Origin of the sequence: Streptomyces sp. NPDC008238, assembly GCF_042956445.1 — a bacterium.
Lineage (GTDB): Bacteria > Actinomycetota > Actinomycetes > Streptomycetales > Streptomycetaceae > Actinacidiphila.
In genome coordinates this window covers 1-57,671 of the sequence record NZ_JBIBGK010000041.1, presented here as the reverse complement: position 1 = coordinate 57,671, position 57,671 = coordinate 1, and the positions used below count along the sequence as shown (strand labels likewise).

The following is a 57,671-nucleotide window of genomic DNA, read 5'->3' as shown; positions in this document are numbered from 1 at the left end:
TCAGTGCACCAGGTGGTGCCAGTCCGGGGTGGCGGGCAGGTGGGGAGCGAGCGATAGAGCCCGTTGCCACATTCCCTGAACCTGCTGGGCGGGGCGCTGCTGTTCGTTGTGTACGGCATTGAGGACCAGCAGTCCTCCCGTCAGGGTCGGGACCGCCCATTGCATTAGAGCGAGATGTCGCTGTGCCTTGTCGACTTCGATGGGGTGCTTGGCCGCCTTTTTCGCACTTCAGGACGGTCGGAGGAGGCAAGTTCCAGCTTTTTCCCAAGACGCGGCTGTAAACCGTGGCCGCCAGCGCCCGCTCCGGTCAGCACGGTCTTGGCGAGGGTCGAGCGCATGGGGCGGGGTGATCCGACAGACGCGCCATCGCCAGGGCGGCGGCGGGACCGCCGCACTGTGGATGCCTGGGGGCGTTCGGTGCGCGAGGCGGGCTTGCGCAGGGTGTGCCTGACGCGCTCATCCGGCTGCCCCGCGCTGTCGCAGTCCCGATGCGAGGGGGGCGCCGCGCGCTCCGGGTGATGATCCGGGTATGCCCGCCGGTGCGCACGGCGAGGTGGTGCTCGGCCCGGTCCTTCTTCGGCGGGCGGGCCGTTTGCTCTCGGTCGGGGCTGTCCGGGGGCGGCCTCCCCGCGGTCGCTGGCTCAACCACCGCTTCGAACGCACGCCGCCGCTGTCTGCTGCTGCAAACGGCTCCTCTGCCTGACCACATAGGACACGCTCTTGGCGGGCTCACCCCGCCGAGCACCCGTCAGGAGTTCGAGTGGCGGTACGGGGCTGTGCCCGCATGCGGAGATCGCGTGGCCGCAAGGTCATGGCGAGGGCGGGGCGGGTTGTGTGGCCGGGCAGGTGTTCCAGACGCCAGCGGGCGGTGATGGTCGCGAGGGCGAGGGTGGCCTCGGTGGTGGCGAAGGTGTCGCCGATGCATTTGCGGGCGCCTGTTGCGAAGGGGATGAGGGCGTGGCGGGGCGGCTGCGGGCGCGCGGGATCCCAGCGGTCGGGATCGAAGGCTTCGGGGTCGGCGTAGAGGTCGGGCTTGTGGTGGATGAGGTAGGCGCTGTAGGCGACGGTGGTGCCGGCCGGCAGTCGATGCCCGGCCAGTTCGGTGTCGGCGGAGACCACACGAGTGATGAACCAGCCCGGTGGGCGCAGCCGTAGGGTTTCGGTGATGACACGTTCGGCCAGTGGCAGGTGGGGCAAGTGTGCGTGGGTGGCCGCGGTACCGCCCAGGACCGTGTCGACTTCGGAGTGGACGCGCTGCTCGATCTCGGGATGCTCGGCCAGCAGATCCAGTGCCCAGCCCACGGTGGCCGCCGTGGTCTCCGTCCCGGCCAGGAAGAACGCGATCGTCTGGTCGCTGATCTCTGCGGCGCTCATGCCGCGGCCGCCGTCTTCGGGGTCACGGGCCGCGATCAGGGCCGAGAGCAGGTCGCCCCGGTCGGTGCCCTCCGCGAGGCGCTGGGCGATGACCTGATCGAGGGTGTCTCGCAGGCGGGCTCGGGCCCGCAGGTAGGAACGGTTGCGTGGGGTGGGGAGCCGGTCCAACGGGGGGATCATCAGCATACGGCGGCCCATGCCGTTGATGAGGGTGGTGACGTCGTCGAGGATCCGGCCGAGCTCGGCTGAGGGAAGCGTGCGGGAGAAGAAGGCGGCAGCCGCGGCTTTGGAGGCGATCGCCATCATCTCGGTGGGTATGTGCAGGACTTGTCCGGCGTGCCAGCCGGCTGTGCGCTCGTCGATGCAGCCCGTCATGGTTTCCGCGTACGCGTGGAGACGGGCAGGGTGGAAGGCCGGCTGGATCATGCGTCGCTGCCGACGATGCTCGCTGTACGGACACGTGGGGAGCCCGTTGCCCGCCACTTCCCGCGCACGATCGTAGACGGGGCCGCCCTTGTCGAAGACACGGTCACTGATGAGGACGTGACGGGTGAGTTCCGCGTCGCAGAGCACGACGACGGCAAGCGGCCCCAGCCGGATGCGGACCAGATCCCCGTGGGCGGGCAGGGAGGTCAGGAACGCCAACGGATTGCGCAGCAATTGCGGCAGGTGACCGACCAGAGGAAGCCCGTTGGGGGCGGCGGGTAGTGAACGCAAGTCCTTCATCTTTTGCTCCGAAGCCGCATGTACGGGTGGTCAGTCGGCGCGTTTGTGGCGGGCCGAGGCGCCGGTGGGCAGCGCGTGCCACCACCAGCCGATACAAGGGATGTCCGGGGGCGCGCCGGTCGCGCTGGGAACGTCCGCGACGGGGCTCGTTGCCACGCGTACGGCGCCGGGGTGGCGGCCGTCGGGATCGGTGTAGCGCCCTGCCCTTATGCCCCATTCGTAGTTGCCGCGGATGAGGTAGGTCAGGTTGGACAGATAGCGGCGCAGCGGCTCGGAAGCGGTCGGCTGGACGATGTCACGAACCTCGATGAAGCGGGCCAGGATGCGGTCGCGCAAGGCGACAGCCTGCCTCTGGGCGTCCTGCTGGGTGGACCCGGGCTCGGCCAGGTAGAGGCCGACCAGATTCAGGACGGGTCCCGTCTCGGCAGGCCGCCGGGCGGCGAACCACACCTCCTTGCCGTAGGAGAACAGGTCGTCGTCGAGCGCGGCGACCATGCTGGCCATCTCGGTGAGCGCGTGCACGGCCGGCGCGTTGATCTCCTGGTCGGGGATGTCGTCCACCTCGCTGACCTGGAACCAGGCGAGGGTCGGGAATCCGGCGACGTACAGGAGGCGGGTGTAGAGGTAGTCATTGAGGCTGGGCATCACAGGCTGCCGGCGGGCCGCGCGTTCCCACGCCACGCCCAGGTACCAGGAGAGGTGCGCGTCCACCAGACGGCGACGCTGGGTCGGAGAGGCCAGGCGGTGCAGCCGCTCGGCCAGCTCCACCACCGGCCCGGCAAAGGGACTCTCCGGCGGCAGCAAGCCCGCGGTCGGGCTCTCCAGTGTGCGGATGACGCGCACGGCCAGGTCGAGGAAGGAGAAGGCATCCTCCGGGGATTCCTCGTCGCAGGCGAAGTCGTCGAACACGAACATCGTGTACGTCCAGTCCACGGCCATCTGGAGCCGCTCGGTGTCGGCACCGGGGCAGTTGCCCGCGAAGAACAGCGCGGACCTGGTGCCCGCGACCCGTTCACGGCGTCCGGGACCGTGGCACAGGCCGTGCCGCTCCATGAAGGCCAGGCCCTGCTCCTCGAGCAGCTCGACCTCCGGATGGCGGCGCCACGGCATGGGGAAGTACATCGCCGGCAGTCGCACCACGATGTCCGGGCCGGCTCCGGCCACATCGCGGGATTCCGGGTCGGAGGCGGCGGTGTAATCGGCCACGGTGCACTCCTCCACTGCCCGGGACATGTTGACGAGTTGACGCCGGGTCATGCCGTACGCTCCGCGACGCCGTGTACCAACCTCCGGGCCGCGTCGGCCGCGGGTGCCGGGAAGGCCGCGTCATCCAGGGCTTGTAGCGCTTGCTGGTGACGCAACCGGATCATGTCTTCGACGGCGTCCAAGGCCCCGGTCTCCCGCAGGACACGTCGAACGTGCTCTGCCCCGTGCTCGTCGAGTTCTGGTCGGCCCACCAGGGTGTCCAGGACGAGCCGCTGCCGGGTGTCCGCCCGCTGGTACCCCAAGGCCATCAGGACCGTCGGCTTGGCCTGACGAAGATCGTCCAGCACCGGCTTCCCGGTCAGCTCGGATGCGCCGAACACGCCCAGCACATCGTCACGCAGCTGGAAGGACTCCCCGGCCGGGAGCGCGAAGGCGCTCAACGCCGCGCGCAGCCCCTCCCCGGCTCCGGCCAGGGCGGCACCCACGTGCAAGGGCCGTTCGAAGGTGTACTTCGCGGTCTTGTAGCGCGCTACCCGCAGCGCCGACTCGACCCCGCCGTGCGCGTTCACGCGGGTGGTCAGATCGAGGTACTGGCCGTAGACGATCTCCATGCGCATCACGTCGATCACCGGCAGCACCGCGGCCAGCTCAGCCGGAGACAAGCCGGCCGTGTGCAGGAGCTCATCGGACCAGACCAGCGCCAGGTTCCCCGCCAGGATGGCTGCCCCTGTCCCCACATCCTCGCGAGCCGGGTGATCGGGGTAGCGCGACTCCACGGCCCGGTGCACGGTCGGCGCCCCGCGACGCAGGTCGCTGCGGTCCATGATGTCGTCGTGGATCAGTGCGAAGGCGTGGAACAGCTCCAGCGATGCCGCCGTCCGCAGCACGACGTCGGAGACCGTCGTCTTCCCGCCGGCGTGCCAGCCCACCGCGCACAGCAGGGGACGAAGCCGCTTCCCGCCGCGGGTGACGAAGTCGCGCACGTCCCCGGCGAGGGCGAACGTCCCCTCGGCTTCCGTCTCGGCACTGCGAAGGCGGGAGCTGAAGAAGTCGTCCAGCACCGCATCGACCCCCGACCGCACAGCTTGAAGATCCAACACCGACGCTCTGGACGGGCCAGCGGTTTCCACCCACACCCCCACCTCGCAGACCCCGGAACCAGCCGCCCCCACCATGCCGCCCGGCCTGAGACCAGCCCAACGGAGCTGCAGCGGCGCACGGGAGCAACGGGAGCGCGGCCGGTGGCAAGCAGCGCAGACGTAGGGACGGGGTCCAGCAACCGCACCACTGCCGGGTGCCCCGGCTGCTCCGCCACATCGTCGAAGGCGTCGGATCCCTGAATGCCTTGCATCCCGTCGGACAGTACGCAACGGCGACGACCGCAACCCGATGGATCACCCGTACGTCGTACTCGCTGAGCCGAGCCCACACCACCGAGAGGCGGCCATGTCGCACCCAGCGGACCCCTGGTCGAATACTGCTTCATCATCACCTTCAGCCACCGCGACCAGGATCTGATGACCTTCTCCGGCACCTACACCCCCGCGCCCGGAATGACCAGGCACGACGTCTACACCACCATCCGCGCCGACCACGTGCGGCAGTTGCCCTCGCACATCCAGAGCAGCCACTACCAGGTGACCTACTTCTCGCTGGAACGCAACCAACTGATCTGACCGGCGCTCCGCCCACGCCAGGGGGACCCCCACGCTCGGCAGCCCGGGCGGGCGAGCCGATTCCGTCCTAGGATCGGCTGAACCGCGCTGCCGCGAGGACGCGTGCTCGTGAGTACGGACGTATCAGGCGGCGATCACCCGGATGGGGCATCGGCGACCCCCGCGGCGCTGCGGGCGCCCGCCGATGTGCCCGGGCCGGACAACCGGTGGCCGCGCTCGCCCGTGACGCTCCCGACCGCCCGGGGCCCGCCTGGAACACGGCGCGCCGCAACGGCGGACCGATCGCGAGCGGGGCAGGAGGAGACGCATGAGCAGTGATCACGGTGCCGAGTACGCGGCCGCGGCCGCACGGCTCGGTTGCGCGCCGCTGGTGGACGCGATGGGCCGCATCCACAAGCACCGCGCCCACATCGTCGCCCTGTCCAGCCCCGACCCCACCAGGCCGCTCTTCGGTCCGGCCGCCACCCTCGCCTACCTCCCGTACCGGGACGACCTGCCGCAGACGGCGGCCGGCTTCGGGGAGCTCTTCGACCAGGCGGTCGGTGACGACCCGGCGGGGAAGGTCCTGGTGCTCTCCAGCGGCGGTTATCCGGACGTCTCGCACGGCGGCGGCACGAAACTGTCCCGGGTCGTCCGTCATGGGCTGGCCGGAGTGCTGGCGGACGGCAGGCTGCGGGACTTCGCCCAGCTGCGCGACCACGGGTTCGCGACCTGGTGCCATGGCGAGGCGACACGCTGGGGCGGCGACACCATCATGCCGTTCGCGGCCGGCGTCGCGGTACAAATCGCAGGTGTGTGCGTGACTCCCGGTGACTACGTCTTCGCCGACACCGCGGGAGCCGTGGTCATCCCGCGGGCCAGCATCGAGCGGGTCCTGCAGGAGGCGGCCAGGATCGACGCCGAGGACACCGAAGCCGTCGCGCGGATCCTCGACAAGCACCCACCACGCTAGCGGCGAGGGTACGCCCGGTCGTCGGGTTGCCCGCGCGCCGTGTGTGGGTGAGCCTCCTCGAAGAGGACATCGCTCCCCACCGGGCGTCCTCCGGACAGGACCCACGCTGGGAGGAACAGGTGACGGCCCACCCGACGGACGCCCCCGCGGCGCAGGTGCCGCAGTTCGACGGACTGCGCGCCATGTTCGTCAACACGACGCTGAAGCGCTCGCCGGAGGTCAGCAACACCGACGGGCTCATCGACCTGAGCGCGGGCATCATGCGCGGGCACGGCGTGCAGGTGGAGACGGTCCGCGCGATCGACCACGACATCGCGACGGGTGTCTGGCCCGACATGAGGGAACACGGCTGGTCCAGTGACGCCTGGCCGGATCTGTTCGAGCGCGTCCTGGCCGCTGACGTCCTCGTGCTGTGCGGGCCCATCTGGCTGGGGGACAACAGTTCGGTGATGAAGCGCGTCATCGAACGGCTCTACGGCTGCTCCAGCCTGCTCAACGACGCCGGACAGTACGCCTATTACGGACGCGTCGGCGGCTGCCTGATCACCGGGAACGAGGACGGGATCAAGCACTGCGCCATGAACGTCCTCTACAGCCTCCAGCATCTCGGCTACACGATTCCGCCGCAGGCCGACGCCGGGTGGATCGGGGAGGCCGGACCGGGCCCCTCGTATCTCGACCCGGGCTCGGGCGGCCCGGAGAACGACTTCACCAACCGCAACACGACGTTCATGACCTACAACCTCCTGCATCTGGCGGCCGTGCTGCGACGCGAAGGGGGATTCCCGGCATACGGCAACCAGCGCGCCGAGTGGGACGCCGGCTGCCGCCCCGACTTCCCGAACCCGGAACACCGGTGACCTCGTGGCCGTCACCGGTGCGTGGGAGTCGCCCCGCGCCGGCCGACTACGTACTCGGCTTGCCGTAGTCGAGCTCGAAGGCCGAGCGGTGTTCGTTGACGAACTCCTCGACCGTCGTGAGCGGCCGCCCGTTGATGCGCGGCGCCGTGTCGCTGATGCCGGCGAGTAGGCCCTCCTGCTGGTCGAGGTTCACGGCCTCGAAGTGCTTGAGCTTCGCCATGTCATGTCCGATGCCGAGCATCTCGAGGAAGGTGGCCGCGGTGACCTGCTCGTACGGAAGGTCCCTGCCCAGCACCCGGCTGACCTCGGCGGCGAGCTCCTCGTGGCTGTACTCCACAGGGCCGGTGAGCGCGTAGACCTGCCCACCGTGCTCTTCGGGCGAGGCGAGGATTCTGGCGGCGGTCAGCGCGATGTCGCGGCCGGCGATCGGGGCGAAACGGCTCTCCTTGCCGAAGGGCATCACGTAGCGGCCGTAGCGGATCAGCCCGGAGATGTAGAGCAGCCATCCCTGTTCTTCGGAGGGAATCCTCGCCTTCAGGCGGGGAGGGGATCCGATCCTGAGCGCTGCGGCGCGGGGCGCCGGAGCATTCGCTTCGGAGCGCTCTGCCGGTGGCCCGCGTTCAGTTGGGCCGCTTCTGGTTCTCGATGTAGTCCTTGACCATCTGGAGGGGCGCTCCGCCGCATGAGCCGGCGAAGTAGGATCCGGACCAGAAGCGGCCGTGCGTGATCGCCTGGTTGAGCTGGCCGGTGTATTCCTGTCGCAGGCGGCGCGAAGAGACGCCTTTGAGGGAGTTGACCAGGTTGGAGAGTGCGACCTTCGGTGGGTAGTGCACCAATAGGTGTACGTGATCGTTTTCGCCGTTGAACTCGATCAGGTCGGCCTCGAAGTCCTCGCACACCTTCCGCATGATGTCTTCGCAGCGCGTCAGCATGGTGTCGTTGAAGACGTTCCGCCGGTATCTGGTGACGAACACCAAGTGTGCATGCAGGTGGTGAACGACGTGACGACCGCGTCGCACATCAGGGTTTGGTTCCCAGCGTGGTGACATGAACCAATGATAGAGTCGGGATCGACTCGCACCGAAGGGGGTGGGCTGATGATCCGTACGTACAAGTTCCTCATGCGGCCCACCGTCGGTCAGGACCAGGCCCTGTCCGAGATGTTGCGGGATCACTGCTCGCTCTACAACGGCGCGTTACAGGAGCGCCGTGACGCCTACCGGCATGTGTCGCAGACGAGCGTCGGTTACGGAATGCAGTCCGCGCAGCTCAAGGACATCCGGGCGTTCGACGCGGAGTGTCAGGGCCGCTGGTCGTTCTCCTCGCAGCAGGCCACCCTGCGCCGGCTGGACAAGGCGTTCGCCGCGTTCTTCCGCCGTATCAAGGCTGGTCAGGCGCCCGGATACCCCCGCTTTCGAGGGGTGAACTGGTTCGATACGGTCGACTTCCCCAAGGACGGGGACGGCTGCCGCTGGGACAGTACGCCGCACGACCCGGTCACCCGCGTTCGCTTCCAGGGTGTCGGGCATGTAAAGGTGCATCAGCATCGGCCGGTGGTCGGCAAGGTCAAGACGGTCAGCGTCAAGCGCGAGGGCCGTAAGTGGTTCGTTGTGCTGACCGCCGAACGGGACCAGCCCGAGCCGCTGCCCGCGACGGGCCGTGTGGTCGGCATCGACCTGGGCATAGCCAACTTCCTCGCCGACTCCGGCGGCGGATTCGTTCCCAACCCGCGCCACGGCCGTACGGGCGCGGCGAAGCTCGAAGCCGCGCAGCAGGCCCTGTCGAAGTTCCCGCGGGTACGCCGGGACAAGCGCACGGCCAATCACCGCCGCGCGGTGGAGAAGGTCGCCAAGCTGCATGGCAGGGTGCGCCGCCAGCGGCTGGACCACGCACACAAGACCGCCCTCACGCTGGTCCGTGAGCACGACTTCATCGCGCACGAAGATCTCAAGATCCGCAACATGGTCCGCACCGCCAGGCCCAAGCCGCACCCGGACAAGCCGGGCGCGTTCCTGCCAGGGGGCGCGGCGGCGAAGACCGCACTCAACCGCTCGATCTCGGATGCCGGTTGGGGGGTGTTCCTGAGGATCCTGCACGCCAAGGCTGAAAGCGCCGGACGGGAAGTGATCGCCGTGGACCCCCGCAACACCTCGCGCCAGTGCCCGCAATGCGGACACACCAGCGCGGAGAACCGGCCCACGCAGGAGAAGTTCCACTGCGTCTCGTGCGGCCACACCGCACACGCTGACACGGTGGGCGCCCTGAACGTACTACGGGCCGGGCTGGTCCGTCGCAAAGCCCAACCGGCTTAGCGAGAAGCCACCCCGTTTACGGGGTGGAGGAGTCACTGCATGAAGAACGTGACCTGAACCTGAAGTTGGGTGTTGGGGACCCCCGACCATGCGAAGAGCTGCTCGGAGAGCCAGTGGTTCTGCGTGGCCTTGCTGTGTGCGTGGGGCCGGGACTGGAAGTGCGACATGCTCACGATGAGCTCGAGGTCCTCCTCCCTGGCGGCCTGGGCGAACATCACCGCGGCCTCCACCAGTCCGTCGCCGATCGGGTAGTTGAAGTACGCGCGCTGGACGCCCTCCAGGGCCTTGCGAACGTCCGGGAGGTTGAGCAGGTCGCCGAAGACGACGTCGGCGCCCTTGTCGCGTAGCCGCTGGGCCCGCTCGTCGTCCGTGTGGACCATGGCGCGCACGTCGAAGCCTTCCCTGAGGAGGTAGTCGACCATCGGCCGGCCGGTCGCGCCGTTGGCTGTCGTGATCAAGATCGAGGTCATTGATGCTTTCCCCTCTGCTCCGCCGGCGCGCACGTGCGCGGTTGGTGTCCGTCCGTGCACCTTCCGTGCGTATCCTCGCCGGCAATCGGACCATACCCACATAAAGATTACATCTAGCATCTAATGGGCCAAGGGTCGCCACCTCGGCAGGCGGACGACGCGGAAATGCGCCCGTCAGGCCCTTGACCCGGTGCCGCTTCGACGGGGGGTGGGGAAAGGGAGCGGGTCCGCATGATGAGGTGTGTGTCTCTGATGACTCCGACTGCAGGGAGCGCTCCATCCGATGACCACACTGCCCGCACGCCGCCGGGAGCGCGGCGGTCCCGGGACCGCCTCGGTGACGGATGTCTTGCCGTTCAGGCCTTCCCTCGTCAGAGCGGTGTTCAGGGACGTGACCCCGATGGATGTCTCTCGGTCGGCGGCGTGGGCCGCCGCTTCGGTGACGCGGACAGTTCTGGCGGAGATCATCGACGGCGCGCGGAGAGCGGCGGGGGGGGAGGCCCGGAGGAAGCTGATCCCCGGGGACCTCCTCGCGGCGATCGACCGGGATGTCGAGTTCGAGGTGGGGACCACGTGGTACGACCACAGCCCGACGTTCCGAGGCCTGACCGGTGTCCTGTACGACGCCGATGGTGTGATCGTGCCTCCTCGTGGGCGCAGCAGGTCGCGCAAACCGACTGCTGTGGTCGGCGCCCACAGGTTCGAGGCCGGGGTCAAGAGGCTGCTGCGGAGCCAGAGGGTGACGGCCGTGCCGGCGATGGTCCGCGACCTGGACGGGATCGCGAGCGCGTTCCTGACGGATCTCGCCCGGGACGCGGCCCTGGTCGTCCGGGAGGGCGGAATGAAGCGATTCGGCACCGCCGCCCTGCTGATGCCGCGTGAACCGGCCCCACCCCCGTTCCTCGAGGATTCCCACCGGGCCCTGTCAACCCGCGAGGGCGACGGGCGGACCATCGGCAGGGACGACATCCTGGCCGCCACCACGATGCAGTTGTCCGGCGGCAACCTCAGGCAGCGAGCCCTGACCGAAGCACGCGAAGCGACACAGAACACTACGGTCGGCTGAACGGGTGCGACGGCCCTCAGGGCGTGCTGCACGTTGGCCGAGGCATGCCTACAGATGAAGGACGGGTTGCGCCTCAGAGCCGTCATTGGACGGGTGGTTAACAGACGCCGGGAATGTGAACAGCGCGGCTGAACCGCAAGCGCTGATCAGCGGCCGAGCGTCGGCGCCGGCGCCCGCGACATCCGTATAAATGCCCACCAACTCGCGGTTCGATCATGTCACTTGACCGCCCCCGTCGCAGGGCGGGAAGTTCACCCGTGGCCGCGAGCATCTGCGGCCATGAGCAACCTCAGTCGCCGCATCTTCATCCTTGGCGGGCTCACCACCGCGAGCGTCGCAGCGCTCCAACTCGGGGCGATGGCCCAGCCGTCGGCCGCCGCCTCCACTCCCTTCCCCTTCACCCTCGGTGTCGCCTCCGGCGAACCGGACGACACCAGCGTGGTCCTCTGGACGCGTCTGGCTCCCACACCGACCAACGCGGACGGGCAAGGCGGCATGCCCAACGCCGACGTCGCCGTCGACTGGCAGGTGTCGACCAACCAGAACTTCACCAGCCTCGTCAGCTCCGGCACGTTCACCGCCCGCTACGCACAGGCCCACGCGGTCCACGTACTGGCCGGCGGACTCGCCCCGGACTCCGAGTACTACTACCGCTTCCGGGCCCAGGGATTCATCTCCCCGGTGGGCCGGACCCGCACCGCACCGGCGGTGAACACGGTCGGGCGCGACTTCACGATGGCCTTCGCCTCGTGCGCCCACTACGAGCAGGGCTACTACACCGCCTACCGGCGCATGGCCGACGACCGCCCCGATCTGATCCTGCACCTGGGCGACTACATCTACGAGGGCGGCGCCACCTCCGGCGCCGTGCGCCAGCACCTCGGCAGCGAGATCGTGTCGCTGGCCGACTACCGCCGCCGCTACGCGCTCTACCGCAGCGACCCCGACCTCCAGGCCGCGCACGCGATCGCGCCGTGGCTGGTCGTGCCGGACGACCACGAGGTGGAGAACAACTACGCCAACATGGTCCGCGCCGACAGCAGCCCCGCGCTCACGGCGGCCCAGTGGACCGCGCGCCGCACCGCCGCGTACCAGGCCTACTTCGAGAACATGCCGCTGCGGGCCGCCGCGACCCCCTCCGGCAACAGCATCCAGCTCTACCGCCGGGTCCGCTGGGGCACCCTCGCCACGTTCCACATGCTCGACACCCGCCAGTTCCGCGACGACCAGGCCTGCGGCGACGGCACGAAGGTCTGCGCCGACGCCGATCTGCCGTCCCGTTCGATCACCGGCCCGGCCCAGGAGGCGTGGCTGCTCGACGGGCTCGGACAGCACCTGAGTACCTGGGACCTCATAGGCCAGCAGGTCTTCTTCGCCCGCAACGTGAACTCGGCGGGCGCGATGAACATGGATGCCTGGGACGGGTACCGGGGCAGCCGGGCCCGGATCCAGCAGGGCATCATCGACCGCGGCGTACGCAACCCGGTCGTCCTCACCGGTGACGTGCACGCGTCGTGGGGCAACGACCTCAAGGCCGACTACGCCAACCCGTCGTCGGCGACGATCGGCTCCGAGCTGGTCTGCACCTCCATCACCAGCACCGGCAACGGAACCGCCACCACGGCGATCCCCAACGGGTCCCTCAACCCGCACCTGCGCTTCTACTCCAACCGGCGCGGCTACGTCCGCACGCACATCACCCGGTCGCAGCTGACAGCCGACTTCCGGTCGGTGGCGACGGTGACCGAACACGGCGCGGCGGCGACGACCGCGCGGACCTTTGTCATTCACGACGGACAGCCGGGGTTGGCCGATGCGTAAGCTCTCCGTACTGGGCGCGACCGTTGCCGGCTTCGCCGCGGTCCTCGCCATGGTCTCCCCGGCCTCCGCGGCCGGGCCCTCGTCCTGGGCGACCGCGAACAGCGACTCCGCCGGTGACCAGGACACCTCCTCGATCGCCGCCAACCGCCTCGGCGACACCGCCGTGGTCTGGGAGGACGACCGCGACTCGGCCACCCCGGGCGACAACGCGCACAGCGACGTGTGGGTGCGGATGTACCGCAACGGCGTCTCCGCCTACGAGAAGAAGCTCTCGGCCGGCGGGACCTCGGGCGTGGCCTGGCGGCATCTGCAGCCCGACGTGGGAATCGACGACCGGGGCAACACCGTCGTCGTGTGGGAGGAGGACCCGGACGGCAACGGGTTCTACAACATCACCTACCGAGTCCTCTCCCCGGCCGGCGCACTCCTCGGCTCCGGCCAGGCCAACGCGAGCGCCGACGGCCAGCAGATCCATCCGCGCGTCGCGGTCGATCCGGACGGCGCGCCCAACAGCACCACGGCGGTCGCGTTCTCCGTGGTGTGGGAGGACATCCAGGGCACCGCGGCGGCGACGGTGAAGGCGGCAGGGTTCACCGGGACCACGACCAAGGCCTACGAGGTGACGGTCAACGCGACCGGCGGCGCGCACCACAACCCCGACATCGCGACGTCCGCCTCGGGCGACGCCGTCGTCGTCTGGGACGAGGACACCGACAACAACGGCACCTACCAGATCGGTTTGGTGAAACTGGCCAAGGCGAACGGGGCCGTCACCCTCAGCCGCCGCAGTGCCAACAGCATCGCCGACGGGCAGCAGCAGCGCCCGGCCGTGGCCGCGAACTTCAACGGCGACTTCGCCGTGGCGTGGGAGTCCGACCACACCGGGACCCGCGGCGTCTGGGCCCGGTCGTTCACCGCCACCGGCACGGCCGGCTCGGCCGAGGTCGAGGTGTCCGGCGGAGCCGGAGCGGGCAACCCCACCGTCGGCATCGACGACCAGCGCGACGCAGTCGTCGGCTGGAGCATCGCCGGCACCGATCCGGCGGTCTGGGCCCGGGGCCTCAACCCCGACGGCACCTCCGCCGGCCGGTTGCCGGCCCAGTCCGTCAGCCAGGTCACGACCGGCCGGCAGGAGCAGCTCGCGCTGGCCTCCTCCCCGTTCGGCACACTCTCCATGGCGTACACCGACGACAACGACGGCAACACCTTCGACCAGGTCCTGCTGAGTCTGGGGGCGACCAACTCGGACTGGTGACGTCTTTGCGATCCGCGGACGTCCACCGGGGCCACCCCGGGTGGGGAGAGCCGGCAGTCGGTGCCGGGAAACCGCGCAAGCGCGCGGTTCCCCGGCACCGTTGTCGGATCACCTCCGTGAGAGGGCCCGGTACGTGCTCATCGCTCGAAGGTGCCGTACATCGTGGCCCGCGCGATGGCGTAGGTGAACAAGAGGAAGTCCATGAGGGCGGGAGACGTCGCCTCGGACACGTCCAGCTTGTCCACGCCGACGGCATGGACGACCAGGAAGTATCGGTCGGGGCCGTTGCCCGGTGGCGTGGCCGGACCCAGGTACCTGCGGTAACCGGCGTCGTTGCGAAGTGTCACCGCGCCGCCGGGAAGGTCGCTCCCGTCTCCGGCCCCGGCCGGAAGGTCGGTCACGGAAGCCGGGAGGTTGGCCGCAGCCCAGTGCCAGAAACCCGAGGCGGTGGGCACGTCGGGATCGAACATCGCCACTGTGAAGCTTCGCGTGTCGTCGGGGAATCCGGTCCAGCTCAGCTGCGGTGAGATGTCCGACCCGCCTGCCCCCAGAATGCCACTGGCCTGCGCGAGGGCGAGTTGGCCGCCGTGGGGGACGGACTCCGAACTCACCGCGAAGTCCGGGATCGGCGGCATGAAGTCGTAGGGACCGTAGGGCTTGATCATGAAGAGCCTCCGCATCCACGCCCGAAGCCCGGTCCTGCCCTGGATCAACGCTATGACCGCCGTTGTCAGTTGGCAATCGGTCCTGATGGGTTGACTTTGCTGTGTCCCTGCGGCTGGTGGCGTCGGTGCCACGACGATGTCGCCGTGCCGGCCGTCGGCGGTGCCGCGTCACGCTCCGTCCGGGATGCGTCGTGGCGGTGGACGCAGGAACCTGGAGGTAGGTAAGGGGGCGGCTGCGGCGGCCTGCGACGAAACCCGAGCCCGTCACGCTGCGCGGCACGTAACCCGTACTTGTCGGCGAAAGCGAGGCGGCACCATGCAGATGCAGGCAGCTCGGATGCACGGATACAAAGAGCCCCTTCGAATCGAAGACGTTCCCATGCCGGACCCGGCGCCGGACGAGATCCTGCTGAAGGTCGCCGCGACCGGCATGTGCCGCAGTGACTACCAGCTCCTCAACGGTTACTTCGAGGTGCCGTTCCCCGTTGACCTCCCCTACATCCCCGGCCACGAGGTCACCGGCCGGGTGGCCGGTACGGGCAGCGCGGTACCGACGTCGGTGGGGTACTCCGAAGGCGACATGGTCGTGGTCAACCCCAGTTGGGGCGACGGCACATGCCGCCAGTGCCGGGAGGGCAACGAACAGCTGTGCAGCGGCAACGGCAGGTGGGTGGGCTTCGGGCCTCCCGGAGGCTTCGCGGAGTACATGGCCGTGGAAGGCCGCCACGCCATCCCCGTCTCGGAGAACGCGGCTAGGCGCCCGAGGTCCTCGCCCCGATGACCGACGCGGGCATGACCCCGTACCGCGGAATGCGCAAGCTCCGGGACACCGGCAAGCTCGGTCCGGGCCGCACCGTCGCCGTCACGGGCATCGGAGGCCTGGGCAGCTACGCGGTCCAGTACGCCAAGCTGCTCGGCGGCGGAGCGACCGTGGTGGCCCTGGCCCGCAAGGACAACAAGCTGGACGTGGCGAAGGAGAACGGAGCCGACCACGGGATCAACGTGCGCGACAAGTCCAACCAGGCCATCCAGGACGAACTGGAGCAGCTCACCGGCCGCAGGACGATCGACGCCATCCTGGACTGCGTCGGCAGCAACGCGTCCATCTCCATGGGGTTCGACCTGCTGGGCCCCGAGGGTGTGCTGGCGGCGGTCGGCCTCATGAGTCACCACGTCGAGCACAAGCAGTTCCCGTTCGTGGGGACGGAGCTGACCTACCTCGGTTCCTTCTGGGGCAACCACCTGGACCTGGTCGAGGTGCTCTCCCTGGCCGAAGCGGGCCTCGTCAAGCACAACGTCACCAAGGTCGGACTCGAGGACATCAACGACAACCTGGAGGCCCTCGGTCGCGGCGACGTCGTCGGGCGCATGGTCATCGTCTTCGACTGACGTCACACACACACCGCACGCGAAGGGCGGCGTGCTCCGCCTCCACTGGCCGGAGACCGGGCCGGGGGCGTCGTGGTGCAGTACGCGCTTCAGGACCCGGCCAGGCGCCGACCACCCGCGCCGGTGTCGAAGCCTTGCCGGAAGTCGGACATGGGCCCGGTCACGTCGTACGTTCCTTCGCGGAACCGGAAGACGGAAGGCCAGGGGTCGGCTTCCGCACGGAAGTAGCCGGCGTAGTCCGGTTCGTCGACGTGCGGAGCGAGCAGTTCGAGGAGCGATACGACGTCGTCCAGCAGGTCCGGCCACAGGACGCGGACGAACAGTCCCCAGGCATCGTGATCGCCGCGGGACTGGCGTTCCAGACGCGCGAACTCCCCTCCGGGCAGGGGCCTGTCGGTGTCCGGATTCGGAGTCAGCAGAGGACGCGGGTACTCATCGGCGCCGACAGCCGCGGGGCGGTCAGTGAGCAGGCCCATGTGCCAGCACAGGGTGTCCAGGACCGGCCGAGGGGTGTCGTCCTTCAGGAAGCAGGTGAAGACCACTTCGTAGCGAATGTTCACGCGGACATTCTGCAGGTCGGCCGAGGCCCCGGTCGGCTCTGCCAGAGCGTCGAACCACTGCCTTGATCGCCTCGTGGGTCTGCCAGTGCCAACAGCGTTGCTGACAGGCAGCAGTATCGGTCGGCCGTGGCCGCGAACACTCCAGCGGACGTGACCCACTGCGATCACGCTACGGACGATGCTGATGCGCCGACGCGGGGGCAGCGTCGTCGTTCGGCGATGACCTGGCGGAGGGATGGCAAAGAACCACGCCCGGCGACCCGAGGGCCTCCGAAAAGGTTGCCCGAACGACGATGAATTCCGGCACGGTTCCGGGTCTTCAGGTATATCCACCTTTCGCGCGCGCATTGGGAGACACCTTGAAGCTCTTGCTCACCTCAGGCGGCGTCACGAACCCGAGCATCCGCTCGGCGCTCGTGCAGCTTCTCGGCAAGCCGATCGACGAGTGCCACGCCCTCTGTGTCCCGACGGCGCAGTGGGGACATCCGATGTGCGGTCCGGCATCGGTACGGGGCCTCGCAGCCGGCGAACCCCGGTGGCAGCACCTGACCGGCCTGGGCTGGGCCTCGCTCGGTGTCCTCGAGTTGACCGCACTGCCCACTATCGGCGCGGATCGATACGTCCCCTGGGTCCGGGAAGCCGACGTGCTCCTGGTCGACGGCGGCGACGCGACGTACCTGTGCCACTGGATGAGGGAGTCGGGGCTGGCTGATCTGCTGCCTTCGCTGCCCGACACGGTCTGGGTGGGAGTGAGTGCCGGAAGCATGGTCATGACGCCCCGGATCGGCACCTACTTCGTAGAGTGGCAGTCCGCGCCGGACGACCGCACCCTGGGAGTCGTCGACTTCTCGATCTTCCCGCACCTGGACGCCTTCCCGGGGAACACCCTGGCTGACGCTGAGCGCTGGGCTGCCGACATCGGCGGCGCAGCCTACGCCATCGACGAACAGACGGCCATCAAGGTCGTCGACGGCACCGTCGAGTTGGTCTCCGAAGGGCACTGGACGAAGTTCGGGTCATAGCCACCCGGCATTGTGGTGCACTCGCGACCGTGGCAGCCTTTCTGGGCTTCGCACAGCCTGCCGGGAGTTCCTGACCACCGGCGTCGAACCGCCCCTACTGGCCGCTTCAGCCGCACCACAGCTTGGCAGCGCTCTCTTGGGACCGAACCGGCCCCGAGCCCCTGCCGCCCAGCAGGTCGGCCACGGTCCGGTCGCCGTGGGAGAAGTCGCACACACAGGGTGTGGCGGTGTACGCATGGGGGGCCAGAACCAGGCCCACACCAGGCAGGCCACCACCGCTTGGAGGCAAACGGGGTAATTCCGCGTGCACTGTGCCGGCTCACGTTTGAGTCTGTGGTCATGAGTATCCGTCCCTGGGTCATCGTGGAGCCGCCGGACAGTCGTGGTCTTCGCCGCATCAGCATTGGTGGCGAGACGGTCGGCAGTGCCTGGTCACCAGGCGAGCTGCGCAAAATACTCGGCCGCCGCGGTTTCCCTGCGGACATGGATCTGGATGATCCGGCATCCGTATGCTGGCGCGGGGGTGACAGTGGGAACTGGCCCGATCGAGCCTGGAAAAGACGCTCCATCATGTCACTCATGCTGGTCGGGCTGCTCGTCTCCATGGTTTTGAATGCAGTCATCGGATGGCCGGACGCCTCGGGGGCTCTTACTTTCGCGCAACGGATAACCGGAGTGCTGTTCGTGCTCTCGGGCGTGGTGCTGGGAATTGCAGCAATCGCGGCACACGACTACTGGGGGAAACGACACTTAAGGGCTTCCGGGGCGATTGTCCTGCTCGGCGCCATTATTGTGCTCGCGACCGACGTTCTCCTTCTTCTTCTCTGGTTCGAGGAGAGGGAGTACACACCCTACCTGCTGGTCTACGTGCCGGCCTTGTGCTGGTCCGTATGGGCGCTGTGTCTTCTTGTGCGCCAAAAATCGTGGAACGGGATGCCGCAACCCAAAAGATTCGCGGCGGGAGTGGTCGCCACTGCACTCCTCACGGCTGTCAGCCTCGCTTACTCCACTATGTACCAGCCCGCGGCCGCCCCTGTGTATTTTACTCTCAAGACGGAATTCGGAAAGCCGTGGGAAGACGGCAAAAATCCCTTCGTGCAGGTCCCGCTGACATTTTACATGAAAAACACCGGCGGGATCCCGGTGTACATCATCAATGACGGCTACACGGTCCGCGGCAGGGCCGCCTCGTATTCTCAGGGGGACGAGAATCGGATATCGGAGTGGAGCGACAGTTTCGGGAGGCCGGGGACGCCCGATGGGGAGGCCGAACTATACGTCGACCAGCTGAAGTACACCACAATAAGCAGCGGGAGATTCTACGACTCCGGCGACTCGCTCGACGTCGGGCAGGTGTACGCCTTGAAGAAGGTTTTTCAACTTCCCAAGGATGTCGAGTACGACACCGTGACTGCTGAATTGCAGATCTCGTACATCAGAAAGGATCGAGGGAGGCTGGACGTCGACGAGTTCAAGTCCCCTCATGCCACGTGGAACGCACGTGACGGACGCTACTACTGCGACCCGGTGTTGTGCGGAGAACAGCTCGTATACCGCGGCAGGGTACGGCACAACAACAATCTCATCAATGTCACGCGCAAACCGCGGTACGTGACCGCTGTCTGGTCACCGGGGCCCCGGTTCATCTCTTCGATTTCATCCCTGCCCTACGATTATCACAGGGCAGGCGACTACGAGGAGGAAAGAAGGGAACTGGAGAGGTACGGAGCTGCGAAGGACCGAGCCGTTTCAGAGATCTCCGTGGCCGAATTGTTGCGATCCGCAGGCCGCTGACCGGTTACTCGCTGAGCCAGGTGCCCACCGTGGTCCCGTCCTCGGCGAGGTACGTGGCCGTCTGCTCGCAAGAGAGGGCAGAGGGTCCCAGGCTGGCGAACAGCCTATCGTGTGGTACCAGCTCTGCGAGTTCTGGGATGAGCTTTTTGACTGGGAACGGGCCGCGGGTGCGCGTGTCGCTCTGCAACTGGACGAGGATGTCGAGCGTCTTGTTGTTCTCTTCCTCCGCCTTCCAGAAGTCCTTGACCCCTTCGTCGGCCCACCGCGTGGGAAGCAGTTTCCGCAGCCCCTGCATGAGGTCGTGCTCAGGGGTGGACTCGAATATGGCGCTGGTGCAGAACGCGGCAGCTTTCCCGAGCGACTGGTCGGGACGCTCCTGAGCTGAAACGGAGTGCTCCTGCTGGTCCTTCATGCGCGCGGCTTTCTCTTCCAGTTCTTCGATGGCTTCAGCTCTCTCCTCCTGCGACGTCCCGGGGTCATTGATTGTCTTCAGTAGCGCGCCGACCTGCTGCGTGGAATTCGCCAGCTTTTCTCGTTCCTTCGGTGGTGTGTTCGGGTCGACCAGAATGGTGAGAGAGGAGCTCACCGGCAGACCATACGAAGCGAAGCCCTCGGGATAGCTCCGGCTTGCAACCCCGTGCTGGCTCCTCTCCGTAGCGTAGGAGATGTCGTTCACTATTGCGATCAACCGGTCCCGTACGTCCGGTGGTGTGTGGGAATCACGGATCATGTCCAGGGCGGACGTGGTTCGTTTGACCACGAGGATGAGAATGGACCGTTCTTCTGCCGGGACCCGGGGATCATTGACCGCCTTGAGTGCCGAAGTCACCTGCTTCACCATGGCCGTCAACTCTTTCCGCAGTTCGGGGGAGGTTTTCGGGTCACCGATGGCTGCGAGCGTCGCTGCCAGGTTCTCCGTGCTCTCGATGACTCCCTGCCTGTCCTGCGGCGACGTCGTCGGATCCTGGACCGCATCGATCATGGTGCTCAGTGTCCCCACGGTCGACACGAGTTCCTCGGAGACTCGTTCCTTCTGCTCGTTCAGTTTCTTCGTCGCCTCGTCGATTTCCGCATCCTGCTCCGGCGGGATTTTCTGACCGTCCGTGTCGTCGGGGTCCGGCGACGTGTCAGTCGGCGAAGTAGGGGCGGACGTCGTGGGTTCGGGCGACGTTGTGGTTGAAGGCGAGGGCGGCGGCGTTGTGGGTTCCGTCGGGGCTCTCGGTGTGGTGGAAGCAGGCGGCGGAGGAGCCGTGGGCTGAGCCGGTACTCCGGCACGGCCCCCATCCAAGCTCTGAGAATCCGCGGCGGCAATCGTCAGGCTTGCCGGCATCGCGAGTGCTGCAGCCAGAATGGATGCGTTGGCCGCGTGAAGGATGTGTCGCCGGGAAATTCTGGCCATGATGATTCCAGACACGCTTGGCGTCGCACTGTTCCTCGTGGATTCTTCCTGTTGACGGTGAGTCGGTGAAATCGGAACCGGAAGAATGAAGAGCCGATATAAACCCACTGTTCACCCGCCCGGCGCATCCCGCAACGGGAGCCCCGAGCCGCCGTACGAACGGCCTGCGGTCGCTCAGCCGGCCCGGGTGACTGCTGATGGCCCGATCGACGTCAGGTGGCGGACCCGCAATGGATCTGCCACCGCGCGGACGCCTTGAGACGGTCCTGCCCGCAGATGGCGCGACGCCCCAGGTCGGATGTGGATCCGTCTGATGCCCTGGTCGTACCTGGCCCGTATGCCATCGCGGGCAGGCTCGGTGACGGCTTCCCGGTCGGCAGCAGCCGGGGACTGCGGTGGTCGCGGCGATTCCGTAACCTTCGCGCCCCCGCATGCGGGCGGGGGGAAAGCCGTCGCCGCCCGGCGGAGCATCGCAGGGAGCGGTGCGCGCCGTGCCTACTGCACTCCCGTGACGTGTGCCGGATGCATTGTTGGTGATCCTGATCCTGATCCTGATGCTGTGCTGGGCCGCGCTGGTGGGCGTGAGCCGCCTGTGGGTCTGAGTGCACTGGGCCAGTGATGCGGGCGGGTGGCTGCCGGCCACCGCGTGGATCCTCCTCGGCAGCCTGATCGCCGAAGCCTCAGGGCTCCTGGCCGTACGAACCGGGCCGAGAAGCTGCCCCGGCCGAAGCGCCGGCGGGCTATGTACAAGACTTCGGCCCCCGCCCGACAGGAAGTCAGGCAGGGGCCGAATGTTGGTAGCGGGGGCGGGATTTGAACCACGCGACCTCTGGGTTATGAGCCCAGCGAGCTACCGAGCTGCTCCACCCCGCGTCGGTACATCCAGTCTACGATCCTTGGGCGGCTCGCGCAGGCATTTTACGGCGTCACTCGGCGGGCATGGCGAGCGCGAGCTTGCCTGTGACGCGGCCGTCGAGGAGGTGCCGGACGGCTGCGGCAGTCTCGGCGAGCGGGTAGACGCGGTCCACGGCAGGGCAGAGCGTGCCTGCATCGACGAGAGCGGTCAGATCGCGCAGCCCGCTTGCGGCCTCTGAGGCGATGAAGGTGCCGAGATGCCGGCCGGTGAACGGAGAGAGCACCTGGGCGCGGAGCTGCCGATCGGTGCCGCCGAGCCAGCGGCCGTTCGTCTCGCCGCCGGTGATGACCAGTCTGCCGCGGGGTGTGAGGGCTCGGCGCAGATCCCGCAGACCACGGTTGCCCGCGATGTCGATGATGACGTCATAGCGCTGTAGGCCGGCGAGGAAATCCTCGCGCGTGTAGTCGATCACGTGGTCCGCGCCCAGCGCCCGTACGGCCGCGAGCTTGGGGGTGCTCGCGACGGCCGTCACCCGGGCCCCGAGTCCATGGGCGAGTTGGACGGCGAAGGTGCCCACGCCGCCGGCGGCTCCCGTGATCAGGACGTGTTGGCCTTCCCGGACCTTGCCGTTGTCGCGAACTGCCTGGAGTGCGGTGAGCGCACTGACGGGCACCGTCGCCGCCTCCTCGAAGGTGAGTCGGGTCGGCTTGGGAGCGATCCTGTCGGGACGGGCGGCGGCGCATTCGGCGAACGCGGCGGCTGCCGTCCCGTAGACCTCGTCGCCGGGCGCGAACATGGTCACATCAGAGCCGACGGCCTCGACGACACCGGCGATGTTGCGGCCGGGATTGGGGAGCTTTGGCCTTCGTAGCCCGCTCACGGCGCGGATTGGGTACGGCAGGCCGGCCATCATGTGCCAGGTGCCCCGGTCCACGCTGGAGGCGCGCACCCGCACCAGCACCTCGTCCGGCCCGATGGCGGGCTGGACGAGGTGCGCCGTCCGCAGCACGGCTTCCGGATCGGCGCCGTAGCGCTCCTGCACGACAGCGGACATCGTCTTCGTCTCGCCGGTGGTGATCGGCTCGCTCATGTTTCGCATCATCACTGCCCCCGGTTGTGTCCCCACGATACTTACGCCGTAAGTAGAGCACTTACGGCGTAAGGTCGTCAACGCTGGAGACACGAGAGAAGGAGATCCGTTCACCGTGACCCGACGAACCACCTCGCGACCGAACCGCGCGACGCTCACCCGGCAGCGGGTTCTCCATGCCGCCGTCGAACTCGCCGACGCCAGCGGCTTGGAGACGCTCAGCATGCGCAAACTCGGCGAGGCTGTCGGGGTCGAGGCGATGTCCCTGTACAACCACGTGGCCAACAAGGAGGACCTGCTCGACGGCATGGTCGACCTGGTCTTCGGCGAAGTCGAGTTGCCCGTGCCGGGTGCCGACTGGCGACAGGCGATGCGACAGCGGGCGATCTCCATGCGCCTGCTGTTGTCCCGCCACCGCTGGGCCATCGGGCTGATGGAGTCGCGGTCCACTCCAGGCCCGGCCACTCTGCGTCACCACGACGCCGTTCTCGGCTGCCTGCGTCAGGGCGGGTTCTCGCTCGAGCTGACCGCCCACGCCGTCTCGGTTCTCGACAGCTACATCTACGGGTTCGCCCTGCAGGAGAAGACCTTGCCCTTCGGTTCCCCGGAGGAGACCGCCGAACTGGCGGATTCCATCATGAGCGCATTCGGCGACGGCGAGTACCCGTACCTGACCGAAATCGCGACCGCTCACGTCATGCGTCCCGGGTACGACTTCAGCGACGAGTTCGAATTCGGACTGGACCTCATCCTCGACAGTCTTCAGCGAGCGGCGGGCTGACGAGGAAGCGGCGTGCCCGCCGCACGGGTCACAGGCCAAGCGGGGAAGCCGGGGCGTGCCGGCTGAACGCACGGGGCCGGGGTCGCCCACGTCTACCCCGCGGATCCCCGCAATACAGCGGCCGGGGTGCCGCGGGCAGGGCCCTGCCACGCAGCCTCGCCAGGGGTGACGGTGCCGGTGAGGCGCTCGGTCGTGGACTACCGCCCGAGCGCCGACGCCACCCCGGAAGGGCTGCTCAGCATGTGGTGTTGGGGTTCAGGAGCCTGCGCACGAAGGCCTCGGGGTCGGGAACCAGGTCCGCGACGGTGCCGAGGTCCAGGCCCGGCACCAGCGCGACCGCCGGCGCGAGTGGGCCGAGCACCACGGGGGCCAGGAACTGCCAGTGCTCCATCTGCTGGACCGAGCGCAGCAGATCCCGCAGCGTCTCGCGCCAGTCCACAGCGGGAACCCGCGGCGGAACAGGGAAGTTGACCAGGTGGCCGATCTTGCGGCCCCCCGTGGGCATACGGCCCAGGCCTGTCAGCGCGTCCTCATGCAGCGACGGGTCCTCGTTGAGGTGTTCGCCCCAAATCTGCGTGCGCAGCTTACGGACGGACACGCCGACCCGGTGTGGGGCGCCGCCCATGGTGCCGTCGACGAGATTCGTGTCGAAGACACCGAGCTGCAGTTCCGAATCCGTTGTGTGGGAACGGAAGTTAAGGTTGGCGCTCCCCGCGGAGACGTACTGGTCGTCGACGATCATCAGCTTCGCGTGGACGTAGATCTGCAGCGTGGTCGCCGCCTGCTCCAGATGGAAGCAGTGGACGTTCGCGGGATGTGCGGCTGCGATGCGCTGGAGCACCTCGGCGCGCATCGCCTTGTGGACGTCGCCGAGCCCCGGCACGTCGAAGTCGCGGGCGGTGACCAGGATGACCTGGACGCCCCGGGCTGCGGCGGCCCGCAGGTCGTCGACGAGCGGCGAGGGCCACAGGTACTGGTCCTCGATGTAGATGTAGTGCCGCGCCCGGCGGATGGCCTTGCGGTAGGCGGCCGTGACGGTGAACTCACCACCCGGCAGGAAGGAGTACACCCCTTTGCAGGTCAGGGTCCGCAGGACCTGTACGGCCTGGGTGCCTGAGGTGGCCGGCGGCCTGGGTGCTTCCGATGCGGGGATCGGCGCGGGCGTGCCGTCGATACGGCTCGGCGGAGTGGGGTCGTTCCAGCGCTGGACCAGGGACTGCCAGATCTGGCCGACGGCAGGCCCGAACACCGCGCACTGCACATCGTGCCAACCGGGCAGCGAGATCTTCTTCCCCAGGAAGTCCGGTTCCCGTTGCCGTATCGGCAGATCGCCGTGGGCGGCGTTGTCCCAGCGGTCCAGGCAGATGTCGATCCCGCCGACGAACGCCGCCGCATCCTCAGCGGCGCTGCCTTGCACCACCGCGCACTTCTGGTGGTGGGAGCCGAACTCGCCCACCCGGGCGTCGAGGACCGCCTGTGCACCTGCGGCGGCCAGCGCGGTCCGGAAGTCGAAGTTGTCCTTGGACGGGAGGCTCGGAACCCTGGGCCTGCGCACGGGAAGCGTGGAGAATTGCGAGCCGTACACGAGCGCGCGTACGACGATGCCGTTCGCGCGGAGCTTGAGGAGCCGCTCGAGGATCCCCGGTGAGCCCGCGACCGCCGGGCGCAGCACCTGCTCGGGCGAGAACCGCCAGCCGGCGAACAGCACCCGGTTTCCGGCCGTCAGGGCATCCAGCCGCGAGGCCAGCGTGTCGTAGTATCCCTCGGCGTCGACGAAGAACAGGACCATGTTGCCCAGGGTGAAGGCGGGGGAGCGGAAGGGGCCCATCTCGGCGCCGGTCAGCAGCCAGTCCTCCGGGGCGACCGTCTGCACGGGCGGGCGTTCGGCCGCCGCGCACATCTCGTCCAGCTTCAGGACCGTCAACGGGCCGACATCGTCGATCACATCGGCCGAGAGGGTACCGAGTACCTCGACCTTGAACCGGGCGACCGCGCCGGCGGTCTCGTCGCCGTAGTCGCCGTCCGCCCCGAACCGGGGCAGACAGCCAGGGTCCCAGCCGAGGAGCGCGATCTGCACCTTTCGCACGGCCGGATCGTTCCGGTTTCGGGTGCGTGAGATACGGTCCTGGTCCTGCGCGATGGACTCCAGCAGTGGATCTCCGGCGAAGAGCGCGGAGGCAAGCATCCCTGTTCTCCTTCACTGAGGCGCTGACGGCTGGGGCGGCATCTCTGTGGCGAGGCCGGGAAGGAAGACAGGCTCCAGTCGTACCTGTTCCCTGTCGGCCCGATAGTGCTCAAGTTCCTGCGGCCGGTAGCCCGGGGAGCGGTCGTACCGCTCCTTGGCGGAAACCGCCAGGTACTCACTCCCTTGGGCTCGCCTTCTTTGCCCGCGGCACTGCCCAGGGGCCGGTGCAATTGCTTGGTCAGGCGGTACATTCCCGTGCGTGAGGTGTGCAGTTGGCCCGAGCTGTCCGGCCGTACACGGAAGTCGATGCTCTGCTCCGGCTGCATTGCCTTCGGCCCGGCCGCGCTGAGCGCGTCGGTGTCGAACGTGAGCCCGTGTCTGCGAGCCTGGTCGACCATCCACAGCAAGGTGATGTCGGACAGTCCTGCTTCCTGGTAGCCGCCGCCGACAAACCAGTGCACCCCTGCGAACCACACCTGCTTCAGCTTCTGGAACTTCTCGGCGGCGCCCGGCTGCTGATGCCGCAGGGTCGGCCGGAACGCCGAGCGCTGTTCGTTGATGGCCAGCGCGTGGAAGGCCGCCCTGACCCAGCTGCTGAGCTCGGTGTTGTGGAACGCCCACACGACCATCCCCCCTTGCGAGGGCACGGAGCGGCGGCCGGCACCACGTCCATGCTCGCATCACTGAGTGAACCGTGCCATGCGAAGGGCTACGGCGCGAGATGCTCGTCGTCAGGCCACGGTCCCTCTACGCTCATGACCGTACATGGCGGGTCGTCAGCCGACTGTCACGGGAGGTCGCGTACCCACAGGGTGGAGCCACTGTGGCGCACGTGCGGACGGCGCTCTCCCTCGGTGACGTAAGGTACGTCCGCTGCGAAATGGACTTGATGGCCGGGGCGGAGACGGTCCATCACGACCTGTACCTTCGGGGCGTCGCGGAGGCATGGACCCGCGATGCCCGCTTCGTTCACTCTTGGAGTGGGGACCGTCCGTACTCTTCGTCACCGATGAGAACAGGGTGCCGACGCTCCGGCTGATGCCCCGTCGGCTGGGCCCGTCTGGTGAGGCGGGGCTCAGGCAGGCAGCGCGCCGGCCGCGACACACTGCCGGGCACCAGGGTGGTCGACAGCCACCTCGGGTTTCTCGAGGAAGCGGTGCCCTGCGCACACCCCTCCCGCTGCGGCTGAGCGCGCCGAACGTGTCCACCCGGGATGCCGCGGCCTGTGGCGCTGTCCTCCGGGGCCACCGCGCTGCAACAACTCGTCTGCGACGGCAACGCCGACCATGTGCTGTTCCCCGACCGCGCAGTGGAACGCGCCCAGGGGATCATCGGTTTTGAGAATCCGGTTGGGTCGACACCTTTACGAACGCTTCGGGCGCGTCCCCAGAGTCGGCTCGGACCATGGACTCGACCGGGCTGGATCAGGGAATAGCAGGGCAAGAGTGAATTCGGGTGCGTATCGTTCGAACCCGAGGCGGGGCTCGGACCGGGGGGTTGCGAGATGAGTCTGTGGGACCAGCTGGCACCTGCGGCACGCGACTCCGGTGCTCTCACGGGGCTGCGGCAGATGCTGCAGGACATGGGGCTCACCACGGATGTCGACGAGTTATCCGGACCGCCCCCTCAGCGGTCGATGCGGGGGGAGTGGAGCCCATCGGGAGGGCGCGGGTTGAGCCTCGATCCCGGCACCGGTCGTTTCACGCTGGGGTCGGTGGAGCGGACCCCAGAGCTCCGACAGACACCGATCGAGTTCCCGGATCCCAGGGTGACCTTCGAGTTGCTGGTCGACCTGGACACTCCCGGCGGCTCGCCGACCGGGCCGTTCCGGATGACGCTCACCATGCCGAGCGCGATCGCGCGGCTTCCGTTCCTGCGCGGCGCGAGGCTCGACGCCCGGGGCATGCTCGAAGAGGACCCCGCGCACCCGGACGTGCGGTTCCTCCTGCCGCGGCTGACGGTCGAGTGCCGGTGGGCAGGTGCTGACACGGGGCTTGCGACGCGACTCGCGTCCGCGTCGACCGTACCGCCGGGTGGCGTCGACCCGGCGGACGTCTACGAGTTCGTGCGCATGGAGCCACCGTACGCTCTCGTGGGGTCGGGCGACGTCATGGGTTTTGGGTTTCGCACCGCCGCCCTCGATCTGAGCGGTGTCAGCAATCCGCCGGGTGCCGCCCGCGCGATGCCGCTGGAGTGGCAGGGCTTCTGGCTGCCCGAAGCGCGCCTGTTCGTCGCGCCCAGCGGCATGGAGGGGCTCGCTGTCAACGCGGGGGTGCGGGATCTGTGGATCGGGCTCGGGCGGGACGCCGGAGTCACCGGCGTCTTCGAGGCCGAGGTCGTCCAACGGGGCGGCAACCCGCGGGTCAGGGTCCGGTTCCAGGACGACGCGGGTCGCTGGTACGACGGTGCCGGGCCCGACGTGGCCCTGCCCGAACGGTCGACCCTCCTCGTCGACGCGGTCGGCGGCCTCGCCCCGTACACCTACGCCCTCTCGGTGGACGGCACGACGACCACCCGGGACCGGGCCCCGGTGACCACACCCGCGACCGGCGGCATCCCCCTCCAGATCACGGTGACGGATGCGGCGGCCCACACCACGACGCTGTCGCTGACAGCGACCCGCCGCCCGGTCGCCGGGGCCGGCCCCGGCCCCGGCCCGGCGGGCGTTCAGCCGGTGACCGCCGACACCACGAGCACCACCGGCTCGCGCATCGTCGTCACGGCCCAGACAGCGACCACCGCGGTCGTCCGCCTCGAGCCCGACGGCGGCGACATCAGGTGGACCTGGGACGGCGGAGGCAGCGCCAGCGGGGCCACCGCGACCATCCCGGTGCCGAGTGGCGCGACGGACATCACCGTCGGTGTCGTCGCCGACAGAACCCGAGCACCCGGCTCACCGGCCGAGCTGCACTGCTACTTCCGCTTGGACCACCCGGGCAAGGCCGAGGACGGCCTGCCGTCGGACGTGAACTTCGCATACTCGTGCAACCCCGACAACACCCGCACCCGCAAGGCGCTCCCCGACGGCACTTTTGAGCCGGGCTCCGAGCCATTCCTCGGCGGCCCCAACGAGGCCCGTCTCAGGGCGCTGCCACCCGGCACCTCATTCCTCGTCAACGGCTTTGCTTCCTACGACAACGACTCCAGCACGACCGCGCGGCTCAACAACCTCGACCTGAGCGCCCGGCGCCGCGACGCACTCGTCCACCTCCTGTCGAAGTCGGGCCACGGCGCCACCGTGACACGTGGCACAGCCCACGGTTCCGACGCGCACCTCGCCGCGGGCGGCGACCAGGCCCAGCGCAACGCGTACTGGCGAGCCACCGCGATCGTCACAGCGCCGAGCGGTGTCACCGAGAAGGTCCATGCCACGCTGCACCGCGCCGCCGCCCCACCGCCGGCACCGGCCGACCAGGTCGACCCCGAACCGGCGCGGACGCCCGTCCCCGACTGCTTCCGCACGATCGGCATCCGCGTCGAGCTGGTCCGCAACACCTTCGTCCGCGCTGAGGTCTACGGAGAGTTCGACGTCCGGACGGCCGCGGAGATGCGGCTTGCGGCCAACTCCGCCGGCAAGATCCCACCGCGGACCAATCCCGCCGATGGAATCTGTGCCTTCCTCGTCCGACTGCGCATCGACGAGCAGCGCACGGCGTGGACCGCCTCCGGCGACTTCCAGGCTCTCGACAGCGACCTCGACGGGCTTGCCAGGCTCGAACGCCCCACGTCCGGCAGCGCCACCGGCACCGACGTGATCGGCGCGGTCGCCGGGCTCGCGCCGCTGCTCGCCGTCGCGACCCCGCCGTCACCTACCGCCGGTGAGCTGGTCACGCTCGGCGTCGCCACCGGCGCGGTGGTGGCACTTGCCGCCGCCGGCCGGATCAGCACGAAGTACGTCATCCTGCGCGGCGCCGAACTCGTCGCCTCCGACGGCCCGTCAGGCACGGAGGTCAGCGTGCTGCTCGACGTGGAAACGGGGTTCTTTTTCGACGCCGGGCTCGTACGGGTGCCGCAGGACCGGCCGGTCGTGGCACGGTACAAGGCGGTCGGCCTTCGGTCGACGTGGAACACCCGCCCGGCAGCCGGCGGCGTCGAACACGTACCGCTGTGGGCCTTCGACCCGACGAGGGGCTACAGCCTCGACGTGCCAAGCGGCGCCCTGGTCACCCGCGACCCGTTCGACCAGATCCTGCGTGTCCTCGGATTCCGCGTCTCCCGCGACAACCCTGCCTACTTCGAGGCCGAGCTGGGCATCGGTCTCGACCTCGGCATCGTCGACATCGACGCCGTCCGTGTCCGGCTGCGACTGGACGCGGTCGAGCCCCCGCAGATCACGGCCTTGGGCGCCACCATCAACGTGCCCGGTGTGCTGCACGGCTCCGGCTACCTGTCCCTGCCCGGCGACGGCGGGCTCGAAGGCGCCTTCGACCTGACAGTCGTACCGCTGAACATCCGTGCTGCCGCCACGCTGAAGATCGCGCAGAAGGGCGGCGCCACCGGGGTGTTCGTCGGCCTGGAGGTGGAGTTCCCGGTGCCGATCGTGCTCGGCAACTCCGGCCTCGGCGTCTTCGGCGTCCTCGGCGGAGTGGGCGTCAACTTCAAGAGGATCGAGTCCGCAGGTGTGCCGGCGCCCGCGCTGAAGTGGCTCGAGGAACAACTGCCGCGACCACTTGGCGTGCTGGCACCGCAAGGCTGGGAGCCTGACCCGGGGAGGTTCGCGTTCGCCGCAGGCCTGCTGCTCGGCACCCTCGAGGGCGGCTACGTCGTCCACATGAAGGGGATCGTGATCCTCGAGCTGCCCGGGCCGCGGCTGCTGCTGGTCATGAAGGCCGACGTGCTCAAGGCGCCGCCCGCGCTGAGGGGCAGCGGGACCGCCACCTTCGTCGCCGTGCTCGACCTCGACTTCGCCCGTGGCACGATCACCGTCGGGCTCGCCGCGGAGTACACCGTCGTCGAGTTGCTGCATGTCCGGGTCCCGGTCACCGCGTTCTTCGACACCCGGCACGTGCCGGACTGGTTCGTCGACCTCGGGACCTTCACCGAGCCGGCCACGGTGCGCGTCTTCGAGTTCATCGAAGGCACCGGGTATGTGATGGTGCACGGCGACGGCATCACCCATCCGCGGCTGCCGGCCGTGGCGACCAGTGGCCTCACCGTGGCCGTCGGCTTCCATGCGCAGTTCGTCTGGGGCAGTACCGGCGCGGGCCTCTACCTCAAGGTTGCCGGTGGCTTCGACGCGATCCTTTCGTTCAAGCCGTTCGCGCTCGGCGGCATCGTGGAGATCTCCGGCGAGCTTCGGCTGTTCGTCGTCAGCATCGGCGCCCAGGCCCGGCTCACCGTGCTGGCCGGGCGCGGCACAGTGGACGGAGTCGATGTCGAACGCACCCACATCAAGGGCGAGGTGTGCGGCGAGGTCGACTTCTTCTTCTTCAGCGTCTCCGGCTGTGTCGGCTTCGAACTGGGCGACTCCGACGTTCCGGAACCGGAGCCGCCACCGCTGGTCAGTGGCGTCGCCCTGGTCAGCCGCTCGCCCGCGTTGGTCGAGGGCAGCGCCACGGACCGGTCCGTCGACGGCAAGCTCGTCGACGCCCGCGACCTGGCCGACCAGACCGGGGCGGATCCTCAACCGGTGCCGCTTGACGCGATCCCCGTGGTGCTGTTCGACGTACCGGCCGGCATGGTGTCGGACCTCACCGTGCTCGGCCGTACCGTCCTGGGCAGCAACGGCCAGAGCGCCAACCCGTGGGTGCGCCGGGGCCGCCAGTGGTGGCGCTACCAGGTCACCGCCGTCGAACTCGACGGCGCGCTCTCCCCGGGGGAGACACCCAGTGCGTGGTGGGCGCGGGGCAATCCGGGCGACGCGCAGCACGGTCCGGCGCTCGCCCTGCTGTCCTGGCTGCCCGAACCGCACCCGCGCGCGGTGCCTTACGGGGAACGGCTCACCACCACCGTCAGGGAGCAGTGGGGCCGGATATGCGATCCCGCGGCCCAACCCGCGCCCGTACTGTGGACGTTCCACGAAGTGCCCACCGGCCCGAGCCCCGTCGGCTGGACACTGGACGGGCAGCCCTGGCCGGATCCGCAGGACACCGTGCGCAGCACCACACCGCCGGCCCGGCTGCGGGTCACCGAGCGCTGGCGGTGCGGCATCGGGCCGGCCGACCGGCTGCGCGGCATCGAGGCGGCCGGTGTCATCGGTGACGCGGTGCCGTGCCCCGACCGTGGGCGGCCCGCCGAGCCGACCCTCCGGGGCTGGGCCACCGGGCAGCCAGTGGGGTTCAGCCGTGCTGCCGGGATCGACGCCGCCGTACTCCTGGAGTGGAGCCAAACGGTCGCCGACGGTGCGACGCTCCACGACCTTCGCGCCGCGCACGTCGCCAAGGGCTGGGACCCGCGGCTCGCCCGCCAGTCGCTCACCTGTACGGGCAAGCTGCTGCGCTCACCGGCGGGCGACGGCAGCCGTCCGATCCTCTCGGGGGACCTCGACGACGAGAAGGCCGTCGTCAGGGCATGGGAGGACACCAGGTTCCGGCCCGGTGACCTCGGCGACGCGGTGCAGTTCTCGGCCGTGGGCGGACTGCACGCGTTCACGGCGCTGATGCTGGTGCCGCGGTGGTCCATCGAAGGGCTGCTCGTAGTGCGCTCCCTCGACGCATCAGGCGCCGTGCTGGGCGAGCAGCGGGTCGACGCGTCGGCGCTCGTCACAAACGGCAATCCGCTGCCCGGGCGGTGGACCGATCCGGCCGGCCCGTGGGGCGAGCGCGTCGAGCGTGCGGGCCGTATCGCCGCTCGGGTCGCGGCCCGCGAAGACGGGCTCGTACTGGTGCTGGTTCGCGGCGACGTGCCGCGCGACACGCTGACCGTGGAGATCGGCTGGGATCGCCGACGTACGCAAGGCGATGCGCCCGCATTCCACGTGCTCGCCCTCGAAGGGCTCCTGGCGAGCGAGGTCGACCGGTACGTATGGGACGACTCCACGGCCTCCACCCGGCGCGGGGCACTGCAGGCCGCGCTCAACCAAGACCCGGACCAGCACGCACTTCTGACGCCCGGCACGCCGTACACCCTGCGAGTGAGGTGGCGGGCGGCCCATCTGGCGCAGGACGAACTCCCGCCCGTCACACCGGAGCCGGCCTGGGGGGCCGAGCAGACCCAGGAGTTCCGTTTCGTCGCGCAGGGCGCCGCGGAGGTGCCATCGCGGCTCGAGCCATGGGTGCTGGCCACGACACCCGGGCCGGACGACCGGGGCGTCTTCTGCGACGAGGTGGTCCGACTGGCGTTCTCCTCCGCTACCGTCGACAAGCTGTTCAAAGCGTACGGCCAAGAGCTGAGGGTCGTGGTGCGCGCCGCATCCGGTCGGCATCCGGCCCCGCCGGGCGGCGGTCCGGCCGGCCCGCGCCTCCTCGACTTCGCCACCGCGCGTCCCACCACGAACCTGGCGATCTACACGCCGTGGGAGCAGACGGTCCGCGAGGTTGTGACCGGGGAGTGCCTGTCGGAATTCGGTGAGCGGGTGGACCACCGGGTCGTCGACCTGCCATACGTGTTCGAGCCGTGCACGGACCACCTGCTCGACATCGAGCGCGTGCCCAGCGGCTCACCGGTCGGCACGACCGGGGTACGGGTCTTCCGGGTCGGCTTCACCACCTCACGGTTCCGTTCGCTCGCCGAGTTCGCGGGCATGTTCACGGCCGCGCCGGTCGAGCACCTCCTCGTGCGAGATCCGGCACCGCTGACGACGCTGCCCGCCCGACCGGCCGGCAGCACGCTCGACGAGACCTTTTCGTTGGCGGGGCTGGCCGTTCCACAGGTACCGCGCTACCCACGGGTCCAGGTGCTGTGGACCGGTGCCGCCACCCCGCAGCCAGTGGCCGTCGTCGTCGAGTCCAACGAGCCGATGTGGCGCTCCCGGCCGATGCCGACTGTCGTAACCGGCCCGGCCGACGCCGTCGACCCGGCGCACCAGTGGTGGGCCGCGCGGCCGGCCGACTGGCTCACGCCCGAGCCGATGACCGCCGCGCCCGGCCCGGACGAGCCCCCACTCGCGCCGGTCGGGCGGATCGTGCGCGGCCCGGGCGACACCCGTGCCCTGCTGCTGCTCGGCCCCGATGCCCGCGGCAGCGAAGTGCGGTTGCGATTCCGGCGGCGCACCGACCCGCTCGCCGGTGTGCCTGACGACTTGGTCGACGCGGTGCGGGTGCTGCTGGGTGCCGCGCCCTGGGAGGAGAGCTGACATGGCGGGCCGGATCGCCAGCGTGTCCCGTTTCCGCGCCGAAGGCGTCGTCGCCCCCTGGCCCCAGATCGCCAGACGACACCTCCAACAGTTCGACCGGCCGGCCGACCGGGAGCGTCTCAAAGGTCGCTTCGCCGAGGTCCACCTTCGGTGGGCCTGCTCCGACGTGCTCGGCGCACCGCCCGGCCCATTCCGCGTCTGGGCGCGCAAGCCGCAGCGGCGCCCCGCCGACGTGACAGTCACCGCGACCAGTCACCCGCTCGGTGTGCTGCTGCAGTGGGATGGGCACAGCGCGGTCACGGTGGAGGTCGAGTGCACGGCCGTGGACTCGGCGCGCGCCGTGGCGCTATGGGGGTTCCGTGGTCCGGTCGGCCCGCTGGCGGCCGTGGGTGTCGTGGCGGCCAACCCCACGGTCGGCGAGGGGGTCTCCCTCAGCCTCCGCACCGGCGGCATGACCCACGCGCTGCTCGTCAACGGCCGCGACCCTGACGTACAGGTGGACCACCTGCGCGATGTGATCGACGACGACGGCTGGGTCGAAGTGGAGCGGGTAGGACTGCCGGTGGACGCGGGCCGATGGGGCGCCACCACGTACGACGCGGGACCGCAAGGTTTCCTCGGCGCTCCCCGCGACCCGGCCGACGCCGCCGTGGAACGCCTGCGGCGCGGCGGCCCGCCGATCGGCTGGTGGCCGCTGACCGAAGCCGCCCGCATCGCGCCCGAATGGGAGCCGCCCGACCCGGCGAGCCTGGTAGGCGAGGTGCGCACCGTGCTGCTCCCACAGATCGAGCCGCTCTACGCCCCAGGGCTGCCGCCCTTCCAACAAGCGGCCCTCCAACCCACCCTGACCGTGCCACCTCCCGAGCAGGACGGCCGAGCTTCCAGGCAGCCCTCACAGGCCACGACGCCCCTGCTGGGCGCGCTGCTGGTCGCCGCCACCACCGACCCGTTCCTCGCCCTGGCCACCGGGTTCGGCACCGCGTATCCGCTGGACGAGCGGGAACAGTTCGCCGGGCAGGACTTCATGGTCACCGCCGACTACCCGGACACGCCCGAGGGCGGCCCCGCGACCTACGCGGCGGTGGTGCCCTGGCCCAGCCGGCACGGCGACACCGCTGCGGTCACCGGACTGTCGGCCGCACGAGAGGGCCTCGTGCGCCCGGCCGCCCGGGACGAGCCCTGGCGCGAGACCGTTCGGCTGCGCTGGGACCATGTGGAGTCCAGCGCGCTGCTCGGCCGGCCCAGCGGCGTCGCGCTGGCCCGGTACGCCACGACCGGCGGCACGCAGGCCGAGCCGATGACCGACAAGCGGGACTCCGGCGGCCGGCACACCCCGGTTCCCACCCGGGCGTCGTCTGCGCCCGGTGTCCCGCCGGCCGACCACGACGTCCAGGTCGACATCGCGGCGCCGATCCCGATCGGCAGCGGCGGACGCTCGGCCGGCTACGCGGTCGCCGTCCAGGACGTCTTCGGTGTGTGGTCCCGGTGGGAGGACACGCGCTACGCCGGAGACGAGCCGGTCGCGCCCTCACCGCGGGTCCTCGCAGTACGCCTGGACACGGCGTACAAGGGCTCACCCCTTTGTTCCGCCACGTTGGAAGTGCACCTCGCCCTCGACTGGAGCACCCGTACCCCCACCCGGCTCGACGTGTTCGCGGTGCTGTTCCCGGCGCCCTCCACCAGTGCCGAACCGCCGCCGGGGGTCACACCCACCGGCCCGCCGCCCGCGGGGTGCCTGCGGCTCGACGTGTCCCTTCCGTTCTCGGGGGACACCCCCGTGCCCTCCTCGGGGGTGACGGTTTCCTGCCTGGACCCCGAAGGTGAGGTGGAGGTCCCCGCCGGGCCGGCGCAGTCCGACGACGCCCGCCGCTACCGGATCACCGCCACCGTCCCGCAACTCGACTTCGGGTCGAACCAGCACTGGGGCGTCGCCCTGTGGGCCCGCGAGGACATCGCGGTGCTGGGCGGGCCAGGCCCGTTCTCTCCCAACCTGGGGCCGGCACGGGCCTACGCCGCCTCACCAGTGCCACCGATGCTGCCGCCACCGCCGCCGCTACCCGGCGTCCCCGTGGGGAGCTCACCGGACGCGGACGGCCACAGCCACGTGCGGGTGGCCTGGGCTACGCCGGCCGGCGAGGTGTCGCGGTTCGTGGTGTACGAGGTCGCGGAGACGGCGCTTCGTTCCGCGGCCGGACTCAGCCCACGCGCTGCCGACGGCACCGTACCGGGTGCCCGGCTGGCGGCGTTGCGGACGGTGTATGACGGTCTTGCGGGCTCCCAAAGACGGGCACTGTTCCGCAGGGTGCGCGAGGCCGGTGCCGCGGCACGCGAGGCCGACCTGACGCTGCCGCGCGGCTCCACCGACATCCACCTCTTCGGGGTCACCGCGGTCAGTCCCGCCAACGTGGAATCGCCCTGGCCGTCCGACCACACCCACCTGAGGGCGTTCATGGCCCCGCGCATCCTCGCGCCTGCGGCACCCACGGTGACGCCTTCGTACGGCCCGGTCGGCGCGGCGACGGGGGTCCGGTTGGAGGTGGCCAGTACCTCGGCCGTACCCGTCGATTCCTTCCTGCTCTTCCGCACCCGTTCGCCTTTCGCTGCCCAATCGGCGCAGACCATGGGGCCCCCGTTCGCCGACATCGAGGCGACGAAGGTGACGGCGGACCCGCAAACGCCGACAGGCGGGCCGTGCTACACGAGCACATGGAGCGGCACGCTCCCGGAGTCGTGGGAGCCCTGGCTCGTGCGCGCGGTCGCCGTCCCCCGCCGCGGGGTGCCGGTCGACGCCGTTGTGGGCACGCCCTCACCCGGCTCGGCGATGGTGCCCGTCCAGCTGCCGCCCTCCGTGCCACCCGACGTGAGTGCCATCGTCACCGACGACTGGGACGGCACGGGCATCGTCGTCTCCACCAACACCACTGCGCCCTCGTCCCCGACACCGCTCGGCCCGCACCTGCTCAGCGTGTCCGTCGAGTCCGCGGGCACCGAGCTGTTCCCACGCCTGGAGAGCCCGCTCGACGGGCTGCCCCTCGCGGATCCGGCTGCGCGGCCCGCCGGCGCGGACAACGGCCCCGTGCTCGTCCGCGGTCCGCGCGCATCCGGTCGTATGCCGCTGGCCGTGTGGTTCCGCCGGTCCGCGGTGACCGATCCGGTGCGGGTGACCCTGCGGTTGGCCGACCCCTTGGGTCGGGTCACCGTCGAAGCCGTCCAGGTGCCGCCCGGACCGCTCGGCACGCCGCCGACCCTTGACATCCTCGAAGCCTTCGAGCTCGCGGGCCGCGGCGTGTTTCTCCGGTTGCGCAGCGACGCCCCCGTCGTCGACGGAGGCGCCGGTCCGCACGTACTCACCGTGATGGCCACCCCCCGACGGGTTCCCAACGGCCCGCTGCTGCCGCTGCCGCGTCCGATGAGCCTCACGGTGCCGCTGCCCGATGTGCCCACCGTGGTCCCGGACCGCCCGTTCCTCACCAGGGCCCCGATCCAGGTGGCGCGCACCAATGACCAGTCGCCCTACATGTACGAACTGCTGGTGCGCACCGGCGCACCGCTCCTCGTCGCGGTCGCCGTCGTCGCGCCCGACGGCCTGCGTACAGAACGGCGGACAACTGTGGCTCTCGGCTGATGCCGTGCATGCGCTTTCCCGGATCCTCGTAGTGCACGGTCTTTTGCCGTGACGGGTAAGAAATGATCCGAGCCGAGCCACAAGCAACCCTGGCGTCGCGACGTTCGCCTCGGGCGACGCCGTCGTCGTCTGGGACGAGGACACCGACACCAACGGCGCCTCCCCGATCGGCCCGGTGAAGGTGGCCAAGGCGCACGAAGCGGTCACCATCAGCCGTCGCAGTGCCGGCAGCCTCGGTGACGGGAAGCGTCATCGCCCGGCATCGGGGCGGCGATCGCTCAGAAGTTGCTCGAACCTGGCTATGCGTCCGGTCGGGCTGGGAATCATCGGAGCGAGGTGCGCGGGGGTTTGTTCGGGCGACTGTCACGACACCGTCCGCGGTGACACATGTCAACGGGGGATGACACGGGGATGGTGGCAGAGTTCCGGACGAGCCGGTTACCGGTGGGGGAGCGGTTTGCCTACAGGCGCAGCCAGACGACCGAGACACTGTTCCCCCATACGCGGCGCAATGAACATGCGTCAGGCTTCTGCGCGGAGTTGCACCTGCTGGACCTGGGTGCCGTGCAGGTTTCCGGGCTGCGGTACCCGCGGCTGGAAAGGCACCGGCCGGCGAAGCTGATCAGGCGGGTGATCTGGCCGATCCCCGCCACGGCCATCGCACGGTCCAGGCCGTGGCTGCCGGCCGGGCCCGTCACTCCACATGCCTAGGAAACGGAGGCGCACTTACCCCATCCGGGGAGGTGACCCGTGGCAACAGCCCCGGGGGAAACGGTACGACGCGGAGGGAGGACCTTGGATGGAGGCGCTGCGGGCGGGGAGGGACCCGAGCCGGATGGGGCCGTACGAGCTGCTCGCCAGGCTGGGCGGTGGGCGGATCGGCAAGGCGCACCTGGGCCGATCGCCGGCGGCGAGGCGGCGGTGGCGGTCAGGGTCGTGAACCGCGAGTTCGCGGCGGACGAGGCCTTCCGGAGCCGTTTCGCGGAGGGTGCCGCCGGCTTACGGGGGGTCACGGACGCCACCTTTACCGCGGTGATGGTGGACGTGGACGCGGAGGCCGAGCGGCCGTGGCTGGCCAGTGTCTTTGTCGCGGGGCTGTCCTTGGCGGAGGCGGTGGCCGAGTACGGAGTGCTGCCGCCGGAGTCGGTGGCAGCTCTGGGAGTGGGCCTGGTCCGGGCCTTGCAGGTCCTGCACGCCGCAGGTGTTGTTCACGGGGGCTTGAAGCCGTCCACCGTGATGATGACCACCGACGGTCCGCGGCTGGTCGATGCCGGGCTGGTACCGGCCGCGGAGGCCAGCGCCTTGGCGGAGCGTGGGGTGCTGGTGGAATCCCCGGAGTTCATGGCGCCGGAGCAGCTCTTCGGGAACCGTTCCCAGGCGGCGAGTGACGTGTTCCGTCTGGGGGCCGTGCTGGTTTTCGCCGCGACTGGTGACCCGGTCTTCGGCGAGGGATCCCGTCATGAGCTCGCCCGCCGGGTGGAGGACGAGGAACCAGACCTGGAAGGTCTCGTACCGCCGCTTCGGGAAATAGCTGCCGGCTGCTTGGCCGTGGAGCCGGCTGACCGGCCTCCGCTCACCGACCTGCTGGTCCCTCTGGCCGCCGTCGCCGGCCCGGCTCCGGCCGCGGCGGACGACGCCGGCCGTGGCGGTCCGCCGGTGACAGACTGGCTGCCTGCGCAACTAGCGGCCGCCGTGCGCGCCCACCAGCAAGCGGCAATCGCCCCGCAGCACCCGATGGTTTCACGACGCCACCTGATCACGGGTGCGCTCGCGTGGACCGCTATAGGCACCGTTGCCGCGGGTGCGGGGACCGTTGCCTACAAGATCCTCCGTCCGTCCCGAGTGGAAGCGAACTGGTACGGCGGCGTGCAGCGGGCCTTGATGATGAATCTGCCGGCGTCTGTGCGGGACGGGACTTTGATCGGCCCGCATTTCTCCCTGCGCGTGCGGGGTATCGCCTTGACGGAGGAACTCTCCGAGCTGGGTGCAGCGGCTCTGAGGCTGTACAAGGCTCGGCATGCGGCGGAAGGTCAGGAGTTCGTCGTCGTCACCTTCGCCGAGGTCGAGGATGCGACGCCCTGGCGAAGGGGCCTGACCGAGACGTCGCAGAAGAAGGTCTCCCTCACTGTGGAAACCGGCGGCCGCGCACGTCTCGTCAGCACCTATCCGTCCGGACTGGACAACGAGACGGTAGGACCCGCCACGCTCGCTCTCAGCGTGCCCAAGGGCGCACCGGTGACGCTGCGTGTCACCGACGAGGGCCGCACCCCGAGCATGGACCGGCGCACCGGGGAACGCGGTGGCGACGCTGTGGCCGCTTACTACAGGCCGCTGCCGAAGCTCAGGGTCACTGCGGAGGACTACGAGGCCATCGCACAGGTATCACTCGTGAACAGCCGTCTTGTGCGGATGGGCGTGCGCTTCGCCGAGACCGAAGCCTACGTGGGCCCGTGGGTGCGGCCCGGGGGCTGGGCCCGGCCGGGGCGCTGGTGGCTCATGCTCCGATGGGCCGAGGTGTACACGGGGTTTGCGACAACGGAGCAGCTGCGTAACGAGTACGACAGGAGCAGGATGTCGCTGTCCGGCCAAGTCCACTACGGCAAGAGCTTCACCCTGCACTCCGGCGGCAAGACCTACCAGCCCAGGGGGGCGGACACCATCGATTGGACAGAGTCCGAAGTGCCTTCCCTGTACAGCCACAGCGTCGTCTTCGACGTGCCCGAAGGCTGGCACGAAGGCGGCACCCTCGTCTTCCGCCCGAAAGTCTCACTCTCCACCGGTCTTCTGAACCCGGAAATGGGCGAGTTCGTCGCCGGACCGGTGACTTGGGACCGCGGCTTCCCGGAGCACCGGATCATGCTCACACCCACAGGCCAGTAGATCGCTGCGCGGGCCGTCCAACCCGGCAACTTCGGGTCCTGGCATGGCCGCCGTCGACAGCAGGAGCATGGCCGTCGAGCAGTCGCTGCCTGTAGCGGCGGCGGGCCCAGCCGCTGAGGTTGCCTCCGGTTGCCCCGCGACGGCGCTGCCGCTGACCGTCCTCCACCCCTCGGGCAGGCTGGCCCGGACCGGGAGGGGGCGGATGCGACGCGACGAACCGGCCCCGGCGCGCCCCTTGAGGGCGTGTCGGGGCCGGTTCGGGGGCGGTGCCGGTGCCGGCTACGGGGTCAGCGGTGGCACTGCTTGTGGGCGGGGAGCCAGGTACGGGTCCAGTGGCCGGGGTGCCAGCGGTGGTGCCGGTCCCGGAAGCCCGGGTGCCACTGCCGTGCCCAGTGGCCCGCCGTCTTCACGCAGTGGTGCGACGCTTTCGGCGGCCGGTGGTCCTGCGGAGCGGCTGACGCGCTCCCGACGGTGCCGAGGACCATGCCCGAGGCCAGGGCCACTGTCGCCGCGCTCATCGCCGCAGCCCTCTTCAACCCATTAATCATGTTCAGGCCTTTCCGTGCGAACCGGGAGCCGAGGGTCCCGGTACTGCCCGGACCGTTCGCCCGGGCATGCATTGATCCTCACGCTCCGGCGTCGTTCGATCACCGCATGACACTGCCTCTCATGAAATCCCATGCAATTTCTCATCTGTTTCAAAGGCAGGCTCGTCGAGAGCCGTCGCGTGCGTCCTTTACGTCGAGAACCTTGGTCGGATCCCGCTGACCGTAGGACGGGTCCACGCACCTCCTATTCGCCGGACGGACGGCGAGGCCGCTGCGAATGGCGCCGTAGATGACTCGTAGAGCTGCTGTAGATCCTGCGGTGGCAGGCTCGAGTGCACACAGGCAAGCACACGTGCAAGAGGTGTTCGCCGCTCAGTGTGGAGAGTGATTTCGTATGGCCACGGACTTCGAAGGTAAGAAGCTCGTCGTGATCGGTGGCGCCAGCGGCATGGGCCTCAAGGCCGCCGAGGATGTGATCGCGGGGGGCGGCAGTGCGGTGATCGTCGGCCGCCCGGGTCGGAAGCTCAACGACGCCGTCGCTAGCCTGTCGCGCTCCGGCAGCGCATGGTCGATCGAGGCCGACCTGGCCGACTGGGACCAGGTCGTCGAGGCGCAGAAGCAGTTGGCGGAGGACCACCCCGATGCCACCCTCCTCGTCAACTCGGCGGGGTTCTTCCTGCCCAAGCTCTTCCTCGACTACGAGGTCGAGCACTACGACTCGTACCACGACCTCAACAGGGCGACGTTCTTCCTGACGCAGACCGTCGTCCGGGCCATGGTCGCCGGCGGTCAGGGCGGCGCCATCGTGAACGTGGGCAGCATGTGGGCGCACCAGGCCCTCGCGGTGACACCGTCATCGGCCTATTCGATGGCCAAGGCCGGCCTGCACGCCCTTACGCACAACCTGGCCATCGAACTCGCCAGCGAGGGCATCCGCGTGAACGCCGTGGCTCCCGCTGTCACCAGGACGCCCCTGTTCGAGAAGGTCTTTCCCGAGGACCAGTTGGACGATGCGCTGGAGCAGCTGAGCGGCCTGCACCCGCTCGGCCGGGTCGGCACGCCGCAGGATGTGGCCTCGGCGATCGTCTTCCTCCTTTCGGACGCCTCGAGCTGGACCACGGGCGCCATCCTCAACGTCGATGGCGGAGTCATGGCGGGCCGCAACTAGCGGCATCTCTCACGCCCCGCCCGGGGCAGCTACCCAGCACCCACCCCGGGCGGGGCACCTTTCGCCGCGCTGGCACAGGTAAGAAGTCGCCTCCGGCGGGCGCTCACCTCCGAAGAGGCCCGCAGGGCTCACATCGGACGAACAAGGACGACGAACATGGCGTTCATCTCGCGTGGCTTCCACGGCCGAAGGCCGCCGGCCGGCACGAAGCTGCCGCCCGGGCAGTACGAGACGACCGGCTTCCCGGTGCTGTCCGCCGGGCCCACTCCCCGCATCCGGCGGGACGACTGGAAGCTGTCCGTGACCACGGAGGCCGACAAGCAGCACGTGTGGGACTGGGCGGGCCTGATGGCACTCCCGGCGGCGTCCCCGACGGTCGACCTGCACTGTGTGACGAAGTGGTCGAAGTTCGGCACCCAGTGGCGAGGCGTGTCGCTGGACGTTCTGCTCGCGGACGTGGAGACGGCCGCGGAGCACGTCCTCGTCGGCTCGTACGGGGGTTACACCACGAACATCCCCCTCGCCGACCTGGTCGACGGCAAGGCATGGATCGTCTATGGCTACGGAGGCGAGGACCTGGCGCCGGAACACGGTGGCCCCGCCCGGCTGCTGGTCCCGCACCTGTACCTGTGGAAGTCCGCGAAGTGGGTCCGTGAGATCCAGTTGCGGCGAAGCGACGTGCCCGGCTTCTGGGAGAGCGCCGGGTACCACAACTACGGAGACCCATGGCGAGAGCAGCGGTACCAGGGAGACTAGGCGACCGGCTCCGGTGGCGGACCGCCGAGGTGACGGGTCGGCGCGTGGAGTCGGCGACGGCCGTCACCCTGACGCTGGACGTGCCGGACTGGCCCGGGCACCGGCCGGCCAGCATGTGGACGTCAGGCTGACCGCGGAAGACGGCTACAGCACCCAGCGCAGTTACTCGATCGCCTCGGCCTCCAACGGCCGGACCCTCGACCTGACGGTCCAGCGCACGCCCGGAGGGGAAGTGTCGCCCTACCTCGTGGACGAGCTCGTGCCTGGGGACGGCCTGGAGCTGCGCGGGCCTGTCGGCGGCTGGTTCGTCTGGAGGCAGCAGCAGACGGAGCCGGTTCTGCTGGTGGCGGGCGGATCAGGACTCGTGCCTCTCATGTGCATGATCCGCGCGCGGAAGGCGGCCGGCAGCCGGACCCCCTTCAGGTTGCTCTACGCGGCGCGGACCCCGTCGGACGTTCTGTACGGCTCGGAGCTCCACCAGGGGGCGCCGGGGCTGGATACGACGTACCTCTACAGCAGGGAAGCCCCGGAAGAATCACGGCGTCCGCCGGGGCGCATCACCCCCGAGGACTTGGTCCGCGGCGGCTGGCCCCCCGACTTCGAGCCGACCTGCTACGTCTGCGGGCCCACCGGGTTCGTCGAGAAGGCGGCTGCCTACCTGGTGCTCCTGGGGCATGCGCCGGAGCGGGTACGTACCGAGCGCTTCGGTGACAGTGGAGGTTGAGACGGCGTCCGAAAGGCGCTGGCAGGGCCTCTGCCTGAGTCTCAGTCGTTGACGTGACCGCCGCGACGAGCGCCGGCCCGCTGCCCGGGGCGCCGGCCGGCACTGGACCGGCGTCGGGGTACTCCAAGGGCTTATAGATTGCATTGGTAATATAAAAGTCCATCGCCTGCCCATCAGGCGCACGGCCCTGCCGGCGCCAATGCACCACCGATTCGCACGCGCGGGATCACTCACGGGCGACCGCCCAGGGACCCCGCGGCACAATCCACGAGGACATCATGATTTTTGACGACCGCTTCAGACCCGTGTCGGCCGCGGAGGCGGCCGAACTCGCATCGCTGGTGAGCGGCCCTGTCCTGCTGCCCGGCGACGAGGGCTACGCCGCGGAATGCGAGATCTACAACCTGAACCTCTCCCTGGAGCCGGCGCTCGCGGTCGGTGCCGCCGACGCGTCCGACGTGCGGGCGGCGGTCTCCTTCGCGGCCCGCCACGGCCGGCCCGTGACGGTGAAGACCACGGGCCACCAGCAGGTCGGCCCCGCCCGGGGCGGGGTACTGATCAGCACCCGGCGCATGAAGGGCATCACCATCGACGCCGACCGGCGACGCGCACGGGTCGAGGCCGGCGTGATCTGGCAGGAGGTGATCGACCAGGCCGCCGCCGTCGGCCTCGCCCCGGTGAGCGGCTCGGCGCCGCTGGTCGGTGTGACCGGCTACACCCTGGGGGGCGGACTCAGCCCCGTCCTCGGCCGCAGCCTCGGATACGCGGCGGACCACGTCCGCTCACTGGACGTGGTCACCGCCGACGGCGCGTCGCGGCACGTCACGCCCGACACCGACCCCGAACTGTTCTGGGCCCTGCTCGGAGGCAAGGGCAACTTCGGCGTCGTCACCGCGCTGGAATTCGACCTGTTCCCACTGACCCGCTTCTACGGCGGCGGCATCCACTTCCCCGGCGAACACCTCGCCAACGTCCTGCACACCTGGCGCACCTGGCAGTCCGACATGCCGGAGGAGATGTCCTCCTCACTGGCCGTACAACGCCTGCCCCCGCTGCCCGAGTTGCCGGAACCACTGCGCGGCGCGTACGTGGTCCACGTGCGCTTCGCCTTCCTCGGTCCTGCGGCCGAGGGCGCACGGCTGATCGCACCCCTGCGCGCGGCCGCCCCCACACTCCTCGACACCGTCGGCGAGATGCCCTACACAGCCATGGGCGCCATCCACCTGGACCCCCCGACGCCCATGCCCTACTACGACCGCACAACCATGCTGCGCGCGTTCCCCGCCGAGGCCGCCGACGCACTGGTCGAACTGCTCGGTCCCGGGTCGGACTCCCCGCTGGCGAGCGTCGAGATCCGCATGCTCGGCGGCGCACTCGACCGGCAGCCCGCAGTGCCCAACGCCGTCTCCACCCGCGGCCTTCCCTTCGTCCTCTTCGGCTTCGGCGTGGGCGGCCCCGACCAGGCCGGGTTCCTCCGCGGCGCACTCGACGAGGTCATGAAAGCGATGGAGCCCTGGGCGGACGACCGCAGAATGGTCAACTTCCTCTCCACCGAAGAGGCAACCAACCCCGAACAACTGGAAGCGGCCTACGGCACCGACCACTTCCGGCGCCTGACCGCCACAAAGAAGGCCTACGACCCGGACAACACGTTCCGGGTGAACCACAACATCTTGCCCGGCTGACGAGGGACGGAGCCCCGCGGGGCCGGACTCATCCGTCCGGCCCCAGGGGGCCCGGCGACCCGGCCGTCACATCGTCGTCGCACGCTGCTCAGCAGACTCCCGTGCGCGGCGCGGACGTAGTGCCGCAGTGCCGCCCGCTCGGGGTGTGCACCATGTACTGGCCAAAGCCGTGCCTGCACCGGCCGCCTCACCAACGACGCCGACGTCGCTTCCGAGGGCACCGGCTGTCAATCTCCGGCGTTCCCCTCCCTTGCCGGCCCGTTCACCGACCCGGACGGGTTCGTGCGGGAGGCGGGAGCGCGGGCGCGGCCGGGGGAGCGGAGAGGACGCCAGGCCCGGTCAGTCGAACTCTTCGACGTACTCCTCGGTCGGGCCCAGTTCGGGTTCGTCCCGGAGTTCCAGGGTGTCCCCGAGGCCCTCGAGTTCGAGGACGGTGACGGTGTTGACCCCCGCGTGCAGCAGCGGCGCCGGGCAGTACAGGGTGACCTGGGGGCCGATGTCCCAGTGGCGGCCGAGCAGGAAGCCGTTCACCCAGACCAGTCCGTGCACCGATCCCGGCAGCGCCAGGAAGGTGTCGGCGGACGTGTCGGCTTGGAACTCGGCGACGGCGAACCCGGCATCCGTACCGGTGGCCGAGCCGGCGCCCGCGTCCAGTGCCGCCGACAGCTCCCGCTCGGACCACTCGGGCAGTGCCACCGGCGTGCTCTCCCAGCCCTGGACCATGCGCCGGTCGACCAGGACGGGACCGAGCAGCCCCTTCGGGCGGCCCACGTTCGGACCGTAGTTGACCCTGCCGAGGCTCTCGACCAGGACGTCGAGACGGACGGTCTCCCCGGTACCGGTGATCTTCAGCTCGGGGGAGTCCGCGTCGGCAACGCCGAGGTGGACGCCGTCGGCGAAGACCAGGGCGCGGTCGCGGACGTCGGTGAAGACCAGCCGGTGTTCGCCGGCGGGGATGCGCGGGCGGGCGGTGCAGCGCACCAGGCCCGCCTCCAGGCCGAGTCGCTCGAAGGTGGCGGGCCGGGGCGCGGCCGAGGTCTCCACCGGTACGGCGCGGAGCGCGGCGTCGAGGCCGTCGAGCAGGCCGGCCCGGCGCACCAGCGCGACCCGGGCCGGCGGGAGGACGGGAAGCCGCTCGGGGGAACGCAGCGGCCCGGTCGCGCCCAGGACCTCGCGCATGGCGTGGAACTTCGGCGTGAAGCGACCGTCCTCGGCGATCGGCGCGTCGGAGTCATAACTGGTGACCACGGGCTCGAGTCGGCCCTCGGTCTCGTTGGCGCCGGCCCACAGACCGAAGTTGGTGCCGCCGTGCGCCATGTAGATGCTGACGCTGCCGTGGTCGTCGAGGATGCCGCTCAGGGTGTGGACGGCGCTGTCGACGCTGCGGACGTGGTGCCGTTTGCCCCAGTGGTCGAACCAGCCGTTCCAGAACTCGGCGACGACGAAGGGCTCCTGGGGCCGGCGGCTGGTCAGCAGCTCGCGGGCATCCTTGGGCTTGGAGCCCAGGGTGGCGGCGGTGAGGGTGCCGGGGAGCGTGCCGCCGTCCAGCATCAGTTCGGTGGGGCCGTCGGCGGTGAACAGCAGTTCCGTGATGCCGTGTTCGGTGAGGGCCTGGCGGTTCCAGCGCAGGTAGGCGTGGTCGTCGCCGTAGGAGCCGAACTCGTTCTCCACTTGAACGGCGACGACCGGTCCGCCCCGGGACGCCTGCAACGCGGCCAGGCGCGGGACCAGGTCGCCGAACCAGCCGGCGACGGCCGAGGTGAACTCCGGGTCCGAGCTGCGGATCGCGAGGTCCTTGCCGGTCAGCCAGCTGGGCAGGCCGCCGTTGGACCACTCGGCGCAGATGTAGGGACCGGGCCGGACCACGACGTCCAGGCCTTCCTCTCCCACCGTGCGGATGAACCGCTCCAGGTCCCGCCAGCCGTCGAAGCGCGGCGCGCGGTCCTCCCGGGGCTGGTGGAAGTTCCAGGCCACATAGGTGTCGACGGCGTTCATCCCGAGGTCGGCGATCCGGCGGACGCGGTCGCGCCAGAGATCGGGGTGGACCCGGAAGTAGTGCAGCGCCCCGGACAGGATGCGGTGGGGGATGCCGTCGCGGTACAGGCGGCCGTCTCGCCAGGACAGAAGTGCGGGAGAGGCGGCCGTCGCCGCCGCTCCCGAGGGCGCGGCGAGGGCGGTCTCGGCGGCTTCGGCCGGGCGCCGCGGCGGGCCGATGTTCGTCGTGGGCGACTCGTTCACCGGGGGAGCGTATGTTATCGATGACATCGATAACAAGCCTGCTAAGGTCCTCCGAACCGATCGGGGGAGGGAACACCATGAACGAGGACGCCTCGCGGCCGCGGCAGCCGAGCATGGCCGACGTGGCCAGGATCGCCGGAGTGTCGGCGCAGACCGTCTCGCGGGTCCTGCGAGGCTCACCGAACGTCAATCCCGAGACGTCCCGGCGGGTCCTGGCCGCCGTGGAGCAGATCGGCTACCGCTTCAACACCGCCGCGCGGACCCTGTCGTCCGGCCGCAGCCACACCATCGGCCTGGTCCTGCTGGCCTCCGGCGGGTACTACTCGCGGTCGGCGGTGACCGCCGGTGTGGAGTCGGCTGCCGGTGAGGCCGGGTACGCGGTGAGCATCGCGACGATCTCCGCCCTGGACGTGGGCCTCATGGAGCGTTCCCTGGCCAAGCTCGCCGACCAGAACGTCGACGGCTTCGTGATCGCGGTGCCGCTGATCTCGGTGACCCGCAAGATGGAGGAGATCACCCGGGACATCCCGACCGTCACCCTGGACGGGTCGCGGACCGCGGGTGCCCGGGTGCTCGGCATCGACCAGCGCGAGGCCGGCCGGATCGCCACCCAGCACCTCCTCGACCTGGGGCACCGTCAGGTCTGGCATGTCTCCGGGCCGGACGAGTGGATCGAGGCACGGCAGCGCCGGGAGGGCTGGCAGGGGTGCCTGGAGCAGGCCGGGATCGAGGCCCCGCCAGCGCTGGAGGGCGACTGGTCGCCCGCCTCCGGTTACCGGCAGGGGCAGATCATCGCCATGATTCCCGAGGTCACGGCGGTCTTCGTGGCCAGCGACGAGATGGCCTTCGGGGTGATCAAGGCGCTGCGCGAGCGGGGCCGGTCCGTGCCGGAGGACGTGTCCATCGTGAGCGTCGACGACATCGCCCTGGCCGCGTTCTGCGCACCGCCGCTGACGGCCGTACGGCAGGACTTCTTCGGCTACGGCGCCGCGGCTGTACGGCTGTTGCTGGACCCGGACGCGGGTCCTGAGGAGGCCGTGGGTACCCCCACGCTCTCCGTGCGGGCCTCCACGGCGCCGCCGCGCGCCCTCTGAAGGGCGCCCGTGCGGCGCCCACGAGCCGGGTATCCGCTGTGAGCTGATCCGACGGCATCCAACCCCTTGCGCCCGTCATGTGATCGGTGCCATGGTACCCAGCATGTTATCGGTGCCACCGTAACAACGCCGGGTCGTACGTCCACCGGATCCGGGGTGCGGTGGCGTGGTGCCCGCGATGCGGAGGGGCCCCGGACGGGGTCCGTGACGGGCCCGCACCGCCGCTCAAGTCAGGTGGGCGTACGTCCATGGGAAGGACCCCCAAATGAGGAGATCGTTCGCCTTCGCCGGCACCACGGTCATGGCGCTCTCGCTGCTCGTCGGCTGTTCGTCCGCCGGTGGCTCGGACTCCGGCTCGGGCAGGACGACCCTCAAGGTCGCCGCTCTCGAGGGCGGCTACGGCAAGGACATGTACCACCAGGTCATCGAGGCCTACGAGTCCTCGCACCCGGACGTCGACGTCCAGCTCCAGATCTCGAAGAGCATCGAGGACGAGATCACGCCGAACATGAAGGCCGGCAAGTACCCGGACGTCGTCGTGCTCGGCCAGGGCCGCAAGGCCGGTCTCACCGAGACCCTGATCAAGGACAAGGCGCTGGAGGACCTCACCCCGGTCCTGGACACCAAGGTCCCCGGCGGGACGCAGACGGTGGGCGAGAAGCTGACCGACGGCATCGTCGGCAACCTCAACACCAACCCGTACGGCACGGACAAGACGTACCTGATGCCGATGTACTACTCCCCGACCGGCCTCTTCTACGACAAGGGCCTGTTCAAGGAGAAGGGCTGGGACGTCCCGACCACCTGGGACGAGATGTTCGCGCTCGGCGACAAGGCGAAGAAGGAGGGCATCGCCCTCTTCACCTATCCGACCGCCGGCTACCTCGACTCGTACTTCTACGCCCTGCTCGCCGACGTCGGCGGGGAGCAGTTCTACCAGGACGTCATGACGTACAAGCAGGGCATCTGGAAGACGGCGAAGGCCAAGCAGGTCCTCGACATCACCACCAAGCTGCTCGGCTACGCCGAGAAGTCGACCGTCGGCTACGCCAACGAGCAGGACTTCACCAAGAACCAGCAGTCGATCCTCGACAACAAGGCGCTGTTCATGCCGAACGGCACCTGGATCACCGGCGAGATGGCCGACGCGCCCCGTTCGGACGGCTTCGCGTGGGGCCTGACCCCGCTGCCCTCGGTGAACGAGGGTGACACCCGCTACCTGACGACCTCGGTCGAGTCGGTCTGGGTGCCCAGCGCCGCCAAGAACAAGGACGCGGCGCAGGAGTTCATCGCCTTCCTGTACTCGGACGAGGCCGCGAAGATCTTCGCCAAGTCGAACGCGATCCAGCCCGTCAAGGGCCTCTCGGACAGCCTGACCGGTGAGAGCACCGCGTTCTACTCGCTCTACGACGACACGTCGGTCTCCGCGCTGGTCGGCGGCTTCGCCTCGACGAACCCGGTCGAGGGCGTCGACATCAAGTCGACCCTGTTCGACACCGCCAACAGCATCATCAGCGGCGACACCACCGAGGCCAAGTGGCAGGCGGCGCTGGACGAGGCCAGCGAGAAGCTGCGCCAGGCGGGCAACTGACCGGCCCGGCGGCGGCGTGGTCCGGCCGGGCCGCCGCCGGAGCCTTCCCCATCCGGTGAACCTCCGGGTTCGCCAGTACCACTTCGTACGACCGGAGGACCGGCACGGTGACGACCTTCTCCACCCCACCCCAAGAAGCGGCGGCCCGCCCCGTGAGGAAGACCGGGACGACCTTCCGCCGCACCCGGCCGGGTGCCCCCGCCCGGACCCGCCAGCGGGGCGACACCCGCTTCGTGCTGGCCTGCCTGCTTCCCGCGCTGGTGCTGTTCGCGGTCTTCATGGTCTACCCGACCGTGAACGTGTTCCGGATGTCGCTCTACACCTGGAGCGGTTTCTCCCCGGACATGAGGTTCGTGGGGCTGGACAACTTCAGCCGTCTGCTGGACGACCAGCAGTTCGTGCGGGCCTTCCAGAACACCATCACCCTGCTGGTCGTGGTGACCGTGGTGACCATGGGCATGGCCCTGCTCCTCGCCGCGATCATGACCCGGCAGAAGCTGCGGGGCAGCAACCTCCTCCGGTTCGTCCTCTACGTCCCCAACATCCTCTCCGTGGTCGTGATCGCGGCGATCTTCTCCGCCGTCTACGACCAGAACAACGGCCTGCTGAACGGCACCCTGCGGGCGGTGTCCCTGGACACCTGGCAGCAGGTCTGGCTGGGCGACCAGAAGCTGGTGCTCTACTCGGTCGGGATGGCCATGGTCTGGCAGTCGCTGGGCTACTACATGGTCCTCTACATGTCGTCCATGGCGAGCATCCCCGAGGAACTGTACGAGGCGAGCTCCCTCGACGGCGCCTCCGCCGTGCGGCAGTTCTTCTCCCTCACCCTGCCGCTGATCTGGCAGAACCTGCGGACCTCGCTGACCTTCTTCGTGATGAGCGCGGTCAACCTCAGCTTCGTGCTGGTCCGCGCGATGACCGGCGGCGGCCCGGACAGCTCCTCCGAGGTGCTGCTCAGCTACATGTACAAGCAGGCGTACACCAACTCGTCCTACGGCTATGGCATGGCCATCGGTGTCGTCATCTTCGCGTTCTCGTTCCTCGTGTCGCTGCTGGTGAGCCGCGCGACGCGGCGCGAGCCCCTCCAGTTCTGAGGACGGAACCCCACACCATGACCATGATCGACTCTCCCGGCTCCGGCGCGGACTCCGCCGGCTCCGCCCGTTCCGGTGCCGGCCGCGCCCGCACCGGCCGCGCGCTCACCTACACCCTGGTCACCGCCCTCGCGCTGGCGATCGCCGTACCGGTCGCCTGGGTGCTGACGGCCTCGCTGAAGGCGAAGAGCGAGTTCTTCGGCAGCCCCTGGACGCTTCCCGAGGGCCTGCGCTGGCAGAACTACGCCGACGCGTTCACCGACGCCCACCTCGGCGCGTACTTCCTGACCTCGGTGTTCGTCACCGTGCTCGGCCTGGTCTTCGTGCTCGCGGTGTCGGTGCCGGCGGCCTACGTCATCGCCCGCTACGACTTCCCGGGCAAGGGCGCCGTCGAGACAGTCCTGCTCGGCGGGTTGTTCGTGAACGTCAACTACATCGTCGTGCCGATCTTCCTGATGCTGGTCGACTGGGACAAGGCGCTGGTCGACGTCTTCCCCGACGGCTTCTTCCTCGACAACCCCACCGTGCTGTCGCTGGTGTACGCGGCCACCTCGATCCCGTTCACCATCTACCTGCTGACCGCGTACTTCCGGTCCATCCCGGTCGAGTACGAGGAAGCCGCGGGTCTGGACGGGGCGTCCCGCTTCCGGATCATGACCACGATCATGCTGCCGATGGCCCGCCCGGCGGTGACCACCGTGATCCTCTTCAACTTCCTCGCCTACTGGAACGACTTCATCATCTCGCTGACCCTGCTGCCCGGCGAGGGCAAGACCGTCCAGGTCGGCCTGCTCAACCTGTTCACCGCACAGAAGGCGGCGGCCGACTACGGCCGTCTGTACGCCGGGATGGTCATCGTCATCGTGCCCGTGCTGCTCGTCTACGCGCTCATCCAGAGGCGGCTTATCGAGGGGATGGCGTCCGGCGGAGTCAAGGGCTGAGATCCCCACACGGACCCAAGACGGAAGGAAACGAACCGAGATGAAGGACTCGACGCGCGCCGGCCTGCTCGTCGTCGTGCGCACCCTGATCGCTGCGGCCCTGGTGGCGCTCGTGGTGGTGGAGCGGACGACGGTCGGCTGGGGCCACCTCGCGGTGATGCTCGTCGCGCTGGGCGGACTGCTCGCCCTGCTCGCCTCGTACAACCGGGCGTTCCGGTGACCGCCGCGGCGTCCGCGCGGACGCTGGCCGCCGTCCGGCCGAGCGAGCGACAACTCGCCTGGCAGGAAATGGAGTTCTACGGCTTCATCCACTTCGGTATGAACACCATGACCGGCCGCGAATGGGGCGAGGGAGGCGACGACCCGGCCCTGTTCGACCCGGACGACCTGGACGCCGACCAGTGGGTGCGGGCGCTGAAGGCGGCCGGGATGACCGGTGTGATCCTCACCTGCAAGCACCACGACGGCTTCTGCATGTGGCCGAGCGAGGCCACCGCGTACTCGGTAGCGGCGTCCCCGTGGAAGGACGGCAAGGGCGACGTGGTCGCCGAGGTGGCCGACGCCGCCCGCCGGCACGGTCTGAAGTTCGGCGTCTACCTCTCTCCCTGGGACCGCACCGAGGCCTCCTACGGCTCCGGCACCGGCTACGACGACCTCTACGTCGCCCAGCTCACCGAACTCCTCACCCGCTACGGCCCGGTGTTCTCCGTGTGGCTCGACGGCGCCAACGGCGAGGGCCCCAACGGCAAGCGCCAGACCTACGACTGGGAGCGGTACTACGCGGTGGTCCGCGAGCTCCAGCCGGACGCGGTCATCAACGTCTGCGGACCCGACGTCCGCTGGTGCGGCAACGAGGCCGGCGAGACCCGCGCCGACGAGTGGAGCGTCGTACCGCGCGCCCTCCAGGACGCCGAGCGGACCGCGTCCCGCTCGCAGCAGGCCGACGACGGCACCTTCGCCCGGCTGGTGCGCAGCGACGACCAAGACCTCGGCAGCCGGGCGGTGCTCGCCGGGCACGAGGACGACCTCGTCTGGTTCCCGGCCGAGGTCAACACCTCGATCCGGCCCGGCTGGTTCCACCACGAGGCCGAGGACGCCCAGGTCCGGTCGGTGGACGAGCTGTTCACGCTCTACCTCCGCTCGGTCGGCGGCAACTCCTGCTTCCTGCTCAACGTGCCCCCGGCCGCCGACGGCCGGCTCCACCAGGCGGACGTGGACGCCCTGGAGGGACTGGGCCGGCGGATCGCCGACTTCCGCGCCCGCCGGATCGACGCCACCGCCACCGTCAGCTCCGGCACCCCGGGCGACATCGCCGCCGTCTGGCCCGGCCGGGCCACGTCCCCCTGGCGCGCCGGCGAGGACGACCCCCGTCCCTGCGTGACGCTCGCCTTCGCCGCCCCCCGCCCGGTCGAGGCGGTCGTCCTCGGCGAGGACATCACCCAGGGCCAGCGCGTCGAACACGTCGTTGTCCGGGGAGCCCTGGACGGCGTCTGGACGACGCTCGCCGAGACCGGCGCCGTCGGCTACCAGCGCATCCTCACCTTCCCGCCCACCGAGGTGGACACCATCGCCTTGCAGATCACGGCGGCCCGGGACACCCCGGTCCTCGCCCGGGTGGCGGCGATCGGGGCGTCCTCGTGAGCGCGAACGGCCGCCGGCCGGGCGGTTCGCGCAAGCCCGGCGCGCGCAAGGCCTCCGCCGCCCGGCGGCCGGTCGCGCCCCCGCGCACGACGGCGGGCCGCGGACGGCTGTCACGGCGGGTGGCCGCCGTGTCCGGCGCCGCCTGCCTGGCGGTCGCCGCGCTGGTCGCCGGCACGGTCACCGCGTTCGGAGGGCAGGGCCACGGCGACGAGGTCGCCTCGCTGGACGGCCACCCCGTCACCCGGGAGGAGATCCTCTTCCACATGGATCGGCTCGCGCCGACGGTGCAGAACGAGCTGCGCAACACATACTCAGGCCTGAAGACCTCGTTCTTCTGGAACGCCAAGGCCGGAAATCGCACCGCGCTGCAGCGCCTGGAGACGCGGGCGCTCGCCGAGATCCGCGAGGACAAGACCACGTTGCTGCTCGCGCAGCAGCAGGGCCTCGTCGGCTCCGTCGACTTCGCCGACCTTCAAGCCGAGCGCACCGCCGAGAACACCTCCCGGGCCGAGGCCGTCGCCGCTGGCCGGACCGTGTACGGCGTCACGGACTACTCCCTGGACGAGTACTACGGCCACCGGCTGACCGAGCTCGCCACCGGCCTCAAGGACAGGCTGAGCAAGAGCCCGGGCGACCCGCTGCACGTCACCGACGCCGAGGTCCGCAAGGCGTACGACGACGACCCGGACTCCTGGAACGCCAACGCCACCACCTACACGTACACGCAGCTCGTGGTGCAGGTCCCGGGGAAGGCGGGCGCGGACTTCGACGCGAAGCTCGCGCGGCGGGTGAAAGCCGCAGGCGACCTCTCGGACGTGAGCGGGGTGGCGGACGCCCAGGTCACCACCGGCACGTACGGCGGTGACGGCCCCACCAGCATGAACACCCACGACCAGAACCTGAGGTCCGTGCTCGGCGACCTGAAGCCGGGCGAGATCTCCGAGCCCGGCAAGGGCGGCGGACAGATCACCTACTACCAGCTCGACAGCAAGAAGACCGACGGCGAAAAGGCGTTCGGCGACTACGCGTCGCGGATCCGCCAGTCGCTGGTCGAGACGAAGTACGACAGATACCTCCAGCGCCGGGCCGACGATGCCTCGCTGCGCGTCGACCACTCGGCGATGGCCGCCATCAACGCGAAGGATGTGCACCAATGAGCCCTGCCGACGTCGGCCCGCCCGAGGACAGGAAGGTACGGCGCCCCAGGATCACCGGGCGGACCCTCCGCACGGGCCTCACCTCCTTGCTCGCGGCGCTGCTCGTGGGCTCGCTCGCGCCGTCGGCGTACGCCGTCGCGGAGCCGGCCGCCACGGCGAAGTCCGCGACGACGGCCGCCGCCACCGCGAAGTCCTGGCCGGGCAACACGCCCAACAGGACGGGCGGCACCGACTACTACATCGACGCCACGCACGGACACGACACGGCGTCCGGCACCTCGGCGCGGCACGCCTGGAAGACCCTGGCCAAGGCGAACGCGACCACCTTCACGCCGGGCGACCGCATCCTGCTGAAAGCCGGCGAGCAGTGGCAGGACGAGCAACTGTGGCCGAAGGGCTCCGGCAGCGCGGGCAAGCCGATCACCATCTCGGCCTACGGTGACAAGAACGACGGCCGCCCGTACATCGCGACCAACGGCAACGTCCCCAGGCCGTTCAACGCGGACGGCACCAAGAACCCCGCCACCGTGGGTCTCACCGGTGCCATCGTGCTGCGCAACCAGCAGTACTGGGACATCAACAACGTCGAGCTGTCCAACGACGACGACTTCGCGACGAACATCACCACGGGCACGTACGTCCGCGACGGAATCATGGTGTCGATCAACGCCGACCTGCTGAAGGCCGGCGAGGACAGCATCATGGACCACTTCCGGATCTCGGACGTCCACGTCCACGACCTCGACGGCCCGAGCAGCTGGCAGAAGATCCACTACGGTGCGGTGGACTTCCAGGTCTTCGGCAACAAGAGCTACAAGGACTACGCGACCGGCGGCCACTACTTCAAGGACGTCCGGATCGAGAACAACACGTTCGTCAACGTGGAGCTGCACGCGGTGCAGTTCGGGTTCAACTGGTTCAACGCGGACGGCGCCGCCGCGGGCCAGTACGACGACAGCGGGAAGTTCCACGAGGGCTGGGAGCAGCTGTGGGTGCGTACCCGCGACCTGTACAGCCGTGACGTATACATCGGCCGCAACTACGCCGAGAGCATCGGCCAGGGTGCCATCCAGCTCGCCGACACCGAGCGGATGACGGTCGAGTACAACGAGGTCAACGGCTTCCTGGAGCGCTACGACGCGGTCTCCTGCGGCCTGTACCTGTGGGCGGGCGCCGACTCGACCATGCAGTACAACGAGGTGTACGGCGGCCCGGACAACGAGTACGACGGCACGCCCTGGGACCTGGAGTACACCAACTTCAACGTCACCTACCAGTACAACTACTCGCACGACAACGCGGCGGGCTGGATGGCCTACATGGGCAACAGCTCGAACTCGGTGGCGCGTTACAACCTGAGCGTCAACGACAACGGCGTCCTGGTGAAGAACATGCTGTCGTCGAACTACGAGCCCTCGTACTTCGTCAACAACACCTTCGTGTACGACGGTTCCAAGCTCGACTACGTACACGACGAGACGTTCCTGAGCCGCGTCTACTTCCTCAACAACATCTTCTACAACACGTCGAAGACCGACGAGACGACCTGGTACCGCCGCACCGGCGCGCTGCGCCAGGCCGTGTTCTCGAACAACGACTACTACGAGGCGAGCGGAAGGCACTCCACCCAGGAGCCGGCCGACCCCGACGGCCTGCGCGTGGACCCGCAGTTCAAGGGCAGCGTGGACACCTACGTCACCGGTGCCGGCGTCGCGAGGATCCGTGCCGCGGCGGCGCATTTCTCGCTGAGGAAGAACTCGCCCCTGATCGACGCGGGCCGCTACAACGCCCACCTGGGCGCGGCCGACTTCCTCGGCACCAAGCTCTACTACGGTGACGCGCCCGACATCGGCATCGCCGAGTCCCGCAAGGGGAAGCGGGTCGCCCACCCGGTCGACGACGACCCGATCGAGGAGGAGGCCGACAGCGTCGACCTCGCCCTCGGCAAGACGGTCACCGCCAGCTCCACCCACCCGGGGGCGAACGGCACCCTCGGCGCGGAGAAGCTGACCGACGGCAACCTCAGCACCCGCTGGGCCGCCGCTGACGCCGCCGCCTACCCGATCACCCTCGACGTCGACTTCGGCACGGCGACCACTTTCGACCAGGTCTACCTGGACGAGTACACCGACTCGGGCACCAACCCCCGCGTCCAGTCCTTCGACCTGCAGCGCTGGGACGACACCACCGGCACCTGGGTCACCTTCGCGAGCCGCGACACCGGCATCGGTCACGACCTGACCGTCACCGGCTTCGGCTCGGTCACCACCTCCAAGCTGCGGGTGGCCTTCACCGGCCAGATCGCCACGGAGCAGTACTCGCCGACGCTGACCGAGATCTCGGCCTACAGCTCGGCATCCTGACCCCCCGTCCGGTCCCGCGGTCACCCCGCGGGACCGGACGGGCGGGCCTGATCGTGATGGTCGATGCCTCGGGGCGGGTCGGCAGCGGGTGTTCGATCCTCTCGGACGTTTCCACGCTCTCTTCGAATATCCGCCCCCTGCCCGGCCGCAGTGGGGGTCAGCCACAGGCGAGCGGAGAGATTGCCCTTTCTGACGCGGCTTCCATGCGAGCTTGCGGGGGACCGGCACAGACAATCCGCCCATGGTCGCCACAACACATCGGCGTGTGTGTCTCGAGGCGGCTATGCGATGGTGACGCCGTGGTCGCGGGCGAGTGCGTCGAGGCCGTCGGCCCAGCCTTGGCCGATGGCCCGCAGCTTCCAGACGGGGTGGCCGTTTGTGAACCGTTCCGGGTTCGGTGGGGACTCGATTGTTTGAGAGGATCGAGTCATGGCACGTCCTTCCCAGTACCCGCTTGAGCTGCGCCGTCGTGCG

Annotated in this window: 40 protein-coding genes, 1 tRNA gene and 2 pseudogenes; 27 read left to right on the top strand and 16 right to left on the bottom strand. The window is 69.4% G+C overall.

Annotated features, from left to right (window positions below; all coding sequences use genetic code 11):
- Positions 1-729 precede the first annotated feature (729 nt).
- Genes ACFZAU_RS39370 through ACFZAU_RS39360 form a run of 3 tightly spaced genes read right to left on the bottom strand, consistent with a single transcriptional unit; the run spans position 730 to position 4,367 of the window.
- Positions 730-2,100 (bottom strand): cytochrome P450, encoded by a 1,371-nt coding sequence (locus tag ACFZAU_RS39370; protein ID WP_500556200.1) that lies wholly within the window; start codon positions 2,098-2,100, stop codon positions 730-732.
- Between the two features lie 30 nt (positions 2,101-2,130).
- Positions 2,131-3,306 (bottom strand): terpene synthase family protein, encoded by a 1,176-nt coding sequence (locus ACFZAU_RS39365; protein ID WP_500556199.1) that lies wholly within the window; start codon positions 3,304-3,306, stop codon positions 2,131-2,133.
- A gap of 47 nt (positions 3,307-3,353) precedes the next feature.
- Positions 3,354-4,367, bottom strand: coding sequence for a polyprenyl synthetase family protein (locus ACFZAU_RS39360; RefSeq protein WP_500556198.1), 1,014 nt, complete (start codon positions 4,365-4,367; stop codon positions 3,354-3,356).
- 456 nt (positions 4,368-4,823) lie between these two features.
- On the opposite strand from ACFZAU_RS39360, the gene ACFZAU_RS39355 reads away from it, so the two are divergent.
- The 3 genes from ACFZAU_RS39355 (at position 4,824) to ACFZAU_RS39345 (ending at position 6,794) form a co-directional block, all read left to right on the top strand.
- Positions 4,824-4,982, top strand: a complete 159-nt coding sequence (locus tag ACFZAU_RS39355) for a hypothetical protein (RefSeq protein ID WP_500556197.1) — start codon at positions 4,824-4,826, stop codon at positions 4,980-4,982.
- Positions 4,983-5,289: 307 nt separating this feature from the next.
- On the top strand, positions 5,290-5,934 hold the full coding sequence (locus tag ACFZAU_RS39350; protein ID WP_500556196.1) for an RraA family protein: 645 nt from the start codon (positions 5,290-5,292) through the stop codon (positions 5,932-5,934).
- A 182-nt stretch (positions 5,935-6,116) separates the two neighbouring features.
- Positions 6,117-6,794 carry a flavodoxin family protein gene (locus ACFZAU_RS39345; RefSeq protein ID WP_500556201.1) on the top strand — a complete coding sequence of 226 codons (678 nt, stop codon included), beginning with the start codon at positions 6,117-6,119 and terminating at the stop codon, positions 6,792-6,794.
- Positions 6,795-6,840: 46 nt separating this feature from the next.
- On the opposite strand, the gene ACFZAU_RS39340 is transcribed toward ACFZAU_RS39345, so the two are convergent.
- Positions 6,841-7,257, bottom strand: a complete 417-nt coding sequence (locus ACFZAU_RS39340) for a Rossmann-fold NAD(P)-binding domain-containing protein (RefSeq protein ID WP_500556195.1) — start codon at positions 7,255-7,257, stop codon at positions 6,841-6,843.
- A gap of 157 nt (positions 7,258-7,414) precedes the next feature.
- Positions 7,415-7,843, bottom strand: a complete 429-nt coding sequence (gene tnpA, locus ACFZAU_RS39335) for an IS200/IS605 family transposase (RefSeq protein ID WP_500556194.1) — start codon at positions 7,841-7,843, stop codon at positions 7,415-7,417.
- Positions 7,844-7,891: 48 nt separating this feature from the next.
- Between tnpA and ACFZAU_RS39330 the strand changes: the two genes are divergently transcribed.
- On the top strand, positions 7,892-9,106 hold the full coding sequence (locus ACFZAU_RS39330; RefSeq protein WP_500556193.1) for an RNA-guided endonuclease InsQ/TnpB family protein: 1,215 nt from the start codon (positions 7,892-7,894) through the stop codon (positions 9,104-9,106).
- Between the two features lie 32 nt (positions 9,107-9,138).
- Here ACFZAU_RS39330 and ACFZAU_RS39325 read toward each other — a convergent pair whose 3' ends face one another.
- A complete protein-coding gene (locus ACFZAU_RS39325; RefSeq protein WP_500556192.1) occupies positions 9,139-9,576 on the bottom strand; it encodes an NAD(P)H-binding protein in 438 nt (145 codons plus the stop codon).
- A gap of 283 nt (positions 9,577-9,859) precedes the next feature.
- On the opposite strand from ACFZAU_RS39325, the gene ACFZAU_RS39320 reads away from it, so the two are divergent.
- The 3 genes from ACFZAU_RS39320 to ACFZAU_RS39310 all read left to right on the top strand — a co-directional run bounded on the left by ACFZAU_RS39320 (position 9,860) and on the right by ACFZAU_RS39310 (position 13,718).
- On the top strand, positions 9,860-10,642 hold the full coding sequence (locus tag ACFZAU_RS39320; RefSeq protein WP_500556191.1) for a hypothetical protein: 783 nt from the start codon (positions 9,860-9,862) through the stop codon (positions 10,640-10,642).
- Positions 10,643-10,921: 279 nt separating this feature from the next.
- Positions 10,922-12,463: an alkaline phosphatase D family protein gene (locus ACFZAU_RS39315; RefSeq protein WP_500556190.1), complete on the top strand. Its 1,542-nt coding sequence runs from the start codon at positions 10,922-10,924 to the stop codon at positions 12,461-12,463.
- The gene (locus tag ACFZAU_RS39310; RefSeq protein ID WP_500556189.1) at positions 12,456-13,718 is read left to right on the top strand and encodes a hypothetical protein; all 1,263 of its coding nucleotides are present in this window, start codon (positions 12,456-12,458) and stop codon (positions 13,716-13,718) included. The genes ACFZAU_RS39315 and ACFZAU_RS39310 overlap by 8 nt, the downstream gene beginning before the upstream one ends.
- Positions 13,719-13,855: 137 nt before the next feature.
- Here the strand turns inward: ACFZAU_RS39310 and ACFZAU_RS39305 are convergent, their stop codons facing one another.
- Positions 13,856-14,383 carry a YbhB/YbcL family Raf kinase inhibitor-like protein gene (locus ACFZAU_RS39305; protein WP_500556188.1) on the bottom strand — a complete coding sequence of 176 codons (528 nt, stop codon included), beginning with the start codon at positions 14,381-14,383 and terminating at the stop codon, positions 13,856-13,858.
- A gap of 379 nt (positions 14,384-14,762) precedes the next feature.
- Between ACFZAU_RS39305 and ACFZAU_RS39300 the strand changes: the two genes are divergently transcribed.
- On the top strand, positions 14,763-15,164 hold the full coding sequence (locus ACFZAU_RS39300) for an alcohol dehydrogenase catalytic domain-containing protein (protein ID WP_500556187.1): 402 nt from the start codon (positions 14,763-14,765) through the stop codon (positions 15,162-15,164).
- Positions 15,161-15,772, top strand: coding sequence for a zinc-binding dehydrogenase (locus tag ACFZAU_RS39295; RefSeq protein ID WP_500556186.1), 612 nt, complete (start codon positions 15,161-15,163; stop codon positions 15,770-15,772). The genes ACFZAU_RS39300 and ACFZAU_RS39295 overlap by 4 nt, the downstream gene beginning before the upstream one ends.
- Positions 15,773-15,861: 89 nt before the next feature.
- Here ACFZAU_RS39295 and ACFZAU_RS39290 read toward each other — a convergent pair whose 3' ends face one another.
- Positions 15,862-16,332, bottom strand: a complete 471-nt coding sequence (locus ACFZAU_RS39290; RefSeq protein ID WP_500556185.1) for a hypothetical protein — start codon at positions 16,330-16,332, stop codon at positions 15,862-15,864.
- Between the two features lie 359 nt (positions 16,333-16,691).
- On the opposite strand from ACFZAU_RS39290, the gene ACFZAU_RS39285 reads away from it, so the two are divergent.
- Together ACFZAU_RS39285 and ACFZAU_RS39280 are read left to right on the top strand one after the other, a co-directional pair.
- Positions 16,692-17,354 (top strand): Type 1 glutamine amidotransferase-like domain-containing protein, encoded by a 663-nt coding sequence (locus tag ACFZAU_RS39285; protein WP_500556184.1) that lies wholly within the window; start codon positions 16,692-16,694, stop codon positions 17,352-17,354.
- 579 nt (positions 17,355-17,933) lie between these two features.
- Entirely contained in the window at positions 17,934-19,148 is a 1,215-nt protein-coding gene (locus tag ACFZAU_RS39280) for a hypothetical protein (protein WP_500556183.1), read from the top strand.
- 4 nt (positions 19,149-19,152) lie between these two features.
- Here ACFZAU_RS39280 and ACFZAU_RS39275 read toward each other — a convergent pair whose 3' ends face one another.
- From ACFZAU_RS39275 to ACFZAU_RS39265, 3 genes are all read right to left on the bottom strand, one after another.
- Positions 19,153-20,562 (bottom strand): hypothetical protein, encoded by a 1,410-nt coding sequence (locus ACFZAU_RS39275; protein WP_500556182.1) that lies wholly within the window; start codon positions 20,560-20,562, stop codon positions 19,153-19,155.
- A gap of 780 nt (positions 20,563-21,342) precedes the next feature.
- A tRNA-Met gene (locus ACFZAU_RS39270) sits at positions 21,343-21,420 on the bottom strand.
- A gap of 53 nt (positions 21,421-21,473) precedes the next feature.
- Positions 21,474-22,493, bottom strand: a complete 1,020-nt coding sequence (locus ACFZAU_RS39265) for an NAD(P)-dependent alcohol dehydrogenase (protein WP_500556181.1) — start codon at positions 22,491-22,493, stop codon at positions 21,474-21,476.
- A 115-nt stretch (positions 22,494-22,608) separates the two neighbouring features.
- Between ACFZAU_RS39265 and ACFZAU_RS39260 the strand changes: the two genes are divergently transcribed.
- Positions 22,609-23,274, top strand: a complete 666-nt coding sequence (locus ACFZAU_RS39260) for a TetR/AcrR family transcriptional regulator (protein ID WP_500556180.1) — start codon at positions 22,609-22,611, stop codon at positions 23,272-23,274.
- A gap of 235 nt (positions 23,275-23,509) precedes the next feature.
- Here the strand turns inward: ACFZAU_RS39260 and ACFZAU_RS39255 are convergent, their stop codons facing one another.
- On the bottom strand, positions 23,510-25,360 hold the full coding sequence (locus tag ACFZAU_RS39255; protein WP_500556179.1) for a phospholipase D family protein: 1,851 nt from the start codon (positions 25,358-25,360) through the stop codon (positions 23,510-23,512).
- A gap of 545 nt (positions 25,361-25,905) precedes the next feature.
- Positions 25,906-26,088: pseudogene (locus ACFZAU_RS39250) on the bottom strand (phospholipase effector Tle1 domain-containing protein); the annotation flags it as partial.
- Between the two features lie 875 nt (positions 26,089-26,963).
- Here ACFZAU_RS39250 and ACFZAU_RS39245 point away from each other — a divergent pair.
- From ACFZAU_RS39245 to ACFZAU_RS39235, 3 genes are all read left to right on the top strand, one after another.
- Complete coding sequence (locus ACFZAU_RS39245) at positions 26,964-33,692, top strand: hypothetical protein (protein ID WP_500556178.1); 6,729 nt, start codon at positions 26,964-26,966, stop codon at positions 33,690-33,692.
- A 1-nt stretch (position 33,693) separates the two neighbouring features.
- Positions 33,694-37,317, top strand: coding sequence for a hypothetical protein (locus tag ACFZAU_RS39240; RefSeq protein WP_500556177.1), 3,624 nt, complete (start codon positions 33,694-33,696; stop codon positions 37,315-37,317).
- A 750-nt stretch (positions 37,318-38,067) separates the two neighbouring features.
- A complete protein-coding gene (locus tag ACFZAU_RS39235) occupies positions 38,068-40,197 on the top strand; it encodes a serine/threonine-protein kinase (protein ID WP_500556176.1) in 2,130 nt (709 codons plus the stop codon).
- 287 nt (positions 40,198-40,484) lie between these two features.
- Here ACFZAU_RS39235 and ACFZAU_RS39230 read toward each other — a convergent pair whose 3' ends face one another.
- Complete coding sequence (locus ACFZAU_RS39230) at positions 40,485-40,715, bottom strand: hypothetical protein (RefSeq protein WP_500556175.1); 231 nt, start codon at positions 40,713-40,715, stop codon at positions 40,485-40,487.
- A gap of 424 nt (positions 40,716-41,139) precedes the next feature.
- Here ACFZAU_RS39230 and ACFZAU_RS39225 point away from each other — a divergent pair, with 424 nt between their 5' ends.
- The 4 genes and pseudogenes from ACFZAU_RS39225 to ACFZAU_RS39210 all read left to right on the top strand — a co-directional run bounded on the left by ACFZAU_RS39225 (position 41,140) and on the right by ACFZAU_RS39210 (position 45,078).
- Positions 41,140-41,913 (top strand): SDR family NAD(P)-dependent oxidoreductase, encoded by a 774-nt coding sequence (locus ACFZAU_RS39225; RefSeq protein ID WP_500556174.1) that lies wholly within the window; start codon positions 41,140-41,142, stop codon positions 41,911-41,913.
- Positions 41,914-42,069: 156 nt separating this feature from the next.
- Complete coding sequence (locus ACFZAU_RS39220; RefSeq protein WP_500556173.1) at positions 42,070-42,669, top strand: molybdopterin-dependent oxidoreductase; 600 nt, start codon at positions 42,070-42,072, stop codon at positions 42,667-42,669.
- Positions 42,639-43,393 (top strand): annotated as a pseudogene (locus ACFZAU_RS39215) (ferredoxin reductase). Before ACFZAU_RS39220 ends, ACFZAU_RS39215 begins: the two are co-directional and overlap by 31 nt.
- A 278-nt stretch (positions 43,394-43,671) precedes the next feature.
- Positions 43,672-45,078, top strand: coding sequence for an FAD-binding oxidoreductase (locus ACFZAU_RS39210; RefSeq protein WP_500556172.1), 1,407 nt, complete (start codon positions 43,672-43,674; stop codon positions 45,076-45,078).
- Between the two features lie 339 nt (positions 45,079-45,417).
- On the opposite strand, the gene ACFZAU_RS39205 is transcribed toward ACFZAU_RS39210, so the two are convergent.
- Positions 45,418-47,343 carry a glycoside hydrolase family 35 protein gene (locus tag ACFZAU_RS39205; RefSeq protein WP_500556171.1) on the bottom strand — a complete coding sequence of 642 codons (1,926 nt, stop codon included), beginning with the start codon at positions 47,341-47,343 and terminating at the stop codon, positions 45,418-45,420.
- A gap of 50 nt (positions 47,344-47,393) precedes the next feature.
- Here ACFZAU_RS39205 and ACFZAU_RS39200 point away from each other — a divergent pair, with 50 nt between their 5' ends.
- The 8 genes from ACFZAU_RS39200 (at position 47,394) to ACFZAU_RS39165 (ending at position 57,197) form a co-directional block, all read left to right on the top strand.
- Entirely contained in the window at positions 47,394-48,410 is a 1,017-nt protein-coding gene (locus tag ACFZAU_RS39200) for a LacI family DNA-binding transcriptional regulator (RefSeq protein WP_500556170.1), read from the top strand.
- A gap of 265 nt (positions 48,411-48,675) precedes the next feature.
- A complete protein-coding gene (locus ACFZAU_RS39195) occupies positions 48,676-50,001 on the top strand; it encodes a carbohydrate ABC transporter substrate-binding protein (protein ID WP_500556169.1) in 1,326 nt (441 codons plus the stop codon).
- A 152-nt stretch (positions 50,002-50,153) separates the two neighbouring features.
- Complete coding sequence (locus ACFZAU_RS39190; protein WP_500556168.1) at positions 50,154-51,095, top strand: carbohydrate ABC transporter permease; 942 nt, start codon at positions 50,154-50,156, stop codon at positions 51,093-51,095.
- Positions 51,096-51,118: 23 nt separating this feature from the next.
- Positions 51,119-52,036 carry a carbohydrate ABC transporter permease gene (locus ACFZAU_RS39185; RefSeq protein WP_500556167.1) on the top strand — a complete coding sequence of 306 codons (918 nt, stop codon included), beginning with the start codon at positions 51,119-51,121 and terminating at the stop codon, positions 52,034-52,036.
- 40 nt (positions 52,037-52,076) lie between these two features.
- Positions 52,077-52,256, top strand: coding sequence for a DUF6903 family protein (locus tag ACFZAU_RS39180; protein WP_500556166.1), 180 nt, complete (start codon positions 52,077-52,079; stop codon positions 52,254-52,256).
- The gene (locus tag ACFZAU_RS39175) at positions 52,253-53,677 is read left to right on the top strand and encodes an alpha-L-fucosidase (RefSeq protein ID WP_500556165.1); all 1,425 of its coding nucleotides are present in this window, start codon (positions 52,253-52,255) and stop codon (positions 53,675-53,677) included. The genes ACFZAU_RS39180 and ACFZAU_RS39175 overlap by 4 nt, the downstream gene beginning before the upstream one ends.
- Positions 53,674-54,834 (top strand): peptidylprolyl isomerase, encoded by a 1,161-nt coding sequence (locus ACFZAU_RS39170; RefSeq protein ID WP_500556164.1) that lies wholly within the window; start codon positions 53,674-53,676, stop codon positions 54,832-54,834. Before ACFZAU_RS39175 ends, ACFZAU_RS39170 begins: the two co-directional genes overlap by 4 nt.
- Complete coding sequence (locus ACFZAU_RS39165) at positions 54,831-57,197, top strand: discoidin domain-containing protein (protein WP_500556163.1); 2,367 nt, start codon at positions 54,831-54,833, stop codon at positions 57,195-57,197. The genes ACFZAU_RS39170 and ACFZAU_RS39165 overlap by 4 nt, the downstream gene beginning before the upstream one ends.
- A gap of 281 nt (positions 57,198-57,478) precedes the next feature.
- Here the strand turns inward: ACFZAU_RS39165 and ACFZAU_RS39160 are convergent, their stop codons facing one another.
- A complete protein-coding gene (locus tag ACFZAU_RS39160) occupies positions 57,479-57,628 on the bottom strand; it encodes a hypothetical protein (protein WP_500556162.1) in 150 nt (49 codons plus the stop codon).
- Between the last annotated feature and the right edge of the window lie 43 nt (positions 57,629-57,671).

What these genes read in the sequence shown, in the direction of transcription:
- ACFZAU_RS39370 (WP_500556200.1), bottom strand. Translation starts at nt 2,100, where the DNA reads ATGAAGGACTTGCGTTCACTACCCGCCGCCCCCAACGGGCTTCCTCTG.
- ACFZAU_RS39355 (WP_500556197.1), top strand. Translation starts at nt 4,824, where the DNA reads ATGACCTTCTCCGGCACCTACACCCCCGCGCCCGGAATGACCAGGCAC.
- ACFZAU_RS39350 (WP_500556196.1), top strand. Translation starts at nt 5,290, where the DNA reads ATGAGCAGTGATCACGGTGCCGAGTACGCGGCCGCGGCCGCACGGCTC.
- ACFZAU_RS39345 (WP_500556201.1), top strand. Translation starts at nt 6,117, where the DNA reads ATGTTCGTCAACACGACGCTGAAGCGCTCGCCGGAGGTCAGCAACACC.
- tnpA (WP_500556194.1), bottom strand. Translation starts at nt 7,843, where the DNA reads ATGTCACCACGCTGGGAACCAAACCCTGATGTGCGACGCGGTCGTCAC.
- ACFZAU_RS39330 (WP_500556193.1), top strand. Translation starts at nt 7,892, where the DNA reads ATGATCCGTACGTACAAGTTCCTCATGCGGCCCACCGTCGGTCAGGAC.
- ACFZAU_RS39325 (WP_500556192.1), bottom strand. Translation starts at nt 9,576, where the DNA reads ATGACCTCGATCTTGATCACGACAGCCAACGGCGCGACCGGCCGGCCG.
- ACFZAU_RS39320 (WP_500556191.1), top strand. Translation starts at nt 9,860, where the DNA reads ATGACCACACTGCCCGCACGCCGCCGGGAGCGCGGCGGTCCCGGGACC.
- ACFZAU_RS39315 (WP_500556190.1), top strand. Translation starts at nt 10,922, where the DNA reads ATGAGCAACCTCAGTCGCCGCATCTTCATCCTTGGCGGGCTCACCACC.
- ACFZAU_RS39310 (WP_500556189.1), top strand. Translation starts at nt 12,456, where the DNA reads ATGCGTAAGCTCTCCGTACTGGGCGCGACCGTTGCCGGCTTCGCCGCG.
- ACFZAU_RS39305 (WP_500556188.1), bottom strand. Translation starts at nt 14,383, where the DNA reads ATGATCAAGCCCTACGGTCCCTACGACTTCATGCCGCCGATCCCGGAC.
- ACFZAU_RS39300 (WP_500556187.1), top strand. Translation starts at nt 14,763, where the DNA reads ATGCCGGACCCGGCGCCGGACGAGATCCTGCTGAAGGTCGCCGCGACC.
- ACFZAU_RS39295 (WP_500556186.1), top strand. Translation starts at nt 15,161, where the DNA reads ATGACCGACGCGGGCATGACCCCGTACCGCGGAATGCGCAAGCTCCGG.
- ACFZAU_RS39280 (WP_500556183.1), top strand. Translation starts at nt 17,934, where the DNA reads ATGCTGGTCGGGCTGCTCGTCTCCATGGTTTTGAATGCAGTCATCGGA.
- ACFZAU_RS39265 (WP_500556181.1), bottom strand. Translation starts at nt 22,493, where the DNA reads ATGAGCGAGCCGATCACCACCGGCGAGACGAAGACGATGTCCGCTGTC.
- ACFZAU_RS39245 (WP_500556178.1), top strand. Translation starts at nt 26,964, where the DNA reads ATGAGTCTGTGGGACCAGCTGGCACCTGCGGCACGCGACTCCGGTGCT.
- ACFZAU_RS39240 (WP_500556177.1), top strand. Translation starts at nt 33,694, where the DNA reads ATGGCGGGCCGGATCGCCAGCGTGTCCCGTTTCCGCGCCGAAGGCGTC.
- ACFZAU_RS39230 (WP_500556175.1), bottom strand. Translation starts at nt 40,715, where the DNA reads ATGAGCGCGGCGACAGTGGCCCTGGCCTCGGGCATGGTCCTCGGCACC.
- ACFZAU_RS39225 (WP_500556174.1), top strand. Translation starts at nt 41,140, where the DNA reads ATGGCCACGGACTTCGAAGGTAAGAAGCTCGTCGTGATCGGTGGCGCC.
- ACFZAU_RS39220 (WP_500556173.1), top strand. Translation starts at nt 42,070, where the DNA reads ATGGCGTTCATCTCGCGTGGCTTCCACGGCCGAAGGCCGCCGGCCGGC.
- ACFZAU_RS39210 (WP_500556172.1), top strand. Translation starts at nt 43,672, where the DNA reads ATGATTTTTGACGACCGCTTCAGACCCGTGTCGGCCGCGGAGGCGGCC.
- ACFZAU_RS39205 (WP_500556171.1), bottom strand. Translation starts at nt 47,343, where the DNA reads ATGTCATCGATAACATACGCTCCCCCGGTGAACGAGTCGCCCACGACG.
- ACFZAU_RS39200 (WP_500556170.1), top strand. Translation starts at nt 47,394, where the DNA reads ATGAACGAGGACGCCTCGCGGCCGCGGCAGCCGAGCATGGCCGACGTG.
- ACFZAU_RS39195 (WP_500556169.1), top strand. Translation starts at nt 48,676, where the DNA reads ATGAGGAGATCGTTCGCCTTCGCCGGCACCACGGTCATGGCGCTCTCG.
- ACFZAU_RS39185 (WP_500556167.1), top strand. Translation starts at nt 51,119, where the DNA reads ATGATCGACTCTCCCGGCTCCGGCGCGGACTCCGCCGGCTCCGCCCGT.
- ACFZAU_RS39180 (WP_500556166.1), top strand. Translation starts at nt 52,077, where the DNA reads ATGAAGGACTCGACGCGCGCCGGCCTGCTCGTCGTCGTGCGCACCCTG.
- ACFZAU_RS39165 (WP_500556163.1), top strand. Translation starts at nt 54,831, where the DNA reads ATGAGCCCTGCCGACGTCGGCCCGCCCGAGGACAGGAAGGTACGGCGC.
- ACFZAU_RS39160 (WP_500556162.1), bottom strand. Translation starts at nt 57,628, where the DNA reads ATGACTCGATCCTCTCAAACAATCGAGTCCCCACCGAACCCGGAACGG.